The organism is Chelatococcus sp. XZ-Ab1, from assembly GCF_029309855.1.
Taxonomy (GTDB): Bacteria; Pseudomonadota; Alphaproteobacteria; order Rhizobiales; family Beijerinckiaceae; genus Chelatococcus_A; species Chelatococcus_A sambhunathii.
Window position 1 is genome coordinate 170950 of the sequence record NZ_JARKII010000003.1, and the last position, 56872, is coordinate 227821.

A 56872-nucleotide genomic window follows, 5' to 3' on the forward strand; every position below is an offset into this window, starting at 1 on the left:
GACAGGCTGTTCTCCTTCACGACGACGCGCGACCCCGGCTTCCGCTTCAAGAACGGCCAGTTCACGATGATCGGCATCGAGGTGGAGGGAAAACCCCTCCTGCGGGCCTACAGCGTCGTGAGCCCCAACTACGACGAGAAGCTGGAGTTCTTCTCCATCAAGGTGCCGGACGGGCCGCTGACCTCCCGCCTGCAGCACCTGAAGGAAGGTGATCCCATCATCGTCGGCCGCAAGGCCACCGGCACCCTCGTGCTCGACAACCTGATGCACGGCCGCAACCTCTACCTGCTGGGCACCGGCACGGGCCTTGCGCCGTTCCTCAGCCTCATCCGCGACCCCGAGACCTACGAGCGCTTCGAGAAGGTCGTCCTGCTGCACGGCTGCCGCCAGGTGTCCGAACTCGCCTATGGCGAGATGATCACGCGCGACCTGCCGGAAGACGAGTTCCTCGGCGAGGAGATCCGCTCGAAGCTGATCTACTATCCGACCGTGACGCGCGAGCCCTTCCGCAACCGCGGCCGCATCACCGACCTCATCACGACCCGCAAGCTCTTCGGCGACATCGGCCTGCCGCCGATCGACGCCGAGAACGACCGCCTGATGCTCTGCGGCAGCCCGCAGATGATCCGCGACCTCAAGATCATCCTCGAGGAGCGCGGCTTCACCGAAGGCAACCACGGCGAGCCGGGCCATTTCGTCATCGAGAAGGCCTTCGCCGAGCGCTGAGCCCGGTTCAGCTTTCTCCCCTGCCTGAGGCGCGGCCGGCGCGAACCCGCCGCGCCTTTTCTCTTGCGCCCCCTCCCCACGCCTTGCCCCCCGCCCGCTGCTGGCCTATGACGCGCCGATGGCGAAGGGGCGCCAGAAGAAGCGAGCGAGGCGACATGAGCGGCAAGCCGGCAAACGGGCAGGACGGGAACGCCAATGCGATGTGGGGCGGGCGCTTCGCCTCCTCGCCGAGCGCACTCATGGAGGCCATCAACGTCTCCATCGGCTTCGACAGGCGCCTCGCCGCCCAGGACATCCGTGGCTCCGTCGCCCATGCGGACATGCTGGCGAAGCAGGGCATCATCTCGGAAGAGGACCGCGACGCCATCCACGACGGGCTGAAGCGCATCCTCGAGGAGATCGAGGGCGGCCACTTCACCTTCTCGACGGCGCTCGAAGACATCCACATGAACGTCGAGGGCCGCCTGCGCGACCTCATCGGCCCGGCCGCCGGGCGCCTGCACACGGCCCGCAGCCGCAACGACCAGGTGGCGACGGATGTGCGCCTGTGGGTGCGCGAGGCGCATGACCGGGCCGACGCCCAGATCACCAACCTGATGGACACGCTGCTCACCCAGGCGGCCGCCCATGCGGAGACGGTGATGCCCGGCTTCACCCACCTGCAAAGCGCCCAGCCCGTCACCTTCGGCCACCACCTCATGGCCTATGTCGAGATGCTGGGGCGCGACCGCTCGCGCATCCGCGACTCGCGCAAGCGCCTCAACGAATGCCCGCTCGGCGCCGCCGCCCTCGCCGGCACCTCCTTCCCCATCGACCGGCACGCAACGGCCGAAGCGCTCGGCTTCGACGGGCCGACGCGCAACTCGCTCGATTCCGTCTCCGACCGCGATTTCATCCTCGAATATCTGTCGATCGCCTCGATCTCGGCCATGCACCTCTCGCGCCTCGCGGAGGAGATCGTGATCTGGATGACGCCGCAGTTCGGCTTCGTGCGCCTGTCGGACCAGTGGACGACCGGCTCCAGCATCATGCCGCAGAAGAAGAATCCGGACGCGGCCGAGCTGGTGCGCGCCAAGCCGGGCCGCATCATCGGCTCGCTGGTGGCGCTGCTCACGGTGATGAAGGGCCTACCGCTCACCTATTCCAAGGACATGCAGGAGGACAAGGAGCGCCTCTTCGACGCCGCCGACACCTACGAGCTCGTGCTCGCCGCCGTCTCCGGCATGATCTCGGACCTGAAGCCCGTGTCCGAGCGGATGGCGGCCGCCGCCGGCGCCGGCTTCGCCACGGCGACCGATCTCGCCGACTGGCTGGTGCGCGCGCTCGAAATGCCGTTCCGCGACGCCCACCATGTCACCGGGCGCCTCGTCGCCGAAGCCGAGCAGCGCGGCTGCGGCCTGGAAGACCTGTCGCTCGACGTGATGCAGGCGGTGGAGCCGCGCATCACGGACGCGGTCTACGGCGTCCTCGGCGTCGAGAACTCCGTGCGCTCGCGCATGAGCTTCGGCGGCACGGCCCCCGACAACGTGCGCGCCCAGATCGCCTGGTGGCGCGCCCGGCTTTGAACGCCTAGACGCACGACGAACCCCTTGGCCCCATGGCGTAAACGGTCCGCTTCATGCTTTGCTGTGACAAAGCATGAAGCGGAGGCTCAACCCCCATGCCCTGGTCCATTCACGTCGGCACCATCGCCGGCACCGCGGTGCGCATCCACGTCACCTTCCTGCTCTTCCTGGCGTGGATCGGCTTCGCGCAATACCGCCTCGGCGGACCCGCCGCCGCCGCTGACAGCGTCCTCTTCATCGCGCTCCTCTTCCTGTGCGTGCTGCTCCACGAGTTCGGCCACGTGCTCGCCGCCCGGCGCTACGGCGTGCGCACGCCGCACATCACGCTCTTCCCGATCGGCGGCGTCGCGAGCCTCGAGCGCATCCCGGAAAAGCCGGGCGAGGAACTGGTCGTCGCCGTCGCGGGGCCCGCGGTCAATGTCGTCATCGCCCTCGTGCTCGTCATCATCCTCGGCGCGACGGTCGATCTGACGGACATGGCGCGCCTCGAGGATCCACGCGTCAGCTTGCTCGCGCGCCTCGCCGGGGCCAACATCATCCTCGTCCTCTTCAACATGATTCCGGCCTTTCCCATGGACGGCGGCCGGGTGCTGCGGGCGATCCTCGCCATGCGGGTCGGCTTCTCGCGGGCGACGCAGCTTGCCGCCACCATCGGCCAGGGCTTCGCCTTCCTCCTCGGCTTCGCCGGCCTCTTCCTCAACCCGCTCCTCATCTTCATCGCCATCTTCGTCTATCTCGCCGCCTCCTCGGAGGCCGAGCACGTCGCCTTCCGCGACGTCACCCGCGGCCTGCCGGTCGGCGAGGCGATGATCACGCAGTTCGAGGTGCTCGGCCCGCAGAGCTCGCTCGACGATGCCGTCGAGACCATGATCCGCACGTCCCAGAAGGAATTCCCGGTCGTCGACGGCGGCGGGCACCTGCGCGGCATCCTGACGCGCGACGCCCTTGTCATGGCGCTCAGGAACCACGGCGCCGCATCGCCGGTCATCGAGGTCATGAATGCCGAGGTGCCGACGATCCACTACCGCCAGCCGCTCGAGGCCGCCTTTCGCAAGCTCAACGAGGCCAAGGCCCCGGCCCTCGGCGTGCTCGACGGAAACGATCGTCTCGTCGGCCTCCTCACGGCGGAGAACATCGGCGAGATGATGCTGGTGCGCTCCGTGCAGCCGGAATGGCGCTTCGGCCACCGCAACCCGCGCGCCTGACCGATCAGGTGCGGGCGTCCTCCCGCGCCGTCCGGGGTTCGCGCGGGCGCGCCTCCTCCAGCAGCATGGCCTCCTCCGCGCCCGTGCCGACGATGCCTGCGGGGTCGGCAGCCGCCATCAGATCCTCGGCTGCGGGAGGGGCTGCGCGCAGCGGGCGCGGCGCGAGGCCGGTATGGGCGGCAACCGCCAGGACACCCATCAGCGGCAAGACCGTCGTCATGGCGACGAAGGGATCGCTGAAGAAGGCCGCGCCGACCGCCGAGCCGACGAGCCCACCGCCGATCTGCATGAATCCCGTCATGGCTGCCGCGGCGCCGGCGATATGCGGAAAACCGGCGAGCGCATTGGTCGTGACGCCAGGCATGACGAGGGCGATGCCGAAAGCCCACAGCGCAACCGGCACCATGACGGTGGCAAAGCCCGGCGGCAGCAGCCTCAGGCCCACCGCGAACCAGAGGGCGGCCGAGAGCGAGAAGACGAGACCGGCCGAGATGAGGCGGCTCGCCTCGAAGCGGCGCAGCAGCCGCCCGGCGATCACCGTGCCGATGGTATAGGCTCCGGTCTGGCAAAGCATCGACAGGCCGAAACCCGTCGGCGTCAGGCCCACCCGGTCGATCATGACGAAGGGCAGCATGGAGGCGAGGGTGTAGAGCCCGCCGGTGGTGAGGCCGAGCACGAGGCCCGCACGCAGGAAGCGCCGATCGTACAGGAGAACGCCGTAGCTCGTCAGCATGCGGGCCGGACGCGCCAGCGCCCTGTCGGGCGCAAGGTTCGTCTCGCGCGTCGCGAGGGCGAGCGTGAGGACCACGGCGAGGCCGTAGACGACCATGATGACGAACAGGGCGTGCCAGCCGAAGGCGCTCGCCGTCATGCCGCCGAGCGTCGGCGAGACGGCCGGGCCGACGGCCAGCATCAGGCCGATCAGGTTCATGATGCGGGCCGAAGTCTGGCCCGTGAACTGGTCGCGCACGATGGCGCGCGAGATGGCGACGCCGGCCGCCACGCCGACGCCCTGCAGCGCCCGGCCGGCGAGCAGCCAGCCGATGCTCGGCGACCAGGCGGCGACGAGACTGCCGGCCAGGTAGATGGAGAAGAAGCCGATGGCCACAGGCCGCCGTCCAAAGGCGTCCGAAAGCGGACCGCAGACGAGCTGGGCGAAGGCGAAGCCGAAGAAATAAACCGTCAGCGTCAGGTTGATCGCCGCCGGCGTCGTGTTGAAGGCTCCGACCAGCGCCGGCATAGCTGGGGTGTAGAGCGCCAGGCTCACCGGCCCGAGCGCCACGATGAAGGCGCCGATGACGGCGGTGCGCATCTCGCTCATCATCGGCGTGGCGGCGGACGGCTTCATGCTCCCTCCCCGCCGCTGCGGCTGCAGAGATTGCTGCGCATGCGGTCGAGCAGCCGGCGCATGGTTTCGATCTCCTCCTGCGAGAAGTCGCGCGTCGCGTCCTCGCGGGCCCGCGTCAGCACGATCTTGATCTCCTCGACGAGCGGCAGGGCCGCCGGCGTGAGCTGCACCGTCTTGGCGCGCCGATCCTCCGGGTCCGGCATACGTTCAACGAGCCCGCGTGCCTCCAGCCGGTCGATGAAGCCGACGAGCGTCATCGGTTCCACGCTCATGCGCTCGGCGAGGTGGCTCTGGCGAATCGGAGCGAAATGGCTGACGAAGACGAGGGCGCGCGCCTCGCCCGGCGTGAGGCCGAGCCCCGCCTCCTCCATGGCGCGGTCAAAGCGCGCGCGCAGGAGGCGCGCTGCATCCGTCAAGAGGAAACCGAAGGTGGCTGGACCGGATTTCATCGCTCGCCTTAATATAAGTACACCTTATCAAACCAATGGCGAAGGTCAAGGGGCTGCTGCGCCGCAACAGACTTTCCGTTGCCGTTTGACGCACATCGGATTATAGGAACCGCGTGCCAGGGCGCGTAGGCAGCGCGCGCTGTCCCATCCGCTTTGCCATTTCGTGTCATGAGCCGGGCCCCATCCGCCGCGGCAGGAGTTTTCATGCAGCTGCGCAATATCGCCATCATCGCCCACGTCGACCACGGCAAGACGACCCTCGTGGACAAGCTGCTCGCCCAGTCCGGCGCCTTCCGCGAGAACCAGCGCGTGGCCGAGCGCGTGATGGATTCGAACGACCTCGAGAAGGAGCGCGGCATCACGATTCTTGCCAAGGCGACCTCGGTCGTCTGGAAGGGCACGCGCATCAACATCGTCGACACGCCCGGCCACGCCGACTTCGGCGGCGAGGTGGAGCGCATCCTCAACATGGTGGACGGCGCCATCGTGCTCGTCGACGCCGCCGAGGGCCCGATGCCGCAGACCAAGTTCGTCGTCGGCAAGGCGCTCAAGATCGGTCTGCGCCCCATCGTCGCCATCAACAAGGTCGACCGGCCGGATGCGCGGGCGCAGGAAGTGATCAACGAGGTCTTCGACCTCTTCGCCGCCCTCGACGCCACCGACGAGCAGCTCGACTTCCCCATCCTCTACGGCTCGGGCCGCGACGGCTGGATGGCGGCCTCGCCCGAGGGCCCGAAGGAGGCCGGGCTTGGGCCGCTCTTCGACCTCGTACTCGACCACGTGCCGCCGCCGACCGTCGAGGACGGCGCCTTCCGCATGCTCGGCACCATCCTCGAGGCGAACCCCTTCCTTGGCCGCATCATCACCGGCCGCATCTCGGCGGGGCAGGTCAAGCCGAACCAGGCCATCAAGGTCATCGACCGTGACGGCAAGGTCATCGAGCAGGGCCGCGTATCGAAGATCCTCGCCTTCCGTGGCATCGAGCGCCAGCCGATCGAGCTGGGGGAGGCGGGCGACATCGTTTCCATCGCCGGCCTCGAAAAGGGCACGGTGGCGGACACCTTCTGCGCCCCCGAGGTCGACACGCCGCTGCCGGCCCAGCCGATCGATCCGCCGACGGTCACCATGTCCTTCCTCGTCAACGATTCGCCGCTCGCCGGCACCGAGGGCGACAAAGTGACGAGCCGAATGATCCGCGACCGCCTGTTCAAGGAGGCCGAGGGCAACGTCACGCTGAAGATCGAGGAATCGTCCGACAAGGATTCCTTCTTCGTCTCCGGCCGCGGCGAACTGCAGCTCGCCATCCTCATCGAGACCATGCGCCGCGAGGGCTTTGAGCTCGCAGTGTCGCGCCCGCGCGTCGTCTTCAAGAAGGACGAGGCCACGGGCGAGACGCTGGAGCCGATCGAGGAGGTCGTCATCGACGTCGACGAGGAGCACTCGGGCGTCGTCGTGCAGAAGATGTCTGAGCGCAAGGCGGACATGATCGAGATGCGCCCCTCCGGCGGCAACCGGCTGCGCCTTGTCTTCCACGCCCCGACGCGCGGCCTCATCGGCTATCAGTCGGAGCTGATGACCGACACGCGGGGCACCGCGATCATGAACCGGCTGTTCCACGCCTACGCCCCCTACAAGGGCGAGATCGCCGGCCGGCGCAACGGCGTGCTCATCTCCAACGACGCCGGCGAGGCCGTGGCCTATGCGCTGTGGAACCTCGAGGACCGCGGCCCGATGATGATCGAGCCCGGCTGGAAGGTGTACCAGGGCATGATCGTCGGCGAGCACACGCGCGACAACGACCTTGAGGTCAACGTGCTTAAGGGCAAGAAGCTCACCAACATCCGCACGACGTCGAAGGACGAGGCGGTGCGCCTGACGCCGCCCATTCGCATGACGCTGGAGCGGGCGCTCGCCTGGATCCAGGACGACGAGCTCGTCGAGGTGACGCCGAAGTCCATCCGCCTGCGCAAGACCCTGCTCGACCCCAACGACCGCAAGCGCGCCGAGCGCGCCAAGGAAGCGGCGGCGGGCTGACGCCGGGCCAAATGAAAGGGCGCCGAAGGCGCCCTTTTTCATGTCCCGCTTGGGCGACGCTCACATGTCCGGACCGATGCTCACGTCCGTTTCTGAGACGATCGCAACATGCTCGCCAGCCCGGCGCAGCAAGCTCACCGCCGAGCGCGGCAGCCGGTCCTGCGTCGCATAGGCCGCGGCGAAGAACACGAACATCGAGAGAAGTGCGAGGCGGCGGTACATGGTTCGGCTCCCCGGTGCCCGGCGCCGCATCGGCGCGTCAGGCAGGGACAAAATGCGCCGAACCGGAACGGGCCGGCGTGCGCCCCCGCACGCGGCGGGGCCCGCCGAAGCCGGACAAGCAAAAGGGCGGCCACATGGCCGCCCCTGCGCTTCGCAAACCAGTTGAGCAAAAGCCTCCTGAAGGAGCGTCGACGTTCCCTCTCCCCACTCGCGGAAAGAGGGATGAAGATCACAGACCCTCGAACAGCGCCGTCGAGAGATAGCGCTCGGCGAAGGAGGGGATGATGATGACGATGGTCTTGCCGGCGCTGTCCGGACGGGCGGCGATCTCGAGGGCCGCAGCCACCGCCGCGCCGGAGGAGATGCCGACCGGGATGCCCTCGAGGCGGGCGACCAGGCGCGCGGTGTCGAAGGCCGTCTGGTTGCCCACCGTCACCACCTCGTCGATGACCGAGCGGTCGAGCACCTGCGGCACGAAGCCGGCGCCGATGCCCTGGATCTTGTGCGGGCCGGGCTGGCCGCCGGAAAGAACGGGCGAATCCTCGGGTTCGACCGCGACGACGCGCAGCGAGGGCTTGCGCGGCTTCAGTACCTGGCCGACGCCGGTGATGGTGCCGCCGGTGCCGACGCCCGAGACGAAGATGTCCACCGCGCCGTTGGTGTCGTTCCAGATCTCCTCCGCAGTGGTGCGACGGTGAATGGCCGGATTGGCCGGGTTGGCAAACTGCTGGGGGATGATGGAGCCGGGGATCTCGTTCTTCAGTTCCTCGGCGCGGTTGACGGCGCCGCGCATGCCCTGCGGGCCGGGGGTGAGGACGAGTTCGGCGCCGAGCAAGGCGAGCATTTTGCGCCGCTCGATCGACATCGTCTCCGGCATGACGAGGATGAGGCGATAGCCACGCGCGGCGGCGACGAAGGCGAGCGCGATGCCGGTGTTGCCCGAGGTCGGCTCGATGAGCGTCGCACCCGGCCTGATCAGGCCGCGCTCCTCGAGGTCGTCGATCATGCTGACGCCGATGCGGTCCTTCACGCTGGCGATGGGATTGAAGAACTCGAGCTTGGCGAGGAGGTTGGCCTTGACGCCCTTGTCCTTCGCCAGCCGGTCGAGCCGCACCAGGGGCGTGTCGCCGATCGTCTCGGTGATCGAATTGTAGATCCGCCCGCGCCCGGGCACATGTTGCTTGTCCGTTGCGGGCTTGGTGGCTGGTTCGGCCATGATCTCGTCTCCACCCTGCTGCCGGCCTGCCACAGAAATGAAAGGCAGGCCAGGTGATTGAACCTCAGCCCCGATAGCATATTTACACAAAGACTGTCGATAATATTCCTATAATCACATTCTATATCGTAAAATCGACCGACGACGGCACGAGCCCGAAGACCGCGGCCTCCTCGGCGCGTCGGCACAGGTCTTCGACCGTCGATTCATCGAGGATCCTGAGAAAGGCCTCCCCGGCATCGCGCACTACCGGCCCGACGACGAGGTCGACGAGGGCGGATTCCGGCACGGGCGGCAGCGATTCCTCCGTTGAGGTCGCCATCGCCGCCCGCACGATCTCGCCGGCCGTGATGCGGCGGCGCTCACGCGCGAGTTCATAGCCGCCGCGCGGTCCCCGAACTCCCTTGAGGATGCCGGCCCGCACGAGTTGCTGCAGCACCGTCTCAAGATGACGCGGCGGCAGGTTGTGACGGGCCGCGAGCAGTTTCGCCGCCACCGGGCTCGGCCGTGCGTGGATGGCCACGTCGACGACAGCGGCAATGGCGAGAAGGCTGCGCCGGGAGAGCAGGATCATTGTCGTCGTTCCTCTTCGTCTGCTTCTCGCGGGTCACATGCCGGTCGACCCGAAACCGCCGGCGCCGCGTTCCGTCGCGCCCAGCCGGTCGACTTCCGCCAACCGGACCTGCCGCACGGGCGCGACGACCAGCTGTGCAATGCGCATACCGCGGCTCACCGTAAAATCCGCTGCACCCGTGTTGATCAGAATAACACCGATCTCGCCGCGGTAATCCGCATCCACAGTCCCCGGCGCGTTGAGAACGGTCACGCCGTGCTTCAGGGCGAGACCGGAGCGTGGCCGCACCTGCGCCTCATAGCCGGGAGGCAGCGCCATCGCGAAACCGGTGGGCACGAGCGCGCGGCCGCCGGGCGGCAGCGTCACCGGCCCATCGGCGGGCACGGCCGCCATCAGATCGAGCCCGGCGGCATGCGCGCTCTCGTAGCGCGGCAGCGGCAGGTCACCCGCATGCGGCAGGCGCACGACCTCCACGTGCGGTTCGGCAGGCGGCGTCGGTGTCATGCGGATCCCTTCGGCATGGCGGCGGCGATGCGGGCCACGAGCCGGCGCGCCACCTCGTCCTTGTCCATGGTCGGCCAGTCCTCGACGCCCTCGCCGGTGACGAGATGCACCGTGTTGCGCGTGCCGCCCATCACCCCCGTGCCGGGGCCGACGTCATTGGCGACGATCCAGTCGCAGCCCTTGCGCAGACGCTTCTGGCGGGCATGCTCCACCACCTTCTCCGTCTCGGCCGCGAAGCCGACGACGAGGCCGGGCCGCTGCTCGGCACGATGCGCGATGGTGGCGAGGATGTCGGGGTTCTCGACGAGGGTGAGCCTGGGCGCCCCCTTGCCGTTCTTCTTCATCTTCTGAGCGGCTTCGCCCGCCGTGCGCCAGTCCGCCACCGCCGCGGCGAAGACTGCGGCATCGGCCGGTAGCGCCGCCTCGACCGCCGCCAGCATCTCGCGGGCGGTCTCGACGGCCACCGTCGTCACCCCCGCGGGTGGGGCGATGGCGACCGGCCCGGACACGAGCGTCACCCGCGCCCCGGCGGCGGCCGCGGCGGCCGCGATGGCGTGCCCCTGGCGCCCGGAGGAGCGGTTGGCGATGTAGCGCACGGGATCGATCGGCTCGTGCGTCGGGCCCGACGTGACGAGAACGTGGCGGCCGGCGAGCGGCAGGTCCGCACCGCCGAGAAGCCGCTCGACGGCGGCGAGAATCTCCATCGGCTCGGCCATGCGTCCGGGGCCGAACTCGCCGCGCTCGGCCATGGCCCCCTCGTTCGGTCCGACGACGGTAACGCCGTCGGCCTGGAGGAGCGCCATGTTGCGGCGCGTCGCGGGGTGCTGCCACATGCGCGGGTTCATCGCCGGGGCGACGAGGACCGGCTTGTCGGTGGCAAGAAGCGCCGTCGAGGCGAGATCATCGGCATGGCCGCCGGCCATCTTCGCGAGCAGGTCGGCCGTCGCCGGCGCGACGACGAGGAGGTCCGCCGAGCGCGACAGTTCGATGTGGCCGATGTCCGCCTCATCCGTCAGCGAGAAGAGGTCGGTAAATGCGCGCTCGCGCGACAGGCTGGCGACGGAGAGCGGCGTGATGAATTCGGCGCCGCCCTTCGTCAGGATCACACGCACCTCATGGCCGCGCTCCTTCAAGCGGCGGATGAGATCGAGCGACTTGTAGGCCGCGATTCCGCCACCGATGATGAGAAGGATACGCTTGGTCACGCGCCGCTCCCGTCGAGGATCGATCCGGCGCCGGGCGCTTTCGGCGAGCGAGGCCGGCGCGGCGCGACGCGCAAACTAGCGCGTCGTGCACAGCGCGCAAACAGTTCAGCGCTCCAAGGATGCCTTCGAAGCGGAAATGAAGAATCAACCTTAACGTGCAGAGCGGCGGATTTTCAGCCGCCGAGCCACATGGCGGCCAGGATGGCGGCGATAGCCCATAGCGCCAGATTGCCCCAACGGGCGCGGCGGGCCTCGGCGCGGCCGATGTCGGCAACGCTTTCCGGCGCGAGCAGGAAGCCGCGCTCGCCGGCGATCTCGAGCTGCTCGACGATGCGCTCGCCGCGGTTGAGAATCGACGGCAGGTGCCCGGCGAAGCCCGCGATCGACAAAGCGCCGCGCCCGGCCTCCTCCAGCCGGCCGACGGGGCCGAGGTTGCGCTCGATCCACTGGCGCACGACCGGGTCGGCCGTCGACCACATGTCGAGGCGCGGGTCGAGGGAGCGCGCCACGCCCTCGACCACCACCATGGTCTTCTGCAGCATCACGAGCTCGGTGCGCGTGTTCATGTCGAACAGCGCCGTGATCTCGAAGAGCAGCGTCAGGAGCTTCGCCATCGAGATTTCGTCGGCGCGCCGGTCGTGGATCGGCTCGCCGATGGCGCGGATGGCCTGGGCGAAATCCGCGATGCTGTGGTGGCGCGGCACGTAGCCCGCCTCGAAATGCACCTCCGCCACCCGGCGGTAGTTGCGCGTGATGAAGCCGAGGAGGATCTCGGCGAGAAAGCGCCGTTCCTTGTGGCCGAGCCGGCCCATGATGCCGCAGTCGACCGCGACGAGCCGCCCCTCGGGATCGACGAAGAGATTGCCGGGGTGCATGTCGGCATGGAAGAAGCCGTCGCGCAGCGCCTGGCGCAGGAAGGACTGGATGACCGTGCGCGCCAGCACCACGCGGTCGTGGCCGGCGGCGACCAGCGCCGCCATGTCTGACAGCGGCGTGCCGTCCACCCACTCGCTCGTCATGACGTCGCGAGCGGTCAGGTCCCACTTCACCTGAGGTACGCGGAAGTCGACGTCGTCGCGGGTGTTCTCGCCGAGCTCCGAGAGCGCCGCTGCCTCGAGCCTCAGGTCCATCTCCATGGCGACGGAGCGCGCCAGCGTCTCCACCACCTCGATGGGCCTGAGGCGCCGCATGGACGGGAACAGGCGCTCCGCCATGGCGGCGGCAAAGCGCATGGAGGCGAGATCGCGCGCGAAGCGCTCGCGCACCCCCGGCCGCAGCACCTTGACCGCGACCGTCAGCGCTCCCTCACCCTCGCCGATGCGTGCCCTGTGCACCTGGGCGATGGAGGCTGCGGCGAGCGCCGGGCCGAAGTCGCTGAAGAGCCTTTCGATCGGCACATCGAAGGATTCCTCGATGGTGCGCACCGCCTCCTCGCGCGGAAAGGGCGACAGCCGGTCCTGCAGGCTCTCGAGATCGGCCGCCGCGCGCACGCCGACGACGTCGGGCCGCGTCGCCAGGAACTGGCCGAACTTGACGTAGGAGGGCCCGAGCCGCGTCATCGCCGCCGCAAGGCGCGATCCGCTCTCGCGCGCGCCGCGCCGCTCGACGATGCGACCGAGCGAGATCATGAGGCGCATCGCCGGCGGCAGCGGGGCGACGTCGGTCAGGGAGAGCGCCCCTTCGCGCGCCAGCACGAAGCCGACGCGGGCGAGCCTGAAGCAGTGGACGAGCGCTGAGATCACGAGCGCCTCAGATCTTCCAGCCGGAATGCAGGGCAACGATGCCGCCCGTCATCGGCCGGGCGGTGACACGCACGAAGCCTGCTTCCTCGATCATGCCGGCAAAGGCGCGGGCCTTGGGGAACTTGCGGATCGATTCGACGAGATAGCGATACGGCTCGCCGTCACCCGTCACCATGCGGCCCATCGCCGGGATGACATTGAAGGAATAGGCGTCGTAGATCGCATCGAGCACCGGCACGTCGACCCGGCTGAACTCGAGGCACAGGAAGCGGCCGCCGCGCTTCAGCACGCGGTGCGCCTCCTTCAGGGCAAGTTCGATGCGCGGCACGTTGCGGATGCCGAAGGCGATCGTATAGGCATCGAAGCTGCGGTCCGGAAAGGGCAGGCTCTCGGCATTGCCCTGCACGAACTCGATGTCGTGCGCATGGCGCGCCGCCGCCCGGGCGCGCCCGACAGCGAGCATCTCGCCGTTGATGTCGAGCACCGTGACCTTGGTATCCGGCCCGCCGGCGTCGCTCACGCGGAAGGCGATGTCACCGGTGCCGCCGGCGACGTCGAGATGGTGAAAGGGCCGGTGCCGCGGCGGTCGCAGTGTGGAGACGAGGGCATCCTTCCACGCCCGGTGCAGGCCGCCCGACATGAGGTCGTTCATCAGGTCGTAACGGCTGGCGACCTTGTGAAAGACATCGTCGACGAGGCGCTGCTTGTCCGTGAGCCTCACGTTCGAGAAGCCGAAATGCGTGTCTTCGTCGCGCGCTGCCGTCATCGTCCCACCTCATCGAACGCCGGGACCATAGCCCGGCAGGCGCGGTCGCGCCATGGCACGGCACGTTGCGCCCCCCGGGGCCGTCCCGAAAACGGCGCGCCGCACCTTGGGCCGGCTCAACGCGCCGCGAGGAAAGCCTCGTGCTCAGCCAGGAGCGCGCCGGACAGTGCCTTCTCGATCAGCGCCCGGGTCTCCGCGACGCCATAGAGGGCGATGAAGGAACCGAAGCGCGGCCCGCGTTCCTCGCCGAGCAGCACCTGGTAGACGCTCGAGAACCACTGCTGCGAGACGCCCGGACGCCCGTCCGGACTCTTCGTCTTGCCGCTGAGATCGGGGAAGTGCCGGCGACCGACCTCGTAGACGACCGCCTGAAGGGCATCGGCGTCGCTCGATCCTTCGAACGCCGCAAGCTCGTTGTCGAGATCGGCGAGCGCCTCCCGCTCCGCCTCGCTCGCCGCCCGGAACGTCTTGGCCGGGCGCACGAAGTCCCGGAAGTAGTTGACGGCATGGCCGACGAGCTTGTCGAGGCGCGGATGCGTCTCAGGCGACGCGCCAGGCGCATAGCGCCGGATGAAGCCCCACAGCACCGCCGGATCCTCGGTATTGGCGACGCCGGCAAGGTTGAGCAGCATGCCGAAGGTAAGTTGCGTCGACGTCCCGTTGGCGCCGGCCGCCTCGATCGTCTCGGGCGCCGGCGGCTCGCCGGCATGGATGTGCCAGGCCGGATTGCCGAGCCGGTGCTTCCACTCCTGCCGGCCGTATGCGTTGAGGAAGCCGAGATAATCGTCGACGTGGCGCGGGATGACGTCGAAGAACAGGCGCTTGGCCTCGCGCGGCTTGTTGTACATGAAGAGGGCGAGGCTTTCGGGCGTGCCGTAGCGCAGCCACTCCTCGATGGTCAGGCCGTTGCCCTTCGACTTCGAGATCTTCTGACCGTTCTCGTCGAGGAAAAGCTCGTAGTTGAAACCCTCGGGCGGCGGCGCACCGAGCGCGCGGGCAATCTGGCCCGACAGACGCACGGAATCGATGAGGTCCTTGCCCGCCATCTCGTAGTCGACTCCGAGCGCCACCCAGCGCATGGCCCAGTCCGGCTTCCATTGCAGCTTGGCATGGCCGCCAGTGACCGGTGTCTCGAAGCGCTCGCCCGTCGCGGGATCGCGCCAGACGATGGTGGCGCTTTCCTTCCTCACCTCCTCGATCGGTACCTGCATCACGATGCCGGTCTTCGGATGGACGGGCAGGAAGGGCGAATAGCTCTGCGCCCGCTCTGCCCTCAGGCTCGGCAGCATGATCGCCATCACCTCGTCATAGCGCTCGACGACGAGGCGCAGCGTGGCGTCGAAGCGGCCCGAGGTGTAGCACTCGGTCGCCGACATGAAGGTGTAGTCGAAGCCGAAGGCGTCGAGGAAGGCGCGCAGGCGCGCGTTGTTGTGGTGGCCGAAACTCTCGTGCGTGCCGAAGGGATCGGGCACCCGCGTCAGCGGCTTGCCGATATGCGCGGCGAGCATCTCGCGGTTCGGCACGTTGTCCGGCACCTTGCGCAGCCCGTCCATGTCGTCCGAGAAGGCGACGAGCCGCGTCGGGATGCGGTCTTCCGTCAGCACGCGGAAGGCGTGACGCACCATGGAGGTGCGCGCCACCTCGCCGAAGGTGCCGATGTGCGGCAGGCCCGAGGGGCCGTATCCCGTCTCGAACAGCGCCTCTTTCTTGCCCGACCGCTCCAGGCGCGCAACGAGTTTGCGCGCTTCCTCGAACGGCCAGGCGGCCGAGGCGCGGGCGGCCTCGACGAGCGCGGGATCGAGATGGAGCGGATGCGTCATGATACAGGTCTCTTCAAGAATGAGGGGCCGGCCGCCGATCTGGGCCGAGGCCAGGGCGGGCGGACACTAGGTAGGGCACCCCCGCGCGTCAACGCGGCATTTCCCGCCAAATTCCGGAAAGGTCAATAGAAGCCGACCGGGAAATGGCGCAGGTAGAGCTCGGCATAGGTGCCGTTGTCCCAAAGGCGCTGCAGCGCGTAGTCGAATGCGCGCCTCAGCACCTTGTCGTCCTTACGCAGCACGAAGCCCACACCCTCGCCGAAATAGCGGCTCTCGAGATAGGGGCCGCCGACGAAGCGGCAGCAATCGTCGGCCACACGCCCGTTGAGCCACAGGGCAAGGCTCATGCCGTCGCCGAACAGGTAATCGACTTCGCCCGCCCTCAACGCCTCACGCGCCGCGATCAGATTCGCATAGGGCTTCGCCTCGGTCTCGGGGAAATAGGCTTTCAGGAAGGCTTCGTGCGCGCTGCCGGCAATCACCGCGATGGAGCGGCCGGCGAGCACCTCGGGCGTAAGTCTGTCCGGCGCCTTCTCACGGCGCACGACGAAGCGCGCCGGCATGCGGTGGAAGGGGGCCGTGACGGCAAAGCCCTCCCTCAGAGATGCGGTGATGGCAATGCCGGCAGCCACCACGTCGCCGTGGCCGGCTTCAAGCGCCGGCAGCAGCGTGTCGAATCGGCGCGCCTGGATGGTGCAGGCAACCGACAGCACCTCACAGGCGGCGCGCGCAAGCTCGACCGCGAAGCCAGTAGGCACACCGTCGGGACCCGCGAAATGCAGCGGCGGAAACTCATCGTCCGTCATCACCCGCACGACCCGGACCCAGGACAGGTCCGGCTTCTCGATGCGCGTCCGCGTGTCCCAGAAATTGGGCACGATGGGACCGTCCGCCTCGGCCGCAAGGACAGGTCCGCCGAGGAACACGAGGACGAGCAATCGAAGCAGCGATGCCTTGAACACTCCGCCTCCTTGAGAACCTGCCGGCTGATATCTGCAGTTGTGCGCCAAGGGCGCCCGTGCCGGCAAGGGGGTCGCGGCGCTACCGAGCACCGAGCCCGGCTCTTCGAAACAAACAAATTTACAAAATTCCGCCTGTGGATAATCTGTCTGCGGGTTACGGGGCATAATAGATGAAGAGTGAAATTCTCTCCTCCGAAGCCGTCGGGGGAAATCAATGGCATTTAGATCAACAAAGCGAAGATGTCTATTTGAACTATACAAGTTTTGATTGCGGGGCAGACACGGACGAAATCGGTTTTCTGCTGCAGCACGGCGTGTCGGGACAGGCTCTCGCCGAGGCCCGCCGACGTGCATACCTATGGCGGGTCTCACCCTTCGAAGCACTTCTCGCGTGCGGCGCCATCGACGAGGAGAGGCTCTATGCCGCCGTCGCCGAGGCCGTTGGCATGCCGTTCCTGCGCCGCAACATGCGCATTGGCACCGGCGCACGTTTCCCCGAATGTCTGACCGCCGGGGTTGTGCCGCTGCACCCTGACGAGCAGGGCCTGCGCTTCGCCATCGCGCCGGGCGTGCGTCATCTCGGCCGGTTCATGGAGCAGCACGCCCGCTGGCACGATGCCGGCGTGGCGCTCACGACGCCGCGTCTGCTGACGAGGCTGGCGATGCGTGCCTTTCCCCGACACATCGCCCATCTTGCCGCCAATGGTCTTGCCGATGCGGCCGCCGCGCTCTCCTACCGCGGTCAGATGAGCGGCCCGCAAATCGGCCTGCTCGCGCTCGCCGTGGGCGTCATGAGCTTCTTCCTCGTCCGGGCGCCGGCGGCAGCCTTCGGCCTGTTCGCCTCGCTGTGCGGCCTCGTCTTCATCGCCATGGTGACGGTGCGCCTCGCCTGCTGCCTGGAGCCGCCCCGGCACCCGCCGCGGCGCAGCCCGGAGGATCACGCGCTGCCGACCTATACCGTCATCGTGCCCCTGCACAGGGAAGAGCGCGTCCTGCCGCAGCTCCTCGCCGCCCTTGAGGATCTCGATTATCCGCCGGCCAAGCTCGATATCAAGCTCGTCGTCGAGAGCGACGACGCGACGACCGCCGTGGCGCTGCGCCGTCAGACGCTGCCGCCCTGGTTCGAGGTTGTCGTCGCGCCACCGGGCCTGCCGCGCACCAAGCCCCGCGCGCTCAACTTGGCGCTGCAACTGGCACGCGGCGAATATACGGTCGTCTACGATGCCGAGGACGTGCCTGAGCCGCAGCAGTTGCGCCTAGCGGCCGCGCATCTGGCCGCCGCGCCCGCGCATGTCGCCTGCCTGCAAGCGCACCTCGCCATCGACAATGTCGACGACAGCCTGCTGACGCGCCTGTTCGCCATCGAATATGCGGTGCTGTTCGATGTCATCAATCCGGGCCTTGCCACCTTCGGTTTCCCTGTGCCGCTCGGCGGCACGTCCAATCATTTCCGGACGGCGGTGTTGCGCAGGGTCCATGCCTGGGATGCCTGGAATGTCACCGAGGATGCCGACCTCGGCCTCAGGCTGGCGCGGCTCGGCTACGCGGTCGAGGACCTGCCGTCAACGACGCGGGAGGAGGCGCCGGCCCGGCTGCGCGCCTGGCTCGCCCAGCGTGCGCGATGGATGAAGGGATGGCTCCAGGTCTGCGTCACGCATACGCGCGAACCGCGAACCGCGCTGCGGCAGCTGGGCCCCGCCGGCACTCTGGGCGCCTTCGCAACGGTGGCCGGGACCGTGTTGACGGCGCTGTTCTTCCCCATCTTCCTCATCGCATCGGTGCGCATGCTCGCCGACGGCAGCCTGCTCGCCGCCGACGAGCCGGTTCGCCGCGCCGTCGCCGCCATCGGCCTCACACTCTTCGCGGCGGGCGGCCTTGCCATGCTCGTACCCGCCTGCATCGGCCTGCGTCGCCGGAAGCTGCAGCGGCTCGCGCCCTATGTCGCGCTCATGCCGCTCTATTTCGTGCTGATTTCCTTCGCCGCCTGGCTGGGTGCGATCGAACTCATCTGCAGCCCGTTCCGCTGGAACAAGACGGAACACGGGCTAGCGCGCACATCCGAAGCGGCGCGGCGCCGCACGGCTTCCGCCGAAGCGATCATTCATCCCGTCAGAAGCAACCGGCGATCGCCGTGAGCAACCAGTCGGCGAAAACGGCCTGGGACGACTGGCTCCAGAAGAAGAGCCCCGCCGCCATGAGCGCGACGCCGAAAACGGCCGAGACGGCAAGCAGGAGCAGCCGCTGCCCGCTCGTCAGCGCGACCTCATCCGAGGTCCGTACTCCGCCGCTCAGCTTCGTGCCATCCACAGCACACCTCGTCTCGACCCTGTGACGTCGACAGGATAGCAGGTCGCGGCCGGACGCCCAACCGTCTCGTCCCGCAGGTTTCGCGCCGCTGCGGCTCTCTCGGCCCCCCTGCCAAGCCCCGCGTTCGAGGTCAGATCCGGTCCGAGCCGGTCCGAGCCGGTCACGATCACTCTAGGGCAGAAGCTCGAGGATCGTATTGTTGATCCTCCAGCCGTTGTAATGCAGCGGAACCAGCTTGTGGCCGTGTAATCCGCGGATCCGTCGCGCCGCGGCGCCGACGTCGAACACGATGATCGGCCGCGCCGCGCGCAATGCCAGCGAGAGGGTGTAGGAATAGGTTTCCGGCCAGACGGAAGGCAGGAAGATGACGTCGATATCGAGGGCATCGATGGTTTCGAGAACGGTCGCATTGTCGTAGGGTCCGGTTATCGTGATCCCGGCCTGCGCCGCCCTGTCGTCGTTCTCGGTATAGCCGATGACGACGAACTCGACGGGCAGACCGCGCAGCCGGGCGTCAGTCGCGCAGTCGATGAGTTTCTCGAAACCCTTGATGGCGGAGATGGCGCCGAGAACGCCGACGCGCAGGATGCGGGAACCGGGACGCGGTCGCTTGAGCAGCGGCATCGGCATGACATCGTCGTGCGGCCGGATCTGGAAGCCGATATCGGGAAAGTAGCCGCGCAGTCGCCTGGCCACGTCCTCATCGGGTACGACCACGGCCTGCGCTCCGGCGAGCAGTTCATGGTAATCGGCCCGCCACGCCCGGATGTCGGGCACGCCGAACTCGGTCGGACTGGCCTGCAAACAGGTTTGGCAGGCAGAGTCACCCGGCTCCCCGCAGTAGATGCCCTTGGTGTCGATGAGGTTCACACGCGGGCAGATGCCGAAATAGTCGTGCACGACGACGCGCCACGGCCGCTGCAGGTGTCTGAGGAGATTTGTCACGCTCGAGGCCGGACGAGCGCCGAAATCCATGATGTGGTGGACGTGGACCTCCGTGATCGCCAGATCGTCCGCCAGGTGTTGCAGCAGCTGCAGGTCGAGCCCGGTGTGGAGCGCCGAAAGCATCGGCATCTTCGCGACATGCGCGCCGACGATATCGAAACGGTCATGGAACCTCGGATCGGCCACGGCACGGAAGACGCCATATCCTGCCGCCTCCAGGCGGCGCATCTCCTCGCGCACGTGCTGCTCCGTACCGCCTCCGCGAATATGGCTGACGAGCAGCACGTTCTGGGCGCGGCACGCACGTCGCAAGCGCTCCCGGTCGATCTGCTCGCGCGCGTTTCGCAGTGGATCCGCCTTGAGGAAGGCCTGCACCTCGGTCTGATAGTGCGGATGCCGCTCGTCGATGACCCGCATGGCGTGCTCGATCCGCTCCCGCCGCTCTTCGCGGAACGACGTCGCACCGAGGTGCCGGACGAAGACATTCGGGGCGGCGACGTTCTTCCAACCAGCATCGATCGCGCGCAGCGAAAAGTCGTTCTCCTCGCCGTAACCTGTCCCGAATGCCTCCGCATCGAAATAGCCTATCCTGTCGATGAGCTCCCGCTTGATGTACATGCAGAAGCCGATGGCGGTCGGCAGCTCGATAGGCTCTCCCGCATTCACTGAGGCGGCGATGCGGTCGATCTCCGCGTAGGGAACCTCGAGCGGCCGGTCGTTGTCTTCGTTGAAGAAGGGATAAGAGCAGACCGTCCCGTTGTTCGTCAGGGGCGTCACGGTGCCGAAGCGCGCATCCGCCTGCGCGGCCTTCCGCAAGCGGTCGATCCAGTCGCCGAACACTTCCGTGTCGGAGTTCAGCAGGATGACGTCACGGGCCGGGTGAAGCTGCATCGCCTTGTTGACGGACCTGACGAAGCCTTCGTTCACAGGGTTCCTGATCAGCCGGATGTAGCCCTTCTTGGCGAGGAGCTTGAGGATGTCCGACAGATCCTCTTCCGGTGAGCAATCGTCGACAACGACGACGCAGGAGGCCGTCCCGTTGGCGGCCGAGAGCACGCGGTAGAGACAGGTGATGGTCTCGCACTTGCCGCGATAAACGGGGATGATGACATCGACGGCCGCGCGTGCGGTCCAGCCGAAGAGGTGCTGCATCGCGCCGGGGCGTGGCAGAGCCAGGATCTTGCGCAGGTAGTGGTCGGCATCGTGGTCGCTGCCGGCAAAACGGGGCTCTTCGGGCCCCGGCGGCAGGGGCACGCCGCGCCGCCGCTCCACCTGGCCATAGCATACGAAATGCTCCAGCGCCGGCATGCCGCCAGCCGCCACGTCCGGATTGGCAGCGAGATAGCCGGCCGGATTGAACATGTCGCTGGCGCTGCGGCCCTCCCGGAGCCCGAAGGTGACGAAATGTCGGAAAGGCTCGCCTCCCCAGCCCGCGATATCCGGGTTCTTCCTGAGGTAGACGGGATAAGAGAACCACGGCGTCGGGCTCATACGCCGCCAGCGGCCGACGAGCAGGAAATGCAGCAGAGCCTCCATCGTGATGAGGGATCGGCCGGGGAAATGCTGCTGGTAATACGCCGGATCGAAGAACTGGATCGGCACCACGGTCACATTGCCGCGCAGCAGGTCCTGCATTCCGGAAAGCCGTCCGGCCCGATCGGGCGCCCGATGGAAGTGGACGCTGCAGAGCCAGCGGCCATATTTCTCGAGGATGAGCCCGCTGAGCGTGATCGCGATGCCGTGTCCGACGACCGGCACACGGTGCAGGAGATTGACGGACAGGAAAGCGCCGTAGCCGAGGGCACCCACGAGTTTCCGCCGGATAAGGAGGTAGGCCCATTGCGCCCCGTATTGTCCGGCTCGAAAGAAGAGAACCCGGAAGGCATGCGCCAGATAGAGGCATGCGGCGTTGATTTTTGTCGCACAGGCCAAGATGAGACTGTCCAGATCCGAGGCAAATCCGTTTCTGCCCGTCTGTTGGCGAACGCCATGTGTCAGCCTGGAAACAATCTGCTGCATCTGAAAATTCCACCGTGATTAAAGAAAAAGACGCAATGCATGAAAGGAAAGAGGGTGTTGGGCACGCGGAGAAAGCCTCTCCCTGCAGCGATTCCTTGCCGCCGAACGGGCGCTGGGGCCGACGGCATGCGGTTGCGGCCGACACCAACCTGATGGTATGCGCGCCGGGGGCAAATTCGACTCACCAGCGACTGGCGAACCCGGCCAAGAGGCTGACATATCACGCAGGAGCGGCGGCTTTGGGCAGGAAGGATGGGGAGGCGGGAGCTTGCGCCGCCGCCGCCATGGCGCATGATGTCCGCTCCATGGGAGCGGCTGCGACGGAGGCACGACAATGGCACCGCGCCTGCCCGACCTTGCCAAGCGATCGCTGAAAACGGCCCTCGACGACCTCGGCCATGTCATGGAACGCGTTCATACCCATGCGCTCAAGCAGCGCATGAGCCCGGACGCGTTCCGTGCGACCGTGGCCGGACTCGGCTTCTCCTCCATGCGTGAGTTCTGCGACCGCACAGGCTTGCCGGAGAGCACCATCGAGAGCTGGCTGCGCTTCGGCCTGTCCCACGATGCGGCCCAGCTCCTCAACGCCATGATGAGCTACCGTAACCGCGTCAAGGAAGCGATCGAGGCCGCCGACAGTGCGACGAACGCCGGCATTGCCGATTTCTTCGAGGAACGGCGGCTGCCCTGAAGTCTTTGCTGCGCTGCACAAAACGACCGGCGCAGCGCCTGAAAGTCTTGACCCGCGCGCAACGGGGATGGCACATCCCCCCGTCGGCATCTTTCCGCTGCCCTTCGCGGGCTTCCGGCTGGATGACGACCGGGCCGGATGAGAAGGGCGCCCGTCGGCAACGACGTCGCCGGCTCCCGTCCCGGCAGCGGGAGTCCTCCCGCATGCCGGCCCGAGAGGGACTCACGACCTTGTGAACGGCCCTGTCCGGCGCGCTGGCACGCCGGGAGGGGTGGCCGGATGCGGTCAATCGAAGGTGGGAACGACGCACTCGCATGAAACTGGCGCTCATCACCCTGCTACCGTTTCTCGGAGCCGTCTTCCCCGTCTTCTCCATTCGATCCGGCCGTAATGCATGCGCCAGTCTCGCGGGGGCGTTCACGCTCGCCGCGCTCGTGCTGCTCCTGACCGAGGTGCCCGCCGTCTACCGGGGCGAGGTACCGGCCTGGAGCGTCGAGTGGCTGGCGCCGGTCGGTCTGCGCTTCTCCTTCTTCGTCGACGGCCTCGGCCTGTTCTTCGCCGCGCTCATCCTCGGCATCGGCCTGCTCATCATCCTCTACGCCCGCTTCTATCTCGACCGCCGGGATCCGATGGGCGTGTTCTATACCTATCTCCTGCTGTTCCAGGGCGCCATGGTCGGCATCGCCTTGTCGAACAACATCCTGATGATGCTTGTGTTCTGGGAGCTCACCTCGCTCTCGTCGTTCCTGCTCATCGGCTACTGGCGGCACTTGCCCGAAGCGCGCCAGGGCGCCCGCATGGCGCTGGCGGTGACCGGCGGCGGCGGGCTATGCCTCATCGCCGGCATGCTCATCCTCGGCCAGATCGCCGGCAGCTACGAGCTCACGGAGATCCTCGCGCGCGGCGAGATCATCAAGGCATCTCCGCTCTACGGCCCGGCGTTGGTGCTGATCCTCCTCGGCGCCTTCACGAAGTCGGCACAGTTTCCCTTCCATTTCTGGCTGCCCCACGCCATGGCGGCGCCGACGCCGGTCTCCGCCTACCTGCACTCGGCCACCATGGTGAAGGCGGGCGTCTTCCTGCTGGCGCGCCTGTGGCCGGCGCTCGCCGGCACCGACATGTGGTTCCTCACAGTCACGTCGGCGGGCCTCGTCACCATGATCGTCGGAGCCTGGATCGCCATCTTCAAGGACGATCTCAAGGCCCTGCTTGCTTTCTCCACCGTCAGCCACCTCGGCCTCATGGTGATGCTGCTCGGCTTCGGCACACCCATGGCAGCCATCGCCTGCGCCTTCCACATCCTCAACCATGCCACCTTCAAGGCGCCGCTTTTCATGAGCGCCGGCATTGTCGACCACGAGGCGCACACACGCGACATCCGTCGCCTCGGCGGTCTCATGACGCTGATGCCGATCACCGCTACGCTCGCCCTCGTCGCCGCCGCGTCCATGGCGGGCATCCCGCTCCTCAACGGCTTCCTGTCAAAGGAGATGATGCTGGAGGAGGCGTCGCACACCGCCTACGCCGGCACGGCCTGGCTCGTCCCCGCGCTGGCCACGCTCGGCGCGCTCCTTTCGGTCGCCTATTCGGCCCGCTTCGCCATCCGCACCTTCCTCGGCCCCGTCCGGGACGACTATCCGCACCACCCGCACGATCCGCCCTTCGGCATGTGGCTGCCGGTCGCCGTGCTCGTCGTCCCGGTCGTCGCCATCGGCCTTCTGCCGGCCATCGCCGAGCCCGTCGTCATCCGCACGGCGACGGCGATCGTCGGCGGGCCGCTGCCGGAGTTCCACCTTGCCCTCTGGCACGGCCTGACGCCCGCGCTCTTCATGAGCCTCGTCGCGATCGCCGGCGGCGCGGCACTCTTCGCGGCTTTCGACGCCGCCAACAGCCTGCGCCTCTCGCTGCCGCGGCCGGAAGCCAAGCGCCTGTTCGACAGGACGATCGGCGCGCTCGTCCTCGCCTCGCGCCGCTTCATCGACGCCTCGCACGCCGGGTCGCTGCAAGCCTATGCGGGCGCCACCATCGTCGCTGTCGTCACCGTTGGCCTCGTCGCCTTCTTCGATGCGCCGCACGGCGCCGGCGAGCGAGTGCCCATGGCGGTCAACCTGCCGGCCGTCATCGCCTGGGCCGTCCTTCTCGGGGCGGCGCTCGCCATCGTCCTGCGCCATGCGGACCGACTGCTGACGCTCGTCCTCACCAGCGTCATCGGCCTCATCGTTTCGCTTGCCTTCCTGCAGTTCTCGGCACCCGATCTCGCCCTGACGCAGATCTCCGTCGAGGTGGTGACCACGATCCTGCTGCTGCTCGCGCTCAACCTCCTGCCGAAGAAAACGGTGCTCGAGAAGGGCCTCGGCGTGCACCTGCGCGACGGGGCAATCGCCCTCGTCGCCGGACTTGGCATCGCCGGCATCGCCTATGCCGTGATGACGCGGGACTTCACCACCATCTCCGATTTTCACATCGCCCAGTCGAAGCCCGGTGGCGGCGGCACGAACGTGGTGAACGTGACACTGGTCGACTTCCGCGGCTTCGACACTTTCGGTGAGATCATCGTGCTCGGCATCGCCGCCCTGACGATCTTCGCCCTGCTCGACAACGCGCTGCGCGGAGCAGCGGCCCGCCGCCTGGATGCCATGCGGCAGGGCGAAGAAGGCAAGGACGCGCACCCGCTCATCCTCGTCGTCGCCACGCGCGTGCTGCTGCCGCTCGCCCTCACCGTCGCCGCTTACATATTCCTGCGCGGTCACAACCAGCCCGGCGGCGGCTTCATCGCCGGCCTGATCGTCGCCATCGCCTATATCATGCAGTACATCGCCAGCGGCTACACCTTCGCGGCCGACCGCGCCCGGGTGGACGCCCAGGCCATGATCGGCGCCGGCATCATCGTCGCCGGCCTTACCGGCATCGGCGCGTGGCTCTTCGGCGCGCCTTTCCTCACGAGCACCTTCGGCTATGTGCACCTGCCCGTCGTCGGCGAGTTCGAGCTTGCCTCCGCCATGGGCTTCGACACCGGCGTCTTCCTCACCGTGGTCGGCGCCGTGATGCTGTCGCTCGCGCAGATCTCCCGCGTCGAGCAGCGGGCCGAGCGCGAGCCGGTGCCGGAGGGGCCCATGGACATCAAGCTGAAGCCGGAGGAGATGCCTCTGCCGGTGCCGGCCGCCACGGAAGGAGCGGGCGAATGAGCATGGAATTTCTCCTCGCCAGCGCCATCGGCACGCTCACGGCGGCGGGCGTCTACATGACTCTCAGGGCGCGCACCTTCCCGGTCATCATCGGGCTCGCTCTCCTCTCCTATGCGGTGAACCTCTTTCTCTTCGCGATGGGCCGGCTCGTGGTGGACAAGCCGCCGATCATCCACCCCCTCGCCACCACCTATACGGATCCGTTGCCGCAGGCGCTGGTGCTGACCGCCATCGTCATCTCCTTCGGTATGACGGCGCTCATTGTCGTCCTGGCCTTGCGCAGCTTCCTCGAGACGGGATCGGACAACGTCGCCATGCGAGAGATGAACGAAGGCGCGAATATCGAATCCCGTGGCGGGGAGGCGTCCCGATGAGCCACTGGATCGTCGCCCCCACCCTGCTGCCGGCGTTGACCGCCGCCTATCTCATCCTGTTCGCGCGCAACGACATCTTCCACCAGCGCATTGTCTCGATCGCCGCGACGCTGATGCTCGTCCTCCTCACCTTCGGCCTCTACCAGCTGGCCGGCGATGGCGAATCGCGTGCCTATCTGCTCGGCAATTGGCCGGCACCCTTCGGCATCGTGCAAGTGCTCGACAGGCTGTCGGCCATGATGCTCCTGCTGACGGCCTGTCTCGCCTTCATCGTCGTCGTCTACGCCATTCACGGCTGGGATCGCCGCGGCCGCTATTTTCACGCCCTCTTCCAGTTTCAGCTGCTCGGCATCAACGGCGCCTTCCTGACCGGCGACTTCTTCAACCTCTTCGTCTTCTTCGAAGTGATGCTGATCGCCTCCTACGGCCTCATGCTGCACGGCGGCGGGCCGCGCCGGCTCAAGGCCGGCTTCCAGTACGTCACCATCAACCTCATCGGCTCGACGCTCTTCCTCTTCGCCGTCGGCATCATTTATTCGGTCACCGGCACGCTCAACATGGCGGATCTGGCCGTGAAGGCCGGCCAAGTTGCCGCGGGAGACATCGCGCTTCTTCGCACTGGCGCGCTCCTGCTGTTCATGGTCTTCGCCATCAAGGCGGCACTGGTGCCGCTGCACTGGTGGCTGCCGACGACCTATGCCGCCGCCTCGGCGCCGGTCGCCGCGCTCTTCGCCATCATGACCAAGGTCGGCGCCTATTCCGTCCTGCGCATGTACGGCCTCGTCTTCGGTACCGATGCCGGGCCGTTGGCTCTCGTCGCGGCACCTTGGGTTATTCCCGCCGCCATCGTCACCCTGGCCATCGGCGCCATCGGCGTCCTCGCCAGCCGCACGCTTCTCGACCTCGTCTGCTTTGCCGTCGTCGCCTCGATGGGCACGCTGTTGATCGCCGTCGGCCTCTTCGACCAGGTCGGCGTCGCCGCCGCCCTCTACTACCTCCTGCACAGCACCCTCGCCGGCGCGGCGCTCTTCCTCCTTGTTGATCTCATCGCCGTCCGGCGCGGTCGGGCGCGCGACCGGCTGAATGCCGCTCCCCCCTTCCCGCGCGACTCCGTCTATGGCGGGCTGTTCTTCCTCGCGGCCATAGCCATGGTCGGCTTGCCGCCCTTGTCGGGCTTTCTCGGCAAGCTGCTCATCCTCGACGCGACGCGCGAGACCGCCCATGCTGGCCTGATCTGGACCATCGTGCTCGGTAGTAGCTTCATCATGCTCGTCGGCTTCGCCCGGGCCGGCAGCGTGCTCTTTTGGAAGAGCGCCGCCCAGCCGCCGCAGGAGCAAGAGGATGAGCCGAAGCGCCGGGCGCTGCCGACGATGGCCGCCGGCGCCCTCGTCGCCGGCATGATCCTGCTGTCGGTCTTCGCCGCGCCCGTCTCCCGTGCCGTCACGGAGACGGCGCAGCAGGCGCTCGACACGCGCGCCTATGTCGAGGCGGTTCTCGGCACCATCAAGACCGCCCGCGCGACGGGACTTTGAGCCATGCGCAAGATCCTCGTCCCCCATCCCATCCTGACCTTGTTCATCACGCTCGTCTGGCTGCTGCTCGCCAATGACTTCTCGGCCGGCCACGTGGTGCTCGGGCTGATTCTCGGCATCGGCATTCCCCAGATCACCAGCGTCTACTGGCCGGAGCGACCGAAGATCGGCGCGCCGCTCGTGATCGTCGAATACGTGCTGGTCGTGCTGTGGGATATCATCGTCTCCAATGTGCAGGTCGCCCGGCTCGTCCTCTTCCACCGGGGCGACGCCCTGCGCTCCACCTTCATAACCGTTCCGCTCGAGCTCACGGCACCAGAGGCGATCACAACGCTCGCCGGCACCATCACCATGACGCCGGGCACGGTCAGTACCGACCTGTCCGCCGACGGGCGGGCGCTGCTCGTCCACTGCCTCGATGTCGACGACCCGGCCGGCACCGTGGCCCAGATCAAGGCCCGCTACGAGGCCCGGCTGAAGAGGATCTTCGAATGATCACGCTCGCCTGCCAGATCGCGCTCGTCGCCATCGGGCTTTCGGTGGTGCTCAACGTCTACCGCATCGTCGCAGGGCCCGACGTGCTCGACCGCATCCTCGCCCTCGACACCATGGTGATCAACGCCATCGCGCTCATCGTCGTCATCGCCATGCTGTTCGAGGCGCCGACCTATTTCGAGGCAGCGCTGCTCTTCGCCATGGTCGGCTTTCTCACGACGGTGTCGTTCTGCAAGTACCTGCTGCGCGGCAACGTGATCGAATGACCCCCGGCAAGGGACGGACCGATGCCCATCGTCGCTGAATTCCTCATCGCCGCCCTCATCGTCGTCGGCGCCTTCTTCCTGCTCGTCGGTTCCTTCGCGCTCGCCAAGCTGCCGGACATGATGCGCCGCCTGCACGGCCCCACCAAGGCGACGACTCTCGGCGTCGGCTCCATCCTCATCGCCTCGATGGCCTATGCGGCGGTGGTGCGCGGCACCCTGTCCATTCACGAACTGCTCATCACGCTCTTCCTCTTCCTGACGGCACCGGTGACAGCCTTCATGGTCGCCAAGGCGCATATCCTGCGAGACAGGCGCGAGCGCGCAAAGCTGCCGCCCACCGGCAGCGAGAAGGGGTGGGCGACACTCGACCCCTCCCCGGGCTCGACGGACGAGCTAGCTGGCTTCGAGCGCAAGTAAGGACAACCACGGGCCATCTCTTTCATAGATGGCAGGGATCGTCGAAAACCATTTTTCCTGATGGATGGCATGGCGCTATCGTTCGTCCATTCCCGAGTGAACGGACCGATATCATGCAGCGCCTCCACCTCACGCACCCTGTCATCCAGGCCCCGATGGCGGGCGGCGGCGACACGCCCGCCCTCGTCGCGGCAGTAAGCGAGGCCGGCGGCCTCGGCACGATCGGCGCCGCCTATCTGTCGCCGCAGCAAATCCTCGATGCGGCCGCCGCCGTGCGTGCGGCGACGACGCGTCCCTTCGGCATCAACCTGTTCGCGCCCCTGCCTGCGCCGCAGACCCCAGCCGAGGCGGAAGCAGCGGTTGCCGCCGTCGCTCCCTTCTGTGAGGAACTGGCGCTGCCCGCCCCCGCGATGCCGAACGCTCCCGGCAAGACCTTTGCCGAGCAGGTGGAGGCGGTGCTGGAAAGCGGCGCGGGTCTCTTCAGCGTCACCTTTGGCCTGCCCGGCGCGGATGTTGTGGCGGCCGTCAAGGCGAAGGGCATGCTCTTTGCGGCGACGGCGACGACTGTCGAGGAGGCTCTGGCCGTTGAGGCCGCCGGCGCCGATATCGTCGTCGCCCAGGGCAGCGAGGCCGGCGGCCATCGCGGCACCTTCGCCGCGCCTTTCGAGCGCGCCATGATCGGCACCATGGCGCTCGTACCGCAGGTGGCCGACGTAGTGTCGATCCCTGTCGTCGCCTCCGGCGGCATCATGGACGGGCGCGGCATCGCGGCGGCCCTGGCGCTCGGGGCCAGCGCCGTGCAGATGGGAACCGCCTTCCTGACCTGCGCCGAGGCCGGGATCCCCGAGGCCTATCGCGAGGCCATTCTCTCGGCGAAGGAGGATGCCACAAGGGTGACCCGCGCCTTCTCTGGCCGGCCGGCCCGCGGCATCGCCAACCGGTTCATGGAGACGATCGACGCCAAGGGTGCGATCCTCCCCTTCCCGCTGCAGAACGCCCTGACACGGCCGATGCGCACCGCCGCCGCCAAGGCGGGGCGCTCCGAATACCTCTCGCTCTGGGCGGGCCAGGGCGTGCGCCTCGCCCGCCGCCAGGGCGCGGCGGAGCTCATGGCCCGGCTGGCCGCCGAGACAGCCGAGGCCATCGCGAGGCTCTCCAGCCGCAAGGCCTGATCAGGACGCGGCGTGGATGAGCCGGCCGGCTGCATAGGTGGCGCGGACGGCCCGATCGTCGCCAAGCGTCATGAGCACGAACAGCTCCTGCTCGAGGTTGCCGTCGATGCGGGCCATGCGGTTCGCCATCACCGGCGTCGCGTGTGCATCGAGCACCACCAGATCGGCGAAGGCCCCTGGCTCCAGCGTGCCGATCTCGCCGGCGAGGCCGAGTGCCGCCGCATTGCCGGCGGTCGCGAGGTGGAAGGCTTCCAGCGCGCTCCAGTTGCGGCCGAGGAGCTGCTGTACCTTGTAGCCCTCGGCGAGGGTGCGCAGCATGGAGAAGCTCGTGCCGCCACCGACATCGGTCGCCACCGCGACCCGCATGGCCGGCGCCTCGCGCGCCTGTCCCATGTCGAAGAGGCCGCTGCCGATGAAGAGGTTGGATGTCGGGCAGAAGACGGCGACCGAGCCGGTCTCGGCCATGCGCCGCCGCTCGGCCTCGGTGAGATGGATGCAGTGGCCGAAGAGGCTGCGCTCACCGGTGAGACCGAAACGATCGTAGACGTCGAGATAGCCGGCGGCCTCGGGAAAGAGCCGGCGCACCGTCTCGATCTCGGCGCGGTTCTCCGACAGATGCGTCTGCACGAGAAGATCGGGGTGCTCCCGCTTCAGCGTCCCGGCGGCCGCGAGCTGCTCCGGCGTCGAGGTGATAGCGAAGCGCGGCGTGATGGCGACGCGCTGGCGGCCGCGCCCATGCCAGCGCTCGATCAGCACCTTCGTCTCGTCATATCCGCTTTGCGCCGTATCCGTGAGCGCCGGCGGCGCATTGCGATCCATCATCACCTTGCCGCCGAGCATGCCCATGCCGCGCCGCTCGGCCTCGGTGAAATAGGCGTCCGCTGAAACGGGATGCACCGAGCAGAAGGCGAGCGCCGTCGTCGTGCCGTTGCGGGCGAGTTCGTCGAAGAAGAACGCCGCCTGCTCGGCCGCATGCGCGGCATCGGCGAAACGCTGCTCCTCGACGAAAGTGTATTTCTGAAGCCATTCGAGCAGTTGCGCACCGTAGGAGGCGATGACCTGCGTCTGCGGGAAATGGATGTGCGGATCGATGAACCCGGGCAGGACGAGCCCGTCCGGGTAATGATCGACCGGCGTATCGGCCGGCAGCGTCGCGAGAAGCGGGCCCGCCTCGCCGACGGCTGCAATGCGGCCGTCCCGCGCCAGCACCAGGCCATCGGCGAGATAGCGATAGCTCGCCCCGTCCGCCGCCCCGAGCGGCGGCGCAAGGAAAGTGAGGACGCGACCGCGCACGGCGCGCCAGGCGGGATCGGCCATGGCCGGAAGCTCCATTGTTCGTGCCGATCAGATTGACGCCGGCCGCTACCGGCGTCAAAGCCGTTCACGGGGGCGGATCAGTTGCCTTCTTCGGGCAGGCGCGGCAGCGGCAGCACCTCGATACCCTCCTCGTGAAGGGAACGCACTTCCTCGAGCGAGGCATCGCCGTAGATGGCGCGCTCCTCCGTCTCGCCCGCATGGATGCGCCGGGCCTCGTCGGGGAAGCGTTCGCCGACGTTCTCGGCGTTCTCCACGACGTGACGGCGCACCGCGCGCAGGAAGGCCCGCATCTGCTGCTCCTTTTCCGACAGGAGCGCAACGGGCGCCGGGCCGGGCGGGCCGGCCGCCGGGGGCGGCGAAGGCGCCGTCCGGCCCTTGTCGGTGCGCTTCACAGCGGGCGCCATGATCGCCTTCGCCACCTTCGTGGAGCCGCAGTGCGGGCAGGCGACAAACCCGCCGGCGAGAAGCTTCTCGTAGGCCGCGCTGTCGGGGAACCAGCTGTCGAAGGCATGGTCCTTGTCGCAGACGAGGTCGTAGCGGATCATTTCACGCTCACTCCGGCGTCCGGACCGCGCGCTTCACGCCACGAGTAGCGGGTCGAGCCCGCCGCGGGCGTCGAGCGCATAGAGGTCGTCGCAGCCGCCGATATGCTGCTCGCCGATGAAGATCTGCGGCACGGTGGTGCGCCCGTCCGCCCGCTCGATCATCTCCTCGCGCAGCTCGCTGCGGCCGGTGATCTCGATCTCCTCGAACGGCACCCCCTTGCGCTGCAGCAGATCTTTGGCGGCGCTGCAATAGGGGCACCAGGACTTGGTATAGATGACGATGGGAGCCATACTCCTGCCTTACCTTCACGCGCGCCGGCCCGCGGCGCCTTTCCTGTCATATAGGGGTCATTCCCCGCCGACGACAACTCGCGCGAAGGCGAGCACGTCGACCCGCCGCGCTCCGGCACGCAGCAGCGCGCGGCTCGCCGCATTGGCCGTGGCCCCCGTGGTCAGCACGTCGTCGACGAGGACCACCGACCGGCCTTCGACCGCCACGCGCCGCTCCGGCGGCACCGCGAAGGCGCCCTGCAGGTTGCCCGCCCGCTGCGGCCGCGTGAGGCCCGCCTGCGGCCGCGTACGCTTGACGCGGCGCAGCGCCTCGGCCTCCCACGGCACGCCGGCGTGGTGGGAGACCACGCGGGCGAGCGCCGCCGCCTGGTTGAACCGTCGCGAGAAGAGCCGCGTGCGGTGCAGCGGCACGGGCAGAAGAACCTCTGCCTCGGCCAGGATCTCGCCACCCGCCCGCACCATCATGCGGCCCATGGCTTCGGCGAGGTCCATCCGGTCGCCGTATTTCAGCCGGTGCACCATCTCGCGCGCCGCGCCGTCGAACCGGGCGACCGCCCGCGCCCGGCCGAAGACGGGCGGGTCGGCAATAGCCGCCGGCGACAGGAGCGAGCCGCCAATGTCCACGGCGAAGGGCGTGCCGAGCCGCTCGCAGAACGGCCGCTCGATGAAGGCGAGGCCGCCCCAGCAGCGGGAACAGAGCGCGTGCGCCTCGGCCGTCGCCGCCCCGCAGGCGACACAGCGCGGCGGATAGAGGAGGTCCGCCAGCATCGTCCCGACCCGCCGGACGGAGCGCCGCAGGCGGACCGCGAGGGGCGAGCCAGCGATCTGGCTCATGGACGAACGGCCGGCGGAAAGCTTTGACCTTGCCGGCACAACGGCCCATAAGGCCGCAACGGATCACGCGCCATGACAAAGCCCCCCCAGATCTTCGACCGCCGGCAGCAGCGGCTGCGCCTGACGCGCGCCGAGCGCCTCGGCTATGCCGATTTCCTGCTGGCGCAGGTCTGCGACGAGCTTGCCGAACGGCTCGCGGCCGTCAAGCGCAGCTTTTCGCGCGCCCTCGACCTCGGCTCCCCGCACTGCGGCGCCGTCGCGACGCTCGCGGCAAGCGGCCAGGTCGAGCACGTCCTGCGCGCCGCCCCGGTTTTGTATCTTTCCCGCCCCGCCCTCTCCGGCGCGGCCGCGGTGGTGGCGGACGAGGAACTCGTCCCCTTCGCGCCGAAGAGCTTCGACCTCGTCGTCTCGCTGCTTGCGCTGCACGGCGTCAACGACCTGCCCGGCACGCTCGCACAGATCCGCCGCTGCCTCGTCGACGACGGGCTGTTCATCGGCTGCCTGTTCGGCGGCGGCACGCTGAGCGAGCTGCGCGCCGCCTTCGCGACGGCCGAGGCGGAGATCGAGGGCGGCGTCAGTCCGCGCGTCGCCCCCTTCGCCGATTTGCGCGATGTCGGCGCGCTCCTGCAGCGTGCCGGCCTTGCCCTGCCGGTGACGGATGTCGACACGCTCACCGTGCGCTACGACAACGCTTTCGCGCTGATGCGCGACCTCCGGGCCATGGGCCTCACCAATACGCTGGCCGAGCGGCGTCGCACGCCCCTGCGGCGGGCGACCCTGATGCGCGCCGCTGCCATCTATGCCGAGCGTTTCGCCATGGCTGACGGGCGCATCCCGGCGACCTTCGACATCGTCTGGCTATCGGGCTGGGCGCCTCACGAGAGCCAGCAGAAGCCGCTGCGGCCCGGCTCGGCGAAGATGCGCCTCGCCGACGCGCTCAAGGGGCTGGAGCCGCCCGGAGAAGGCAAGGACGACTGAGCTCCCCGTGAAGCGGCGCATATGTCTAGCAGCAAGGGTCTTGCCAACGGCCGGCGGCTCACGTCTCATTCCCAGGAAACCGGCTTCGGAACGAGTTCCCGCCCGGGACGGGAGGAGGCGATGCACCCCTTCACCTTCAGCACGGCGAAAACGGTCGTCTTCGGGGCCGGCAGCATTGCCCAGATCGGCGACATCGCCCGCGACCAGCTCGGCGCGCGCGTCATTCTCGTCACCGACCGAGGCATCGTCGACGCGAAGCTGCACGAAGGTGCGCTCGCGTCCCTGGCGGCGGCGGGCATCGCCGTGACCATCTTCGACGGTGTGATGGCCGACCCGCCCGAGAAGGTGGTGCTCGCTGCGGCCGAACAGGCGCGGCGCGAAGGGGTGCAAGGGGTCATCGGCTTCGGCGGCGGCTCGTCCATGGACGTCGCCAAACTCGTGGCGCTGCTCGCCCGCGGCGAGGAGGAGCTCTCCTCGATCTACGGCGTCGGCCAGGTCAGGGGGCCGCGCCTGCCGCTGATGCTGGTACCGACGACGGCGGGCACTGGCTCCGAGGTGACGCCGATCTCCATCGTCACCACCGGCGAAGCGGAGAAGAAGGGCGTCGTCTCGCCCGTCCTCCTGCCGGACATCGCCCTGCTCGACCCGGAGCTCACCTATGCGCTGCCGCATCACGTGACGGCGGCGACGGGGATCGATGCCATGGTGCACGCCATCGAGGCCTATACCTCGGCGAGCGCCAACAACAATCCCGTCTCGCGCCTGCTCGCCAAGGAGGCGCTGAGGCTCCTCGGCGGCGACATCCGCTCGGCCGTGCGCGAGGGCACGCATGTGGAGGCGCGCGCCAACATGCTGCTCGGCGCCATGTTCGCCGGCCAGGCCTTTGCCAATTCGCCGGTCGCAGCCGTGCACGCCCTCGCCTATCCGGTCGGCGGCCATTACCATGTGCCGCACGGCCTCTCGAATGCGCTGGTGCTGCCGCACGTGCTGCGCTTCAACGCCGAGACCTGCGGCCGCGCCTATGCCGAGATCGCCCCATGCGCCTTTCCCTGGCTCGCCGAGGTGCCCGTGGCACGGCGGGCCGAGGCCTTCGTCGAGGCACTCACGCACCTGTGCGAGGAGGTCGGCCTCGCCCAACGCCTGCGCGACGTCGGCATCCCGCGGGAGGATCTCGCCCGGCTGGCGCATGACGCGATGAAGCAGACCCGCCTGCTCGTCAACAACCCGCGTCCCCTCAGCGAGGCCGACGCCCTCTCCATCTACGAGGCCGCCTGGTGAACCATTATCCGCCCGCGCCGGCCAAGGCCCGGCGGACGCGGCCCGGCCGCGCGGCCTATCGCCACTTCCACCCCATCGAGACGCGCTGGCACGACAACGACGCCTACGGCCACGTCAACAACGTGGTCTACTACGGCTATCTCGACACGGCGGTGAACCGCTTCCTCATCGAGAACGGCCTCATCGACATCGCCACGAGCCCGCACGTCTTCCTCGTCGCGGAAACCGGCCTCACCTATTTCGCGAGCACCGCCTATCCTGACACGCTCGAGGTCGGACTCGCCGTCTCCCGCCTCGGCCGCTCGTCCGTCACTTACGACGTCGCCGTGTTCCGCGCCGGCGCGGACGAGGCCGTGGCGCGCGGCCACTTCGTCCATGTCTATGTGGAACGAGACAGCCAGAGGCCTGTGGAAATCTCGGACAAGATCAGGATGGCGCTGCAGAAATTAGCCAGCCATTAAACAGCGACTAACATTTAGACGCGGATGGGCGGCAATAGCCGCCCATCCTCTAATGTTCAGGCTGCACGGTGACTGCCGTAGCGCTGTCGCGCAACATCGGCACTTCCAGGATGCAACTTGCCGGTATTTACTTCAGAAATCCGACCGCCATTGACGTCGTAATCAGCGGCGATTCGACTTTGCAATTCACCTGCCTGAATTCGCAGATGGATTTGAACTGCGTCTTCAAACGTTAACTTATAACTGGGCCTACGTGCCGTCATATAGCCTGTCCTTATATGAGGCCCATAGGGGGTTGACAGCGAACGCGAACACACGCAGTGTGCGTACGTGATCACATCAAGTTGCCCCAACAGGGCCGCTTCATTCAAGGCTCGCTCCGTTGCAGCGGAGCGAGCCTTCCCTTTTCGCGATATGGAATCGCTCTGATAATAATCAGATCGACTCGGAAACCTGTCAAGGTTCCGCTCGACTTTCCCGTTCTGGGAAAGTTCTCATCGCAATACCTTGGTAGGCTGGTTGCACTTCGATTGAGCGCTTTCGTTCATAAGAACGCGGCTAGGGTGTTGGATTAGAAGCGCATTTTTGCGCAGAGCCCTCAACGCATTCGCTCGCAAAAAGCAAAATGTGCAGATTGTGGATAGATTGGATAATCCAAAATCCGCTTGTAGCTTTTGAGACACATCGCCGAAAACTATAGCCGGCAAATCTAAGCGCGCTCACATTAGCGCAATCAGATGCGGGATCAGCGGCTCGTCGGCCGGCGGCATGGGATAGTCGCGCAAGCGGTTCGGCATCACCCATTTGAGCGCCTGCCCCTCGCGCGACATGGGCGTGCCCTCCCAGCGCCGGCAGACGTAGAGCGGCATCAGGAGATGAAAGCTCTCGTAGGCGTGGCTCGCGAATGTGAGCGGGGCGAGGCACGGCTCCGCGACGGTGATGCCGAGTTCCTCGTGAAGCTCGCGGATCAGCGTCTCCTCCGGCCGCTCGCCGGGCTCCACCTTGCCTCCGGGGAACTCCCACAGGCCGGCGAGTTGCTTGCCCTCGGGCCGCTGGGCGATGAGCACGCGCCCGTCGACGTCGATGATGGCGCAGGCGGCGACGAGGACGAGCTTCATGCCCCGCGCCTCACGAGCGGTAGTCGCCGTTGATGGCGACATAGTCCTTCGTCAGGTCGCAGGTCCACACCGTCGCCTTGCCGCGGCCGAGGCCGAGATCGACCCGGATGGCGATCTCCTCGCCCTGCATGTAGGCGGAGGTGGCGGCCTCGTCATAGGCGGGATCGCGCGCCCCTTCATGCGCCACGCGGATGTTGCCGAAGAAGATGGCGAGCCTATCGCGCTCGGCCGGCTCGCCGGCCTTGCCCACGGCCATGACGATACGGCCCCAGTTGGCGTCCTCGCCGGCCACCGCCGTCTTCACCAGCGGCGAATTGGCGATTGAGAAGGCGATGCGCCGGGCCGAGGCGGCGCTGACCGCCCCCTCGACGGTGACGGCGACGAACTTGCGCGCGCCCTCGCCGTCCCGCGCCACCTGCTGGGCGAGATCGAGCAGGAGCTCGCCGAGCGCCTTGCGGAAGGCGGCGAGCCTGCGATCACCTGCCTCGTCGATGCGGGGCGCGCCGCGCTTCGCCGCCGCGCCGGTGGCGAACAGCATCAAGGTGTCGGAGGTCGAGGTGTCACCGTCCACCGTCACCGCGTTGAAGGTGCCTTCGACACCGCGCGCCAGGAGGCGCTGCAGGACGGGCGCGGCGATCGGTGCATCGGTGACGACGAAGGACAGCATGGTCGCCATATCCGGCGCGATCATGCCCGCCCCCTTGGCGATGCCGTTGATGGTCACCGGCACGCCACCGAGATTGACCGTGCGCGTCGCCACCTTCGGAAAGGTGTCCGTGGTCATGATGGCGCGGGCCGCCTCGATCCACGGCCCGCCCGCGGCACGTTTCACGCAGTCGGCCAGCACGCCCTCGAACTTCGTCGCATCGAGCGGTTCGCCGATGACACCGGTGGAGGCGAGAAACACCTCCTCCGGACGGCAACCGGCGGCAGCGGCGGCGATCTTCGCCGTCAGAGCCACCGCGTCGCGCCCTTTCATGCCGGTGAAGGCATTGGCATTGCCGGAATTGACTACGAGGGCCCGCGCCGTACCGGCAGCCAGGTGCTCCCGGCACCAGTCGACCGCGGCCGACGGGCATTTGGAGCGGGTGAAGACGCCCGCCGCCGTCGTACCCTCGTCGAACACCGCCATCAGCACATCGGTGCGGTTCTTGTAGCGGATGCCGGCCGCGGCGGTCGCGAAGCGCACGCCCTCGACGGCGGGCATGTCAGGCACGGATTTCGGAGCAAGCGGGGAGACGGTAGTGGACATCGGATGCCTCGGGATGCCCTTGTGCGGTGCCCTCTCGGGCGGCGGAACCTCGCGCGCCGGGCCCGGACGGGCCGGCCCGCGAGGAAGGTGCCTCGGTTCCTGCTCAGTTCTTCTTCGGCTCGGCGGGCGTCGCGCCCTCGGCCGGTTTCTCGCCGGGCTTTGCACCGTCGGCCTTGTCGAGGCGCTCGATCTTGGCGTCCTTGCGCAGGGCGAGGATGAGGTCCTGCTGCGCCTTGCGGGCGAGATAGGCCTCGACCTGCTCCTTGACCTCGTCGAAGGTCGGCAGCGGCTTCTCGCGCTTGTCCTCGACCTTGATGACGTGCCAGCCGAACTGCGACTTGACCGGTGCCGAGACCTTGCCGGGCGCGAGCGCGAAGGCGGCCTCGGCGAATTCCTTCACCATCCGGTCCTTCGTGAAATAGCCGAGATCGCCGCCCTCCTTGGCCGAGCCGGGATCCTTCGACATCTCGCCGGCGACCTTGGCGAAGTCCTCGCCCGCCTCGATGCGTGCGACGACCTTCTTGGCATCTTCCTCGTTCTCGACGAGGATATGCCGGGCACGCACCTCGTCCTCCGGCTTCAGGTTCTTCATCGTCTCGTCGTAGAGCGCCTTGGCGGCCTCCGGCGTGACGGCCTGCTCGACCTGCCTCTGCAGGTATTCGTCGAGCAGCACCTTGTCGCGGTAATAGGCCAAGCGACGCTCGAAGTCGGGCGCGGCATCGACCTTCGCGGCCCTTGCGGCCTTGGCGCCGAGCCTGAGGTCGATAACATAGCCGATGAGATAGTCCTGCCGCTGGGCGTCGGCCATGGCCGGCAGCCGGTCGCCGAGATCCTGCGCCGCGATCTCGAGATCGAGGGCGGTGATGGGCTCGCCGTCGACACGGGCGAGCACCTTCGCCTCATCCGCTGCCTGGCTCTGCGCGGGTGCCGGCTGCGCCGGCGCCGACGTCTGGGCCGTGGCCGCCGCACCTGCGAGGAAAGCGGCACCGGTCAGCAGGACGAGGGCATGCGGGCGAAATCGTTTCATGGATCGGTCCGGCGCGAGCAGCATGGGACATGGGCCGACGGGCCGCTCGCGCTGGGCCAGCCGGCATCATGGTCGGCATGAGTGGCCGAAGCGTCGGCGGTTTGCAAGGGACAAATCGTCCGGGACGCGCCCCTTCCGCTGTTGAAAGCGTTGACATTGCGGTGGCTCGATCCCATGTGGCGCGAGGGTCTCGCCCGCCCGACGGCATCCCGGCGGACCAGCGACGCGCAACCTTCAGAGCTTGTGCTGGACCGGCGCGCCCGCGCCGGGTAATTGTCGCGCGACGATAGGAGTTCCGCCCGCTCGGCGGCTCCTCGGGCGCATGACCCGCGCGCAAGATAGTACCGCAAGATCTGTACCGTCCGGAAAGGCCATCGATGTTCGGCGCTCTCGCAAAAAAAATCTTCGGCTCGGCCAACGATCGCCGTCTCAAGGCGTACAAGCCGAAGGTTGCGGCCATCAACGCGCTCGAGCCCGAGCTTGCGGCGCTGAGCGACGAGGCGCTGCGCGCCCGCACCGAGGAGTTCAGGCGCCAGTTCGCGGCCGGGCGCAGCCTCGACGACCTTCTGGTGCCCGCCTTCGCCACCGTGCGCGAGGCGGCCAAGCGCGTGCTCGGCCAGCGCCACTTCGACGTCCAGCTCCTCGGCGGCATGGTGCTGCACGAGAGCGGCATCGCCGAGATGCGTACCGGTGAGGGCAAGACGCTCGTCGCCACCCTGCCGACCTATCTCAACGCGCTTTCCGGCAAGGGCGTGCACGTCGTCACCGTCAACGACTATCTCGCCCGCCGCGACGCCGAATGGATGGGCCGCGTCTATCGCTTCCTGGGCCTCACCGTCGGCATCATCGTCCACGGGCTCGATGACGGTGAGCGCAAGGCCGCCTACGCCTGCGACATCACGTACGGCACGAACAACGAATACGGTTTCGACTACCTGCGCGACAACATGAAGTATGATTTCGCGCAGATGGTGCAGCGCGGGCACAACTTCGCCATCGTCGACGAGGTCGACTCGATCCTCATCGACGAGGCGCGAACGCCACTCATCATCTCGGGACCGCTCGACGACCGCTCCGAGCTGTACAATGCCATCGACGCGGTGATCCCGAAGCTCGTCAAAGAAGACTACGAGGTCGACGAGAAGCAGCGCGCCGTCTCCCTCACGGAGAAGGGCAACGAGCACATCGAGCAGCTCCTCGAGGAGGCGGGCATCCTCAAGGAGGGCTCACTGTACGAGGCGAACAACGCGACCATCGTCCACCACGTCAACCAAGCGCTGCGCGCCCACACGCTCTTCCAACGCGACAAGGACTACATCGTCCGCAACGGCGAGGTGGTCATCATCGACGAGTTCACCGGCCGCATGATGCCGGGGCGGCGCTATTCGGAAGGCCTGCACCAGGCGCTCGAGGCCAAGGAGCGCGTGCAGATTCAGCCGGAGAACCAGACGCTCGCGTCCATCACCTTCCAGAACTATTTCCGCCTCTACGACAAGCTCGCCGGCATGACCGGTACTGCGGCGACCGAGGCCGACGAGTTCGCCGACATCTATCGGCTCGAGGTGGTCGAGATTCCGACCAACCTGCCCGTGCAGCGCCTCGACGAGGACGACGAGGTCTATCGGACCGCCGAGGAGAAGTACAAGGCGATCATCCGCGAGATCGAGGCTGCCTCCGCGAAGGGCCAGCCGATCCTCGTCGGCACGACCTCCATCGAGAAGTCGGAGCAGCTCGCGGGAGCGCTCTCCCGCAGCGGCTTCAAGCAGATCGACTTCGGCCGGGAGGATGCCCTGAAACCGTTGTTCGAGGCGGCCCGCTCGGGCAAGCCGTCCAAGCATTTCGCCGTGCTCAACGCGCGCTTCCACGAGCAGGAGGCCTTCATCGTCGCCCAGGCCGGCGTGCCGGGCGCCATCACCATCGCCACCAACATGGCCGGCCGCGGCACGGACATCCAGCTCGGCGGCAATGCCGACATGCGCATCGCCCACGAGCTCGGTGAAATGCCCGAGGGCGAGGAGCGCCGGGCGAAGGAAGAGGCGATCCGCATTGAGGTTGCCCAGTTCAAGCAGCGCGCGCTCGAGGCCGGTGGCCTCTACGTGCTCGGCACCGAGCGCCACGAGAGCCGGCGCATCGACAACCAGCTGCGCGGCCGCTCCGGTCGCCAGGGCGATCCCGGCCGCTCCAAGTTCTACCTGTCGCTTCAGGACGACCTGATGCGCATCTTCGGCTCCGACCGCATGGACGGCATGCTTCAGAGACTCGGGCTGAAGGAGGACGAGGCCATCATCCATCCGTGGATCAACAAGGCCATCGAGAAGGCGCAGGGCAAGGTCGAAGCGCGCAACTACGACATTCGCAAGAATATCCTGAAGTACGACAACGTCATGAACGACCAGCGCAAGGTCGTCTTCGAGCAACGTCGGGAGTTTATGGCAGCCGCGTCGGTGCGTGAAACCATCGACGACATGCGCCAGACGGTCATAGACGACATCGTCGCCAAGCATATCCCCGAGGGTGCCTATCCCGAGCAGTGGGACGTCGCCGGATTGGAGGAAAGCGTCGGTCGGATCCTCAACCTCGATATTCCCGTCGCCGACTGGGCGAAGGAGGAGGGCATCGCCGACGAGGAGATGCGCGAGCGCCTGCTGAAAGCCGCGAACGAGGCCTATGCGGCCCGACTCGAGAAGAATACGCCCGAGGTCATGACCTATGTCGAGAAGCAGGTGTTGCTGCAGACCCTCGACCATCTCTGGCGCGAGCATCTCGTCACCCTCGATCACCTCCGGCAGGTCATCGGCTGGCGTGGCCTCGCCCAGCGCGATCCGCTCAACGAATACAAGGCCGAGGCATTCCAGCTCTTTGACGGCCTCATCGACCATCTGCGCGAGCACGTGACGGCCCAGCTCATGCGCGTCGAAGTGATGTTCCAACCCCCGGCCGAGGCGCAGCTACCGCCCATGCAGGCGCACCACCTCGACCCGCTCACCGGCGAGGACGAGCTGGCGCTCGCACTGGCCCCGATCGCGAACGAAACGGGCGCACAGGCAGCGCGCGATCCGAACGATCCCGCGACCTGGGGCAAGGTCGGGCGCAACGACCCCTGCCCCTGCGGATCAGGCAAGAAGTATAAGCACTGCCACGGAGCCTTCGCCTGACCCGCCCGCCGAGGCGGCAGCGGATGCGCGGAACAATATGGCCGGCGGCACGTTGCTTCGCACAGCCATCGCGCGGTGGCGTGCGGGCGGAAACGGGCGGTCGCCATGGATCTGCGAAACTACAGGCGTCGGCTGCGCTGGCCTGCATTGTCCCACCGTCGGGATGCGCCTGTCACCGATCCGGCCGGGACGACGCCCGTCGACGAGGAACTGTTTTGGAAGACGATCGCGCGCCTTGCGGTGATCGGCATCTTCGTGATGACCTTCGGCGCGGTACTGATGGCGACACGGGCGGTCACAGCACCCGTCTGCGCCGCGATCATCGTCGGCAGCATCGTCGGCCCCCTGGTGGAGCACATGGCGCGCCGGGGCGTTCCACCCTTCCTCGGCTCCATCGGTCTCGTGTCGATCTTCGTCGCGGCCCTTTATCTTCTGGCGCTCACCTTCTCCGATCAGGTCAACATGTGGGTCGAGCGCGCGCCGGAACTCGGCGGAATCCTCGAGGAGCGCTTTCAGGCCCTGCGCGAACCCATGGGCTTCCTGCGGCGCATCGAACGCGGCCTGTCCGATGTCGGCCGGGGCGGCGTGATCGACGTTCAGGTGAGCGAGACTTCGCTTCTCGAGACGGTGCTCGCCGCAGCAACACCAGCCGTGGCGCAGTTCCTTCTCTTCGCCGGCACCCTCGTCTTCTTCCTCGCCGGGCGGGCTCAGATGAAGCGGCGGCTCGTCGTTGGCTTCATGACGCGCGAGGCACGCCTTATGGCGCTGCAGATCGTCTCGGATATCGAGCGGGCCCTCGGCCGCTATCTCGGCACCGTCACGATGATCAACGCTGGACTTGGCATCGCAACCGGCATCGCCATGTGGCTCATCGGCCTGCCCAGCCCCGCGTTGTGGGGTCTGCTCGCCTTCATGCTGAACTTCGTCCCCTATATCGGCGCGGTCCTCACGACGCTAACGATCTTCGCCGTCGGCCTCGTATCCTTCGAGACGCTCGGCATGGCGGTTCTGCCACCGGTCGTCTTCCTCGCGCTGACAACACTCGAGGGCCAGTTCATCACGCCGAGCATCGTCGGCCGCCGCCTCACGCTGAACCCGTTCATCATCTTTCTTGCCGTAGCCTTCTGGACATGGATCTGGGGGCCCATCGGTGCGTTCCTGGCGGTGCCGATCCTCATCGTCGCGGTCGTGGTCCTCGAGCACGTTTTCCCCAAGGATGAGGTGAGCCTGCCGGGCTGATCTTGCGCGCGGCCCCTCCGGCCGGCCACCATCACCAACCGGATCCGCCATCCGACTGAGACTGGCGCCCGCCAGTCTTGCCGCATCCGTGAGGCTGCATGACGCAACCGCAGATGATCCTCTTCGCCCTTATGGGCAGCGTTCTTGCCCTGCTGCTCTGGGGGCGCATCCGACACGACCTCGTCGCCATGGCGGGTCTTCTCATCGGAGTGATCGTCGGCGTCGTGCCGGAAAAGGATGCCTTCAGCGGCTTCGCCCATCCGGCCGTGATCGTCGTCGCGCTCGTGCTCATCGCCTCGCGTGCGCTCGAGAACAGCGGCGCCCTCTCCATCATCGCCCGGCGGATCGTCCGGCCCGGTCGCCCCATCGCTGTTCATATCGCTGTCATCGGCGGTGTGGGCGCCGCCCTGTCGGCCTTCATCAACAATGTCGCGGCGCTGGCGCTGTTGATGCCGATCGATATCAATACCGCCCGCAAGGCCGGCCGCTCGCCGCGGCTGACGTTGATGCCGCTCGCCTTCGCCACGATCCTCGGCGGCCTCGTCACGCTCATCGGTACCCCGCCGAACATCGTCGCATCCACCTTCCGTCAGGATGCGCTGGGGGCGCCCTACAGGATGTTCGACTTCGCTCCCGTCGGGCTCGTCTGTGCCATTACCGGCATTCTCTTCATCGCCTTCGGCGGCTGGCGCCTCATTCCCCGTGCTAAGGCAGGTCGGCAGGTGCCAGAGCCGGCCCGCATCGACGACTTCGTCGTCGAGCTTGCGGTCTCGCCCCAATCGCCGGCCATCGGGCGCCTTGTAGCCCAGCTCGACGAGGAGAGCGAGGCGGCCGACGTCGTCATCCTGGGCCTGATCCGCGACGGGCGGCGCCTACCCGGGCGTGCCCGCTTCGCCACCATCCGCGAAGGCGATCTCTTCGAGGTCGAAGGCTCGGCCGACGCGGTCGCCGCCTTCATCAAGGCCCTCGCGCTCGAGCAGGCCAAGGACGATATCTCGGTCGATGCGCCGGAGGCGGAGGATGCCGCCCGCGCCGGCGAACCGGCCCTGGTCGAGACCGTGGTGCGGGCCGATTCCCGCATTGCCTGGCGATCGGCCGAGGCCTTCCGCCTGCGCTCGCGCTTCGGCGTGACTCTGCTCGGCATCTCCCGGCAGGGACGCACCTTCCGCGAACGGATCAGCTCGCGCATCATCGAGCCGGGCGACATGCTGCTGCTGACCGGGCCTCAGGCCGCGCTCGCCCATGTCGTCAACTGGCTCGGCACCATGCCGCTCAGCGAAACGAGCGTTCAGGCGGCGCGTACTTGGCGCGTCGTGGTCGCGCTCGGCCTGTTCATCGGGGCGATCATCGCGGCAAGCACCAGCTTCATCTCCTTCACCACCGCCATCGCCATCGCCGTCGTCGGCTATGCCGCCACGGGCCTCGTGACGCCGCGCGAGGTCTACGACCAGGTAGACTGGCCGGTCGTCGTTATGCTCGCCGCCCTCCTGCCGCTCAGCGCCGCCTTCGAGAGCGTCGGCGGCACGGCTCTCGTCGCCAACCTGATCGTCGCTGTGACCCAGGGCCACTCGCCCGTGGTCGCCCTCGTCGGCCTGATGCTCGTCACCGTCATCCTGTCGGACATGCTGAACAATGTCGCGACCATGGTCATCGCGGGCCCTGTGGCCATCGAGACGGCACGGACGTTGTCGGTCAATCCCGACGCCTTCCTGATGGCGACGGTCGTCGCCGCCTCGCTCGCCTTCCTCACACCCATCGGCCACAAGAACAACACGCTTATCATGGGTCCCGGCGGCTATTCCTTCGGCGATTACTGGCGTCTCGGCCTTCCGCTCGAGATCCTGATGGTGAGCGTGTCGATCCCTGTCATCCTCGTCGTTTGGCCGCTGTAACGCCGCAAAACGAAAGCGGCCGTCGGAGACGGCCGCTTCTCTCCCGATTCGGATCGGGCGGAAAAGTCAGTTGGTCTGTTCCCAATGGGCCGACAGACGCGAGGGCAGGGCCGCCTGGGCGCCATGCATTACGGGCGGCAGCACAGCCTGCCGATCCTTCTTGTTGGCGGCCCCCGAAGAGGCATCGGCGCCGCGACGGCGCGGCGGCAGCGGCGCCTCGGCCGGTGCCGGCATCGCCGCGGTCTCGGCCTGCGGCTCGTCCTTGGAGCCGAAAAGACCACCGAAGGAAAGGATGCGATCGACGAGCGGCCGCCCGCTCGACGCCGAGGCGACGACAGGTTGCGCCTGTGGCGCAGGGGCCGTGACGACCGGCATCGCAGCAGGGGCGGCCGAAGCCGGCGCTGCTACGGGCCCAGCAGGGAGCGATGTCGCGATCTGGACTGGCTTGGAGGTCTCGACCGGCCGTTCCCGGCCGCTGCTGTCGAGCTCCACGACCTGCGGCCCGCTTTCCAGCGCATCAGGCCGGCTGACTTCGAACTCCGGCCGGCTGGACTGGGCGAAGACGCCAACGTTGCTTTCGGCAACGGCTGCCGTCCGGCGGCGGAAGGATTCGTGCTGGCCTCCATCGGCATACACCAGCTTGATGGCCTTGGTGCCGCTGTTGACGAGATCGGCGACCTTCGCTTCGTCGGCGCGCTGCTTCTGCGCCACGGCCACGGCGATGTCCTCGTCGACATTGAGCGGCGGGCAGGCCGCGGAGGGATCGAGGCGCTGGCCATCGGCCGGCCTGGCGTTGAAGACGTAGCGCTTGCCGCAGACGGCAACCTGCGGTTCCTGCTTCGTCACCTCGAAGTGATCCGCACCTTCCTTCAGGTTGCGCCAGAAGGCCATGTTCGGGTCGTAGCGATGCTTGGCGAGATTCTCCGCCGTCATGCGGAACGGCATCGCCTGCATCTGCACCGCCTTCTGTCCGCCGGCGAAAGCCTCGCGCACGATGGCATAGACCTCGGCGATCTGCTCGTCGGTCATCGAATAACAGCCGGCCGATGAGCAGGCACCGTGGACCATGAGATGGGCACCCGTGCGACCGTAGGCGCGATCGTAGGCGTTGGGATAGCCCATGTTGAACGAGAGATAATAGCTCGAGTTCGGATTGAGCTGGGCTGGCGTGATGGCATAGAAGCCTTCCGGCGCCTGCCGGTCGCCCTCGCGTTTCTTCGGACCGAGCTGGCCCGACCAGCGGCAGATGGGAAACGTCTTCAGTAACGCGTATTTGCCGGATTTGGTCTGCTTCCAGACTTCAAGCTCCGATTCCTTCTTGTAGGAGCGGATCAGGACCGGCGCGTACCGCGACATGTCCTTCTGCTCCATGAGGGAGAGCGTCTTGCTCGGAACGGGCTGGGAGGCACGCACGCTGCGCGAGTAGGTGGCGTCGTCCTCACAGGCTGCCACCGCAAGAGCCATCGTCGAGACCAGCAGCAATCGCTTGAGCATAACGCAACCTCTCGCTTCCCTGATGCCGGGCGCTGGGCACACCGGCACCATTGAGCTTTAAACCCGTTAGCGTTACTCGAACCTTACCGGTGCCCGCCACACACCGGCGCGGTTAACGGATTGTTAAAGCTGGCGCCCGATGGCCAGGAACTTGTCAGCACGCAAGGACCGGATCTCGTCGGGCGAAAGCCCGGCCAGATCCTGAAAAGCCGCTGCGATCGCATCGCCCGCAGCGTTCATGGCTGCCGCCGGATCGCGATGCGCTCCCCCCGACGGCTCCGGGATAATGCCATCGATGACCGAAAAGCGTAAGAGATCTTGTGCGGTGATCTTCATGCTGGTCGCGGCGTCCTGGGCGCGCGAGGAGTCGCGCCACAGGATCGAGGCCGCGCCCTCCGGCGAGATCACCGAATAGATTGCGTGCTCGAGCATGAGCACGCGGTTGGCCGTGGCAAGTGCAATGGCGCCGCCCGAGCCGCCCTCGCCGATGATGACGGAAACATTCGGCACGCCGAGCGCAAGGCAGGCCTCGGTCGAGCGGGCAATGGCCTCGGCCTGGCCGCGCTCCTCCGCGCCGATGCCTGGATAGGCGCCGGCCGTATCGACGAAGCTGATGACCGGGATGCCGAACCTGTCCGCCATGTCCATCAGCCGCACCGCCTTGCGGTAACCCTCGGGCTTGGCCATGCCGAAATTGTGGCGCAGGCGCGCCTCCGTGCTGGCACCCTTCTCCTGGCCGATGACGCAGACGCTCTCGCCGCGAAAACGGCCGAAGCCGCCGAGGATGGCCTCGTCCTCGCCGAACTTGCGATCGCCGGCGAGCGGCGTGAAATCCGCGATCAGCGCGGCGCAATAGTCGATGAAATGCGGGCGCTGCGGATGGCGCGCCACGAGCGTCTTCTGCCACGGCGTCAGATTGGCGTAGAGATCGGCGAGGGCCTTGTCCGCCTTGGCCTCGAGGCGAGCGATCTCGTCGCCGATGGCCACAGCGCTGCCGCCTTCGGCCATGGCACGCAGTTCCTCGACCTTGGCCTCAAGCTCGGCGACGGGCTTTTCGAAATCCAGATAGCTTCGCATGCGATATGGGGCGCCGGGGTTGTCCATCTTCGGGTGGCCCATCCACGGCGTCTGGCCGCGGAGGACCCCCGCAGGGTCGGCGCGGGCGGACCTTGGCGACTGGCTGGCGCCAAGTCAAGACGAAGTCGGTATGAAGCCGGCCCGGGCGGCGGGGAGCGACGCGTCCTCGAACATGGGTGTTTCAGGAAGGGCCCGGCTGCCGCCCGGCCGGCGGCGACATGTCGTCACCCGCCACGAAGCGCGGGGACAGAGCCCCCTGGGCCGGCACCAGCACGGGACGCAGCCGCGCCGCGCGCCGCATCGCCCGCACTGCGACGGGCCGATGCAGTTGCTTGACCGCCTCGATGACGTGCACGCCGGCGAAGGGAAGAGACAGGCCAGCCCCCGCCCTTTCCCAGGCCACGGCCGAGCGCAGGAAGAGCTGGCGCTGCAACGGCGGCACGTAGAGCGCCTCCAGCCAGTTCTCCGGCGAGAAGAGCGTGCGGCGCATGAGCCCGTTGAGCTGCGAGCGGCTATATGGCTGGCCCTGGCCGAAGGGCGTCGTGTCCATGCGCGCCCATAAGCCACGGCGGTTAGGCGCGACGAGAAGAACCCGGCCGCCCGGGCTCAGCACACGCCACACCTCGCTCATCAGTTCGTCCGGCGCCTCGCTCGTCTCCAGGGCGTGCACGACGAGCACCCGGTCGATGCAGGCATCCGGCAGGGGCAGCATGGTCGGCTCGACGAGAGCCGAGGCGGACGGCCCGGCGGATGGCCAGTTCACCACGCCCTGCGCCGCCGGCATGAAGGCGAGCGTGCGCTCGCTGCCGGCCTTGAGGACGGTGAGATAGGGCGTCGCATAGCCGATGCCGAGGAGCCGCTGGCCGGAAAGGTCCTTCCACAGCCCTTCGACCGCGCGCAGCACGAGGCGCCGGGCCACGACGCCGAGCGGGCTCGCGTAGAAATGCCTCAGATCGACCACATCGACCGCCAAGGGAGCTACTCCTTCTCCTCTGATCATCGGGATGGGAACCGCCGGTTGCAAGATGACCGCGTCTCGCGAGAGAACCGATGCCGTGATTCGCCTCGCGGGACAGAGTCTGTAAGGTCGCCTGGAACGTGGGGTCGCCCCGCAGGCCGGAAGCCAAGGAGAACCATCGTGCCAGCCGACATCCATGTCTTTCCCTGCCGCAGCGACAATATCGGCGTCCTCGTGCGCGATGCGGCGAGCGGCGCCTGCGCCGCCATCGACGCCCCGGAGGAGGCCGCGGTGCGCCGAGCCCTCGCCGAAACCGGATGGCGTCTGACGCACATCCTCGTCACCCACAAGCATCCCGACCACGTCGAGGGCATTCCCGGCCTCAAGCGGGAGACGGGCGCCACTGTCATTGGGCCCGCGGCGGAAGCGGCCGCCATTCCCGACATCGACCGGCGGGTTGCGGAAGGCGACGTCGTCGAGGTCGGCGCTCTCCGGGGCGAGGTCATCGCCACGCCCGGTCATACCCTCGGCCATATCGCCTATTGGTTCGCACGCGAGCGGGCCCTCTTTGCCGGCGACACGCTGTTCGCGCTCGGCTGCGGGCGCCTGTTCGAGGGCACGCCGGCGGACATGTGGGCGACCCTCGAGAAGCTCGCCGCCCTGCCGGACGACACCCGCCTCTACTGCGGCCACGAATATACGCTCGCGAACGCGCACTTCGCGCTTGCCGCCGATCCGGACAATGCCGCGCTCGCCAAACGCGCCGCCGACATCGAGGCGAGACGGGCACGGGGCGAATTGACGGTCCCGTCCCTCCTCGGCGAGGAGAAGGCGACCAATCCCTTCCTGCGCGCGCGCGAGCAGGCCCTCGCCGCCGCCGTCAACCTCGCCGGCCGGCCGGCTGCGGAGGTCTTCGCCGCGCTCCGCGCCTGGAAGGACCGGTTCTGATGCTGCCGACGAACGGACGGGAAGCGCTTACGGCGGAGGCCATCGTCCGCCTGCTCGATCTTAAGCCCCACCCGGAGGGCGGCTGGTTCCGGGAGACCTATCGCGACCCGCAACCGGTGGAGGGCGGGCGCGCCGCTTCGACACTGATCTACTATCTGCTGGGCCCCGGCGGCACATCCCACTGGCACCGCGTCGACGCCGCCGAGGTCTGGCACTGGTATTGCGGCGCGCCGCTGGTGCTGACCGTGTCGCCCGATGGGCACGAGACCGAGGCCCACCGCCTCGGCGCGGATCTTGCGGCGGGCGAGCGGCCGCAATGCGTCGTGCCGGCGGGCTGGTGGCAGACGGCAACGAGCCTCGGCGCCTTCACTCTCGTCGGCTGCACGGTGGCGCCGGGCTTCACCTTCGACGGCTTCGAGATGGCACCGGCCGGCTGGCGGCCGGCCCCACGCTGAGGCGGCGAGGCCTCACCGCGTCAGCACGAGCGCCGGCAGCCAGGTCGTCAGCGGCGGCCAGAAGGTGGCAGCGAGCAGCACGGCGGCGAGCGGCAGCATCCACGGCACGATGGCCCGCGACATGGCCTCGAAGCGGATATTGGCAATCCGTGCCGTAACGAAGAGAACGACACCGACGGGGGGCGTGATCGTGCCGATCATCAAGTTGAGCACGAAAATAAGACCGAACTGCAAGGGATCGATGCCGAACTGCCCTGCAATCGGCACCAGGATAGGGATGAGGATGAGCATCGCCGCCAGCGCCTCCATCACGCAGCCGACAAGGAGCAGCAGCAGGTTGACGACGAAAAGGAAGACGAGTGGGTCGCCCACGGCCTCGATGATCAGCGGCCCGAGCGTCTGCGGGATGCGCGAGATCGACAGGCACCAGGCGAGCGCCGCTGCCGTCATGACGAGCGCCAGCACGATCCCGGTCGTCTCGACCGTGTCGACGATGATACGTGGCAATTGTCGCAGGTCGAAGTCGCGGTAGACAACGAGCCCGAGAAAGAGTGCATAGACGGAGGCGACGGCCGCCGCCTCGGTCGGTGTCATGATGCCGCTCATCATGCCGCCAAAGAGAATGACTGGCGTCATCAGCGCCCAGTGCGCCCGCCGATAGGCGACGGCAAGGGCCTTCACCCCCTCGAAGGGATGGCGCGGCATGGCGCGCCGCGTGGCCACCACCGTAACCATGGCGGAGAGCGCGAGCGCCATCAGCAGGCCTGGAATGACCCCCGCGAGGAACAGCCCGCCGATGGAGACGTCGGCACTGACACCGTAGATGACCATCGGCAGAGACGGCGGAATGATCGGCCCGATGGTCGCCGAGGCGGCCGTGATGGCCGCGGCGGTCTCCGGATCGTAGCCCTCCTGGCGCATCGCCTTGATCTCGAGCGAGCCCACGCCGCCCGCATCCGCCACGGCGGAGCCGGACATGCCGGCGAAGATCACGCTCGCGAGGATATTGGCGTGGCACAGGCCGCCGCGCAGCCAGCCCACGCAGGCGCGGGCGAACGTGAAAATCCGGTCGGTGATGCCCGCCGAGTTCATGATGTTGCCCATCAGGATGAACAGCGGCGCGGCGAGAATGGGGAAGGAATTGGCCGCCTGGGCGATCTTCTGCGGCACAATGTCGACCGGCATGCCGTTGATGACGACGAAGGCGAAGGCTGCGAGCCCCATGGAGGCGAACAGCGGCAGGCCAAGCAGCAGCGCGGCGAACCAGACGATGAGGATCTCGGCCATCGCGGCGGTCATGGCGCGGCCCCCGCCTCGAAATCCCGCCGGCGGGCCCCGGCGAGCACTTCTGCGATCTCGATCAGCGCCTGTGCCGTAATGGCGACACCGGCAATGGGCATCGGCACGTAGACGAGCGCGGCCGAGAGCGGCAGGCTGACCCACTCCACGTCGAAGTTGCGCTCGATCAGCCCGAAGCTGCGCGACAGGAGCACCATGCCGAGCGCGGCGACTGCGAGCTGGATCAGCACCTCGGCGCCGCGGCGCAGGGGCGGCGGCAGCTGGTCGATGACGACCGTGATGCGGATGTGGCTGCGCCGCCGCGCGGCCAGGATCCAGCCGACGAAGGCGGTCCAGACCATCAGATATTGCGCCATCTCGTCGGACCAGGCGAGCGGCTGGTTCACCAGCCTGAACACCACGCCGAGGAAGACGCAGGCGAGAAGCGCAAGGAGAAGGAGGACCGCGGCGGCGGCAACCGCCCGGTCCGCGAGAAGCCCGGCAAGGCGCAGCATGGCAGCATCCGAAGTCGGGGCGGGGCCTCCACCGGAGACCCCGCAGCAGGAAAGGGCAGGCGAAACGTCACAGCGCGGCGAGCGTGTCCCAGGTGCCCTTGCCCCATTTCTCCTCGAACTTCGGCGGCAGTTGCTCCAGCACAGGCTTGCGGAAGCTCTCCACGTCGGGCTCGATGATGGTCATGCCCGCTGTCTTCAGCGTGCCGATGAGCGCGCCCTCCTGACGCGAGAGCTCGGCATCCTGCCACTGGGCCCCGTTGGCGATGGCCGCGTCGAGAATCGCGCGGTCCTCGGCCGAAAGCCCCTTCAGGGCCGCCTCGTTGGCGATGACGAGCCGCGGCGTGATGATGTGGCCGGTCAGAACGAGATATTTCTGCACCTCGGCGAGCTTGGCGCTGTGAATCGTCGGCAGCGGGTTCTCCTGCCCGTCGACCGCCCCCTGGCTCAGGGCGAGGTAGAGCTCGTTGAAGTTGATCGGCGTCGCGCGCGCCCCCCAGGCCTCGGCCATGGCGCGGAAGGTATCGACCGGCGGCACGCGCAGCTTGAAGCCGGCCATCTCGGCCGCCGAGCGCACCTCCTTGTTGCCCGTCGTCAGATGGCGCTTGCCGTAATAGGTGATGGCGAGCATGCGCAGGCCGCGCCGGCTGACGAGCTCCTCGTTCATCTTGGCGAAGATGGGCGAGGAGCCGGCCTTCGTCATGTGGGCGGCATCGCGCCACAGGTAGGGCGCCTCGATCACGGAGAGCTGCGGCAGCAGCGCGCCGAGAGCCGCGGCGCCGTCCGTCGTGAAGGCGAGGGCGCCGGAGACGACCGCATCCATCATGTCCTTGCCCGATCCGAGCTGGCCGTTGGGGAAGCTCTGGATGTCGATGCGTCCGCCGGATTTCTCCTTCACCTCGGCCGCGATGCGGTCGATCATCTGCACCTGCGGGTGTGACTGGGGCAGCATCTCGCCCCAGCGGATCACCGTGGCCTGGGCCTTGGCGATGGCCGGCATGAATACGCCGGCCCCGAGCGCCGCACTGCCCGCGAGAAACGTCCGTCTGCTGACACCGTGCATCGTTTGTCCTCCCATTGGATCAGGGCGCGGCTTTGCCGTCGTTCTTGACCAGGCCGATGGCGGCCGGGCGATCCGTGCCCCATAGCGGCGACAGGCCGCTGCGGGATGATCTCAGGCGCCAGCCGGCTCGCCGGTGATGGCCTCGAAGGTGGCAACGAGCTTCTCCCGATCCGCCGCGGCAAGCGGCACGAGCGGCGGGCGCACATGACAATAACCCTTGTCGCCCCGCCGGTGGGCGACAAGGGCCTTAACCGCCGGCAGCACCGGCAGGCTCACGATGGCTTCGACGAGCGCATTGACGCGGCGGTCGTCGCGGCCTTCGTGGACGAGGGGCCGCAGCAGCGCCGGGGTGATGTTGGCGAGGCCGCAGATACTGCCCTCGGCGCCATGGCGCACCGCGCGCGCCAGCAGCCGCTCGTCGCCGACGAGAATGGCGATGTCGCCGTGATCGGCGAGAAAGCGTTCGGTCGTCGCCCAGTCGCCAGAGGAATCCTTGATGCCGGCGATGACGCCGCTGAAGGCATCGCGCAGGCGCCGCACCAGGCTGCTCGACAGGGGCACCGCCGTCTGGCCGGGAATATGGTAGAGGATGATGCCGCGCGCCGCGCCGCCGAGGCGTCCGAAAAAGTCGCTGAACCAGCCGAAGAGTCCCTCTTCGTCGACCCCCTTGAGATAGAAGGGCGGCGCCACCAGCAGGCCCCGCACACCGGCCGACAGGGCAAGCTCCGCCTGTTCGGCGGCCTCGGCCACGGTCGTCGCCGACACGCCCGCGTAGACCTTATCGAGCGAAATGCCGGCACCCGCCACGGCGCCGAGCATGGTGGCGCGCTCTCGCAGCGGGATGGAGAAGCCTTCGCCGGTCGTACCGAACAGCGTGATGCTGTCGCAGCCCTCCGCGAGGACGGCACGGGCCTGGCCGACGAGTCGCGCGAGATCGGGCCTGCCCCGCTCGTCGAACGGCGAAACCAGGGCTGCGGACAGGCCGAAACGTCGCGCCTCGCTCACGTGGATCTCCCAAGGATCGTCCCGGCGATCGTCAGGGACAGCTTTTGTGTTCTTCCTGACATGTTAGCGCGTTCGCGAAACAGCGCAAGCGCCGCGCCAAGCGCGCCCGCCACCCCTGCAGACCTCAGGCGGCTCACCGCATCGAAATATTGAAGAAGGAGGCGCCGGGGATCGGCGAGAAAACTAGCGCTCGATGGACAGGAGGGAGCGCCGCACGGCAGCGAGATCAGCCGCGATGCCGTTCAGCCGTTCGGCGAAAATGGCGCGCAAATGGACGGCCACGTCAGGGAACTCGACCAGCACGCGCCGCAGGATGCTGCGCGGCAGTTTCGTCACGGAGGACGGTTCGCGAGCGATGGCCGTCGCCGGCCGCTTTGTTTCGGCAAAGAGTGCGAGTTCGCCGATGAGCACGCCCGGCCCGACCACGTGATCCGTTGGCGAGCCGTCGTCGCGCGCATCGAGCGCGATCGCGCCCGATCGCACCAGATAACCGCCATCAGCGGGCTCGCCGCGGCGGAAGAGGACGTCACCGGCCCTCAGGATCCGCGATTCGGCCGCAAAGGCGATGAGCCGCAGCGCCTCGCGCTCGACCCCGGCGAAGGTCGGCACCGCCTCGAGCGCCGCGATGTCCTCATTCAGTCCCATGTCTGGCCGCCTGTCCGCGCTCCGATCATCACGGTATCAGTTTGTAGCCGCCCTGCTCGGTCACGAGAATGCGCGCGTTGGACGGATCCTGCTCGATCTTCTGCCTGAGGCGGTAGATATGCGTCTCGAGCGTGTGGGTCGTGACATTGGCGTTGTAGCCCCAGACCTCGGCCAGCAGCACCTCGCGCGTTACCACCTTCTGCCCGGCACGATAGAGGAAGCGCAGGATCGCCGTCTCCTTCTCCGTGAGCTTGAGCTTCGAGCCACGCTCGCTGACCAGGAGCTTGGCGCTCGGGCGGAACGTATAGGGCCCGATGGAGAAGACCGCATCCTCGCTCGCCTCGTACTGGCGAAGCTGGGCGCGGATGCGTGCCAGCAGCACTGCGAAGCGGAACGGCTTGGCGACATAATCATTGGCGCCGGCATCGAGACCGAGCACCGTGTCGCTGTCGGTCGCATGGCCGGTCAGCATGATCACCGGACTGCGGAAGCCACCCTCGCGCATGCGCTTGACGGCGTCGCGCCCGTCCATGTCGGGCAGGCCGACGTCCATGATGACGAGATCGATGTTGTTCTCCTTCACCACATCGAGTGCCTCGGCGCCGGATGCGGCGGTGGAGAGTGTGAACTCGTCGGTCAGCGCGAGCTGCTCGCTCAGCGTCTCGCGCAGGTCTTCCTCGTCGTCCACGATGAGCAGATGGCGGGCGTGAGGCATGGTCCTTCCATTGTTGGGCAGGAGATGCCGGCGCTGGCGCTGGCCGGTGAGCCCGGCGGCGCAGGGACGCGTCCGGGCGAGGAAGTCCTAGACTAAGCGATCCGCGCCGGGCAACAAGTAGGCGAGGTTGATGCACCGGCTTGTGATGAAACGAACCTTCCTTCGCACCGTCAGGGTCCTTCCACGTCCGCTCGCTGCCTCGCGCGGGCTTGTTGTCGCAGGACATGTCGTGCTGCCTTGCGCGCTCGGCAAGGGCGGCGTTGCGCGCTTGAAGCGCGAAGGCGACGGCGCGACCCCGCTCGGCCGCTTTGCCCTCGGCGCTCTCTATCTTCGGACCGACAAGGGCGCCCGCCCGCGCTCCGGCCTCCCCGCGCGCAGGACGCGCCCGGACGACGGCTGGTGCGACGCGCCCGGCGATCGGCGCTACAACCGCCCGGTGCGCCTTCCCTATCCGGCGAGCCACGAGCGCATGTGGCGCGAGGACGACGTTTATGACCGCGTGCTCGACATCCGCTACAACCGCGGCCCCATCCGCCCCGGCCGCGGCAGCGCCATCTTCATGCATCTTGCCCGGCCCGGCTTTGCGCCGACGGCGGGCTGCGTCGCCCTGCGGCGGGCCGACCTCGACCGGCTCCTGCCGCGCCTAGGCCCCAGGACCCTTCTTGTGATCGGCAACGATCCACGCCGGTCATGCCCTCCCCGAAAGCAGAAACGATGAGCCGCTCCGCCTTTCTCTTCGACCTCGACGGCACCTTGACCGAAACCGACCACCTGCATTTCGAGGCCTTCAACGCCATGCTCGCTGGCTTTGGCCGCAGCATCACGCCGGAGGCCTATGCGCGGGAGGTGCAGGGCCGCGCCAATGCCGCGATCATGCGCGACATGTTCCCGGACCTGCCCGAGAGCGAGCACATCCGCCTCGCCGACGCCAAGGAAGCCGCCTTCCGCACCATGGCCGAGAGCCAGTTGCAGCCCGCGCGCGGCCTTCTCGACTTCCTGGCGCTGGCGGAGAGGCGATCGATCGGCTGCGCCGTCGTCACCAATGCGCCGCGCGCCAATGCGGAGATGATGCTCGGCGCCATCGGCCTCGGGCGTCGCTTCGAAGCGATCGTCATCGGCGACGAACTGCCGCGGCCCAAGCCCGATCCCCTGCCCTACCGCATGGGGCTCGACCTCCTGCGCGCCGACGCCACGCGCTCCCTCGCCTTCGAGGATTCGGCCTCGGGGGTACAATCCGCCCACGCGGCCGGGCTTTTCGTGGTCGGTCTGATGACGACCCTCTGCGCCGAGGCGCTCGAGGCCGCCGGCGCGAGCCTCGCCATCGCCGACTTTACCGACCCGCGGCTGATGGAGGTTCTGGACGCGCGGCTCGGCGGCAGCCCCTGAGGATAAGCGAAAACGCCCCTGATCCTCGCTGGTAGAGCCGTGAAGACCGATTCACACGGCCCGAACTGCGGGCGGTGAAGCGCAACGCCTCCTGCCGTCATGCCCGCGCCCGTCGCGGGCATCCACGCCGCTTCGATCGCATGAGGCGGCAAGGCATGGATGGCTGGGACAAACCCCGGCCAGGACGACTGAGAGGCATCCAGGAGCC

General features: G+C 67.7%; 53 protein-coding genes (1 of these 53 cut by a window edge). 23 read left to right on the forward strand and 30 right to left on the reverse strand.

Annotation, left to right across the window (positions count from 1 at the left end; genetic code table 11):
* The 3 genes from P2T65_RS06645 to P2T65_RS06655 all read left to right on the forward strand — a co-directional run.
* Positions 1-726, forward strand: partial view of a ferredoxin--NADP reductase gene (locus P2T65_RS06645; protein ID WP_063186709.1) — the 3' portion only. It extends 48 nt beyond the left edge of the window; only the last 726 of its 774 coding nucleotides appear in the window; its start codon lies off the left edge, out of view; the stop codon is at positions 724-726.
* A 155-nt stretch (positions 727-881) separates the two neighbouring features.
* Positions 882-2291, forward strand: coding sequence for an argininosuccinate lyase (gene argH, locus P2T65_RS06650; protein ID WP_276199457.1), 1410 nt, complete (start codon positions 882-884; stop codon positions 2289-2291).
* A 95-nt stretch (positions 2292-2386) separates the two neighbouring features.
* On the forward strand, positions 2387-3496 hold the full coding sequence (locus tag P2T65_RS06655; protein ID WP_055459453.1) for a site-2 protease family protein: 1110 nt from the start codon (positions 2387-2389) through the stop codon (positions 3494-3496).
* A 4-nt stretch (positions 3497-3500) separates the two neighbouring features.
* On the opposite strand, the gene P2T65_RS06660 is transcribed toward P2T65_RS06655, so the two are convergent.
* Together P2T65_RS06660 and P2T65_RS06665 are read right to left on the reverse strand one after the other, a co-directional pair.
* Positions 3501-4844: a multidrug effflux MFS transporter gene (locus P2T65_RS06660; protein WP_276199458.1), complete on the reverse strand. Its 1344-nt coding sequence runs from the start codon at positions 4842-4844 to the stop codon at positions 3501-3503.
* Entirely contained in the window at positions 4841-5293 is a 453-nt protein-coding gene (locus P2T65_RS06665; protein WP_055459455.1) for a MarR family transcriptional regulator, read from the reverse strand. Before P2T65_RS06665 ends, P2T65_RS06660 begins: the two co-directional genes overlap by 4 nt.
* A gap of 204 nt (positions 5294-5497) precedes the next feature.
* Here P2T65_RS06665 and typA point away from each other — a divergent pair, with 204 nt between their 5' ends.
* Complete coding sequence (gene typA, locus P2T65_RS06670) at positions 5498-7327, forward strand: translational GTPase TypA (RefSeq protein ID WP_055459456.1); 1830 nt, start codon at positions 5498-5500, stop codon at positions 7325-7327.
* Positions 7328-7387: 60 nt separating this feature from the next.
* Here typA and P2T65_RS06675 read toward each other — a convergent pair whose 3' ends face one another.
* From P2T65_RS06675 to P2T65_RS06715, 9 genes are all read right to left on the reverse strand, one after another.
* A complete protein-coding gene (locus tag P2T65_RS06675) occupies positions 7388-7549 on the reverse strand; it encodes a hypothetical protein (protein ID WP_157672332.1) in 162 nt (53 codons plus the stop codon).
* Positions 7550-7778: 229 nt separating this feature from the next.
* Complete coding sequence (cysK, locus tag P2T65_RS06680) at positions 7779-8765, reverse strand: cysteine synthase A (RefSeq protein ID WP_055459457.1); 987 nt, start codon at positions 8763-8765, stop codon at positions 7779-7781.
* Between the two features lie 121 nt (positions 8766-8886).
* The gene (locus tag P2T65_RS06685) at positions 8887-9339 is read right to left on the reverse strand and encodes an Rrf2 family transcriptional regulator (RefSeq protein WP_019402126.1); all 453 of its coding nucleotides are present in this window, start codon (positions 9337-9339) and stop codon (positions 8887-8889) included.
* A gap of 33 nt (positions 9340-9372) precedes the next feature.
* The gene (dut, locus tag P2T65_RS06690; protein ID WP_055459458.1) at positions 9373-9843 is read right to left on the reverse strand and encodes a dUTP diphosphatase; all 471 of its coding nucleotides are present in this window, start codon (positions 9841-9843) and stop codon (positions 9373-9375) included.
* Positions 9840-11048 (reverse strand): bifunctional phosphopantothenoylcysteine decarboxylase/phosphopantothenate--cysteine ligase CoaBC, encoded by a 1209-nt coding sequence (gene coaBC / locus P2T65_RS06695; protein WP_063186720.1) that lies wholly within the window; start codon positions 11046-11048, stop codon positions 9840-9842. Before coaBC ends, dut begins: the two co-directional genes overlap by 4 nt.
* A gap of 173 nt (positions 11049-11221) precedes the next feature.
* Positions 11222-12790 carry a 2-polyprenylphenol 6-hydroxylase gene (ubiB, locus tag P2T65_RS06700; RefSeq protein WP_276199459.1) on the reverse strand — a complete coding sequence of 523 codons (1569 nt, stop codon included), beginning with the start codon at positions 12788-12790 and terminating at the stop codon, positions 11222-11224.
* A 7-nt stretch (positions 12791-12797) separates the two neighbouring features.
* A complete protein-coding gene (gene ubiE, locus P2T65_RS06705) occupies positions 12798-13556 on the reverse strand; it encodes a bifunctional demethylmenaquinone methyltransferase/2-methoxy-6-polyprenyl-1,4-benzoquinol methylase UbiE (protein ID WP_055459461.1) in 759 nt (252 codons plus the stop codon).
* A gap of 116 nt (positions 13557-13672) precedes the next feature.
* Entirely contained in the window at positions 13673-15376 is a 1704-nt protein-coding gene (locus P2T65_RS06710; RefSeq protein ID WP_276199460.1) for a lysine--tRNA ligase, read from the reverse strand.
* Between the two features lie 122 nt (positions 15377-15498).
* A complete protein-coding gene (locus P2T65_RS06715; protein ID WP_072249491.1) occupies positions 15499-16338 on the reverse strand; it encodes a transporter substrate-binding domain-containing protein in 840 nt (279 codons plus the stop codon).
* 314 nt (positions 16339-16652) lie between these two features.
* Between P2T65_RS06715 and P2T65_RS06720 the strand changes: the two genes are divergently transcribed.
* Positions 16653-18473 (forward strand): glycosyltransferase family 2 protein, encoded by a 1821-nt coding sequence (locus P2T65_RS06720; RefSeq protein WP_157672604.1) that lies wholly within the window; start codon positions 16653-16655, stop codon positions 18471-18473.
* On the opposite strand, the gene P2T65_RS06725 is transcribed toward P2T65_RS06720, so the two are convergent.
* Both P2T65_RS06725 and P2T65_RS06730 read right to left on the reverse strand, forming a co-directional pair.
* A complete protein-coding gene (locus P2T65_RS06725) occupies positions 18448-18645 on the reverse strand; it encodes a hypothetical protein (RefSeq protein ID WP_055459464.1) in 198 nt (65 codons plus the stop codon). The genes P2T65_RS06720 and P2T65_RS06725 overlap by 26 nt on opposite strands.
* Positions 18646-18816: 171 nt before the next feature.
* A complete protein-coding gene (locus P2T65_RS06730; RefSeq protein ID WP_157672334.1) occupies positions 18817-21399 on the reverse strand; it encodes a glycosyltransferase in 2583 nt (860 codons plus the stop codon).
* A 544-nt stretch (positions 21400-21943) separates the two neighbouring features.
* Between P2T65_RS06730 and P2T65_RS06735 the strand changes: the two genes are divergently transcribed.
* From P2T65_RS06735 to P2T65_RS06770, 8 genes are all read left to right on the forward strand, one after another.
* Entirely contained in the window at positions 21944-22300 is a 357-nt protein-coding gene (locus P2T65_RS06735) for a hypothetical protein (RefSeq protein ID WP_055459466.1), read from the forward strand.
* Positions 22301-22614: 314 nt separating this feature from the next.
* A complete protein-coding gene (locus tag P2T65_RS06740) occupies positions 22615-25485 on the forward strand; it encodes a monovalent cation/H+ antiporter subunit A (RefSeq protein ID WP_071923046.1) in 2871 nt (956 codons plus the stop codon).
* A 2-nt stretch (positions 25486-25487) separates the two neighbouring features.
* Positions 25488-25859, forward strand: coding sequence for a Na+/H+ antiporter subunit C (locus P2T65_RS06745; protein ID WP_055459468.1), 372 nt, complete (start codon positions 25488-25490; stop codon positions 25857-25859).
* The gene (locus P2T65_RS06750) at positions 25856-27391 is read left to right on the forward strand and encodes a monovalent cation/H+ antiporter subunit D (protein WP_055459469.1); all 1536 of its coding nucleotides are present in this window, start codon (positions 25856-25858) and stop codon (positions 27389-27391) included. Before P2T65_RS06745 ends, P2T65_RS06750 begins: the two co-directional genes overlap by 4 nt.
* A gap of 3 nt (positions 27392-27394) precedes the next feature.
* Positions 27395-27886, forward strand: coding sequence for a Na+/H+ antiporter subunit E (locus tag P2T65_RS06755; protein ID WP_055459470.1), 492 nt, complete (start codon positions 27395-27397; stop codon positions 27884-27886).
* Positions 27883-28152 carry a K+/H+ antiporter subunit F gene (locus P2T65_RS06760; protein WP_055459471.1) on the forward strand — a complete coding sequence of 90 codons (270 nt, stop codon included), beginning with the start codon at positions 27883-27885 and terminating at the stop codon, positions 28150-28152. The genes P2T65_RS06755 and P2T65_RS06760 overlap by 4 nt, the downstream gene beginning before the upstream one ends.
* A 21-nt stretch (positions 28153-28173) precedes the next feature.
* Positions 28174-28569: a Na+/H+ antiporter subunit G gene (locus P2T65_RS06765; RefSeq protein WP_055459472.1), complete on the forward strand. Its 396-nt coding sequence runs from the start codon at positions 28174-28176 to the stop codon at positions 28567-28569.
* A gap of 113 nt (positions 28570-28682) precedes the next feature.
* A complete protein-coding gene (locus P2T65_RS06770) occupies positions 28683-29741 on the forward strand; it encodes a nitronate monooxygenase (protein WP_276199461.1) in 1059 nt (352 codons plus the stop codon).
* On the opposite strand, the gene guaD is transcribed toward P2T65_RS06770, so the two are convergent.
* The 4 genes from guaD to P2T65_RS06790 all read right to left on the reverse strand — a co-directional run bounded on the left by guaD (position 29742) and on the right by P2T65_RS06790 (position 32728).
* A complete protein-coding gene (gene guaD, locus P2T65_RS06775; RefSeq protein ID WP_276199462.1) occupies positions 29742-31058 on the reverse strand; it encodes a guanine deaminase in 1317 nt (438 codons plus the stop codon).
* A 77-nt stretch (positions 31059-31135) separates the two neighbouring features.
* Complete coding sequence (locus P2T65_RS06780; RefSeq protein ID WP_276199463.1) at positions 31136-31603, reverse strand: DUF1178 family protein; 468 nt, start codon at positions 31601-31603, stop codon at positions 31136-31138.
* A gap of 33 nt (positions 31604-31636) precedes the next feature.
* A complete protein-coding gene (gene grxC, locus P2T65_RS06785; RefSeq protein WP_063186730.1) occupies positions 31637-31894 on the reverse strand; it encodes a glutaredoxin 3 in 258 nt (85 codons plus the stop codon).
* A 57-nt stretch (positions 31895-31951) separates the two neighbouring features.
* On the reverse strand, positions 31952-32728 hold the full coding sequence (locus P2T65_RS06790) for a ComF family protein (protein ID WP_063186732.1): 777 nt from the start codon (positions 32726-32728) through the stop codon (positions 31952-31954).
* A 72-nt stretch (positions 32729-32800) separates the two neighbouring features.
* On the opposite strand from P2T65_RS06790, the gene P2T65_RS06795 reads away from it, so the two are divergent.
* The 3 genes from P2T65_RS06795 (at position 32801) to P2T65_RS06805 (ending at position 35445) form a co-directional block, all read left to right on the forward strand.
* Entirely contained in the window at positions 32801-33706 is a 906-nt protein-coding gene (locus tag P2T65_RS06795) for a methyltransferase domain-containing protein (protein ID WP_055459476.1), read from the forward strand.
* A gap of 120 nt (positions 33707-33826) precedes the next feature.
* Entirely contained in the window at positions 33827-34984 is a 1158-nt protein-coding gene (locus tag P2T65_RS06800) for an iron-containing alcohol dehydrogenase (protein WP_063186735.1), read from the forward strand.
* Positions 34981-35445, forward strand: coding sequence for a thioesterase family protein (locus P2T65_RS06805; protein WP_055459478.1), 465 nt, complete (start codon positions 34981-34983; stop codon positions 35443-35445). Before P2T65_RS06800 ends, P2T65_RS06805 begins: the two co-directional genes overlap by 4 nt.
* Before the next feature lie 56 nt (positions 35446-35501).
* Here P2T65_RS06805 and P2T65_RS06810 read toward each other — a convergent pair whose 3' ends face one another.
* The 4 genes from P2T65_RS06810 to P2T65_RS06825 all read right to left on the reverse strand — a co-directional run bounded on the left by P2T65_RS06810 (position 35502) and on the right by P2T65_RS06825 (position 38842).
* Positions 35502-35708: a hypothetical protein gene (locus P2T65_RS06810; protein ID WP_071923050.1), complete on the reverse strand. Its 207-nt coding sequence runs from the start codon at positions 35706-35708 to the stop codon at positions 35502-35504.
* A gap of 456 nt (positions 35709-36164) precedes the next feature.
* Positions 36165-36563, reverse strand: a complete 399-nt coding sequence (mutT, locus tag P2T65_RS06815) for an 8-oxo-dGTP diphosphatase MutT (RefSeq protein WP_276199464.1) — start codon at positions 36561-36563, stop codon at positions 36165-36167.
* Between the two features lie 10 nt (positions 36564-36573).
* The gene (gene argJ / locus P2T65_RS06820; protein ID WP_276199465.1) at positions 36574-37815 is read right to left on the reverse strand and encodes a bifunctional glutamate N-acetyltransferase/amino-acid acetyltransferase ArgJ; all 1242 of its coding nucleotides are present in this window, start codon (positions 37813-37815) and stop codon (positions 36574-36576) included.
* Positions 37816-37918: 103 nt separating this feature from the next.
* Complete coding sequence (locus P2T65_RS06825; RefSeq protein ID WP_245282576.1) at positions 37919-38842, reverse strand: peptidylprolyl isomerase; 924 nt, start codon at positions 38840-38842, stop codon at positions 37919-37921.
* A 377-nt stretch (positions 38843-39219) separates the two neighbouring features.
* Here P2T65_RS06825 and secA point away from each other — a divergent pair, with 377 nt between their 5' ends.
* The 3 genes from secA (at position 39220) to P2T65_RS06840 (ending at position 45128) form a co-directional block, all read left to right on the forward strand.
* On the forward strand, positions 39220-41997 hold the full coding sequence (gene secA, locus P2T65_RS06830; protein ID WP_276199466.1) for a preprotein translocase subunit SecA: 2778 nt from the start codon (positions 39220-39222) through the stop codon (positions 41995-41997).
* 105 nt (positions 41998-42102) lie between these two features.
* On the forward strand, positions 42103-43236 hold the full coding sequence (locus P2T65_RS06835; protein WP_055459482.1) for an AI-2E family transporter: 1134 nt from the start codon (positions 42103-42105) through the stop codon (positions 43234-43236).
* Between the two features lie 98 nt (positions 43237-43334).
* Positions 43335-45128: an SLC13 family permease gene (locus P2T65_RS06840; protein ID WP_063186749.1), complete on the forward strand. Its 1794-nt coding sequence runs from the start codon at positions 43335-43337 to the stop codon at positions 45126-45128.
* A gap of 66 nt (positions 45129-45194) precedes the next feature.
* Here P2T65_RS06840 and P2T65_RS06845 read toward each other — a convergent pair whose 3' ends face one another.
* From P2T65_RS06845 to P2T65_RS06855, 3 genes are all read right to left on the reverse strand, one after another.
* A complete protein-coding gene (locus tag P2T65_RS06845) occupies positions 45195-46622 on the reverse strand; it encodes a murein L,D-transpeptidase family protein (RefSeq protein WP_055459484.1) in 1428 nt (475 codons plus the stop codon).
* A 123-nt stretch (positions 46623-46745) separates the two neighbouring features.
* A complete protein-coding gene (locus tag P2T65_RS06850; RefSeq protein ID WP_055459639.1) occupies positions 46746-47699 on the reverse strand; it encodes an acetyl-CoA carboxylase carboxyltransferase subunit alpha in 954 nt (317 codons plus the stop codon).
* Positions 47700-47880: 181 nt separating this feature from the next.
* Positions 47881-48672, reverse strand: coding sequence for a methyltransferase domain-containing protein (locus tag P2T65_RS06855; protein ID WP_055459485.1), 792 nt, complete (start codon positions 48670-48672; stop codon positions 47881-47883).
* Positions 48673-48837: 165 nt separating this feature from the next.
* Here P2T65_RS06855 and gloB point away from each other — a divergent pair, with 165 nt between their 5' ends.
* A complete protein-coding gene (gloB, locus tag P2T65_RS06860) occupies positions 48838-49605 on the forward strand; it encodes a hydroxyacylglutathione hydrolase (protein ID WP_145979698.1) in 768 nt (255 codons plus the stop codon).
* Positions 49605-50060: a cupin domain-containing protein gene (locus P2T65_RS06865; RefSeq protein ID WP_055459486.1), complete on the forward strand. Its 456-nt coding sequence runs from the start codon at positions 49605-49607 to the stop codon at positions 50058-50060. The genes gloB and P2T65_RS06865 overlap by 1 nt, the downstream gene beginning before the upstream one ends.
* A gap of 12 nt (positions 50061-50072) precedes the next feature.
* Here P2T65_RS06865 and P2T65_RS06870 read toward each other — a convergent pair whose 3' ends face one another.
* The 6 genes from P2T65_RS06870 to P2T65_RS06895 all read right to left on the reverse strand — a co-directional run bounded on the left by P2T65_RS06870 (position 50073) and on the right by P2T65_RS06895 (position 55278).
* A complete protein-coding gene (locus P2T65_RS06870) occupies positions 50073-51359 on the reverse strand; it encodes a TRAP transporter large permease (RefSeq protein ID WP_055459487.1) in 1287 nt (428 codons plus the stop codon).
* Entirely contained in the window at positions 51356-51853 is a 498-nt protein-coding gene (locus P2T65_RS06875) for a TRAP transporter small permease (protein ID WP_276199467.1), read from the reverse strand. The genes P2T65_RS06870 and P2T65_RS06875 overlap by 4 nt, the downstream gene beginning before the upstream one ends.
* 67 nt (positions 51854-51920) lie before the next feature.
* The gene (locus tag P2T65_RS06880; RefSeq protein ID WP_276199468.1) at positions 51921-52913 is read right to left on the reverse strand and encodes a sialic acid TRAP transporter substrate-binding protein SiaP; all 993 of its coding nucleotides are present in this window, start codon (positions 52911-52913) and stop codon (positions 51921-51923) included.
* A gap of 111 nt (positions 52914-53024) precedes the next feature.
* A complete protein-coding gene (locus P2T65_RS06885) occupies positions 53025-53918 on the reverse strand; it encodes a dihydrodipicolinate synthase family protein (RefSeq protein WP_055459490.1) in 894 nt (297 codons plus the stop codon).
* 183 nt (positions 53919-54101) lie between these two features.
* Positions 54102-54563 carry a cyclic nucleotide-binding domain-containing protein gene (locus P2T65_RS06890; protein WP_276199469.1) on the reverse strand — a complete coding sequence of 154 codons (462 nt, stop codon included), beginning with the start codon at positions 54561-54563 and terminating at the stop codon, positions 54102-54104.
* Between the two features lie 28 nt (positions 54564-54591).
* Positions 54592-55278, reverse strand: coding sequence for a response regulator transcription factor (locus P2T65_RS06895; RefSeq protein ID WP_055459492.1), 687 nt, complete (start codon positions 55276-55278; stop codon positions 54592-54594).
* Positions 55279-55423: 145 nt separating this feature from the next.
* On the opposite strand from P2T65_RS06895, the gene P2T65_RS06900 reads away from it, so the two are divergent.
* Together P2T65_RS06900 and P2T65_RS06905 are read left to right on the forward strand one after the other, a co-directional pair.
* A complete protein-coding gene (locus P2T65_RS06900) occupies positions 55424-55996 on the forward strand; it encodes a L,D-transpeptidase family protein (protein ID WP_055459493.1) in 573 nt (190 codons plus the stop codon).
* Entirely contained in the window at positions 55993-56664 is a 672-nt protein-coding gene (locus P2T65_RS06905) for an HAD-IA family hydrolase (protein WP_055459494.1), read from the forward strand. The genes P2T65_RS06900 and P2T65_RS06905 overlap by 4 nt, the downstream gene beginning before the upstream one ends.
* Positions 56665-56872: the final 208 nt, after the last annotated feature.

Coding starts and splice junctions, on each gene's coding strand:
- argH (WP_276199457.1), top strand. CDS start 882: ATGAGCGGCAAGCCGGCAAACGGGCAGGACGGGAACGCCAATGCGATG.
- P2T65_RS06845 (WP_055459484.1), bottom strand. CDS start 46,622: ATGCTCAAGCGATTGCTGCTGGTCTCGACGATGGCTCTTGCGGTGGCA.
- P2T65_RS06810 (WP_071923050.1), bottom strand. CDS start 35,708: ATGACGGCACGTAGGCCCAGTTATAAGTTAACGTTTGAAGACGCAGTT.
- P2T65_RS06660 (WP_276199458.1), bottom strand. CDS start 4,844: ATGAAGCCGTCCGCCGCCACGCCGATGATGAGCGAGATGCGCACCGCC.
- P2T65_RS06675 (WP_157672332.1), bottom strand. CDS start 7,549: ATGTACCGCCGCCTCGCACTTCTCTCGATGTTCGTGTTCTTCGCCGCG.
- dut (WP_055459458.1), bottom strand. CDS start 9,843: ATGACACCGACGCCGCCTGCCGAACCGCACGTGGAGGTCGTGCGCCTG.
- P2T65_RS06735 (WP_055459466.1), top strand. CDS start 21,944: ATGGCACCGCGCCTGCCCGACCTTGCCAAGCGATCGCTGAAAACGGCC.
- P2T65_RS06850 (WP_055459639.1), bottom strand. CDS start 47,699: ATGCGAAGCTATCTGGATTTCGAAAAGCCCGTCGCCGAGCTTGAGGCC.
- P2T65_RS06765 (WP_055459472.1), top strand. CDS start 28,174: ATGCCCATCGTCGCTGAATTCCTCATCGCCGCCCTCATCGTCGTCGGC.
- cysK (WP_055459457.1), bottom strand. CDS start 8,765: ATGGCCGAACCAGCCACCAAGCCCGCAACGGACAAGCAACATGTGCCC.
- P2T65_RS06870 (WP_055459487.1), bottom strand. CDS start 51,359: ATGACCGCCGCGATGGCCGAGATCCTCATCGTCTGGTTCGCCGCGCTG.
- P2T65_RS06790 (WP_063186732.1), bottom strand. CDS start 32,728: ATGAGCCAGATCGCTGGCTCGCCCCTCGCGGTCCGCCTGCGGCGCTCC.
- P2T65_RS06895 (WP_055459492.1), bottom strand. CDS start 55,278: ATGCCTCACGCCCGCCATCTGCTCATCGTGGACGACGAGGAAGACCTG.
- P2T65_RS06865 (WP_055459486.1), top strand. CDS start 49,605: ATGCTGCCGACGAACGGACGGGAAGCGCTTACGGCGGAGGCCATCGTC.
- P2T65_RS06825 (WP_245282576.1), bottom strand. CDS start 38,842: ATGAAACGATTTCGCCCGCATGCCCTCGTCCTGCTGACCGGTGCCGCT.
- P2T65_RS06760 (WP_055459471.1), top strand. CDS start 27,883: ATGATCACGCTCGCCTGCCAGATCGCGCTCGTCGCCATCGGGCTTTCG.
- P2T65_RS06880 (WP_276199468.1), bottom strand. CDS start 52,913: ATGCACGGTGTCAGCAGACGGACGTTTCTCGCGGGCAGTGCGGCGCTC.
- P2T65_RS06780 (WP_276199463.1), bottom strand. CDS start 31,603: ATGATCCGCTACGACCTCGTCTGCGACAAGGACCATGCCTTCGACAGC.
- P2T65_RS06665 (WP_055459455.1), bottom strand. CDS start 5,293: ATGAAATCCGGTCCAGCCACCTTCGGTTTCCTCTTGACGGATGCAGCG.
- P2T65_RS06800 (WP_063186735.1), top strand. CDS start 33,827: ATGCACCCCTTCACCTTCAGCACGGCGAAAACGGTCGTCTTCGGGGCC.
- P2T65_RS06770 (WP_276199461.1), top strand. CDS start 28,683: ATGCAGCGCCTCCACCTCACGCACCCTGTCATCCAGGCCCCGATGGCG.
- P2T65_RS06685 (WP_019402126.1), bottom strand. CDS start 9,339: ATGATCCTGCTCTCCCGGCGCAGCCTTCTCGCCATTGCCGCTGTCGTC.
- typA (WP_055459456.1), top strand. CDS start 5,498: ATGCAGCTGCGCAATATCGCCATCATCGCCCACGTCGACCACGGCAAG.
- P2T65_RS06875 (WP_276199467.1), bottom strand. CDS start 51,853: ATGCTGCGCCTTGCCGGGCTTCTCGCGGACCGGGCGGTTGCCGCCGCC.
- P2T65_RS06795 (WP_055459476.1), top strand. CDS start 32,801: ATGACAAAGCCCCCCCAGATCTTCGACCGCCGGCAGCAGCGGCTGCGC.
- P2T65_RS06900 (WP_055459493.1), top strand. CDS start 55,424: ATGAAACGAACCTTCCTTCGCACCGTCAGGGTCCTTCCACGTCCGCTC.
- P2T65_RS06835 (WP_055459482.1), top strand. CDS start 42,103: ATGGATCTGCGAAACTACAGGCGTCGGCTGCGCTGGCCTGCATTGTCC.
- argJ (WP_276199465.1), bottom strand. CDS start 37,815: ATGTCCACTACCGTCTCCCCGCTTGCTCCGAAATCCGTGCCTGACATG.
- ubiE (WP_055459461.1), bottom strand. CDS start 13,556: ATGACGGCAGCGCGCGACGAAGACACGCATTTCGGCTTCTCGAACGTG.
- P2T65_RS06905 (WP_055459494.1), top strand. CDS start 55,993: ATGAGCCGCTCCGCCTTTCTCTTCGACCTCGACGGCACCTTGACCGAA.
- grxC (WP_063186730.1), bottom strand. CDS start 31,894: ATGGCTCCCATCGTCATCTATACCAAGTCCTGGTGCCCCTATTGCAGC.
- secA (WP_276199466.1), top strand. CDS start 39,220: ATGTTCGGCGCTCTCGCAAAAAAAATCTTCGGCTCGGCCAACGATCGC.
- P2T65_RS06745 (WP_055459468.1), top strand. CDS start 25,488: ATGGAATTTCTCCTCGCCAGCGCCATCGGCACGCTCACGGCGGCGGGC.
- P2T65_RS06750 (WP_055459469.1), top strand. CDS start 25,856: ATGAGCCACTGGATCGTCGCCCCCACCCTGCTGCCGGCGTTGACCGCC.
- P2T65_RS06755 (WP_055459470.1), top strand. CDS start 27,395: ATGCGCAAGATCCTCGTCCCCCATCCCATCCTGACCTTGTTCATCACG.
- P2T65_RS06710 (WP_276199460.1), bottom strand. CDS start 15,376: ATGACGCATCCGCTCCATCTCGATCCCGCGCTCGTCGAGGCCGCCCGC.
- P2T65_RS06840 (WP_063186749.1), top strand. CDS start 43,335: ATGACGCAACCGCAGATGATCCTCTTCGCCCTTATGGGCAGCGTTCTT.
- P2T65_RS06655 (WP_055459453.1), top strand. CDS start 2,387: ATGCCCTGGTCCATTCACGTCGGCACCATCGCCGGCACCGCGGTGCGC.
- P2T65_RS06890 (WP_276199469.1), bottom strand. CDS start 54,563: ATGGGACTGAATGAGGACATCGCGGCGCTCGAGGCGGTGCCGACCTTC.
- guaD (WP_276199462.1), bottom strand. CDS start 31,058: ATGGCCGATCCCGCCTGGCGCGCCGTGCGCGGTCGCGTCCTCACTTTC.
- P2T65_RS06740 (WP_071923046.1), top strand. CDS start 22,615: ATGAAACTGGCGCTCATCACCCTGCTACCGTTTCTCGGAGCCGTCTTC.
- mutT (WP_276199464.1), bottom strand. CDS start 36,563: ATGAAGCTCGTCCTCGTCGCCGCCTGCGCCATCATCGACGTCGACGGG.